The organism is Haematobacter massiliensis (assembly GCF_000740795.1).
GTDB classification, from domain to species: domain Bacteria; phylum Pseudomonadota; class Alphaproteobacteria; order Rhodobacterales; family Rhodobacteraceae; genus Haematobacter; species Haematobacter massiliensis.
On the sequence record NZ_JGYG01000014.1, the window covers coordinates 1 to 57082 of the forward strand.

The 57082-nt window shown below is 65.2% G+C and carries 49 protein-coding genes, 2 tRNA genes and 1 pseudogene (1 of these 52 cut by a window edge); 32 read left to right on the plus strand and 20 right to left on the minus strand.

Annotation, left to right across the window (positions count from 1 at the left end):
- Positions 1-112 precede the first annotated feature (112 nt).
- Genes CN97_RS16275 through scpA form a run of 3 tightly spaced genes read right to left on the minus strand, consistent with a single transcriptional unit; the run spans position 113 to position 3717 of the window.
- Positions 113-925 (minus strand): TIGR00282 family metallophosphoesterase, encoded by an 813-nt coding sequence (locus CN97_RS16275; protein WP_035713643.1) that lies wholly within the window; start codon positions 923-925, stop codon positions 113-115.
- Between the two features lie 38 nt (positions 926-963).
- Complete coding sequence (locus CN97_RS16280; protein WP_035713646.1) at positions 964-1572, minus strand: VOC family protein; 609 nt, start codon at positions 1570-1572, stop codon at positions 964-966.
- Positions 1573-3717 carry a methylmalonyl-CoA mutase gene (gene scpA, locus CN97_RS16285; RefSeq protein ID WP_035713648.1) on the minus strand — a complete coding sequence of 715 codons (2145 nt, stop codon included), beginning with the start codon at positions 3715-3717 and terminating at the stop codon, positions 1573-1575.
- Positions 3718-3827: 110 nt separating this feature from the next.
- Between scpA and CN97_RS20770 the strand changes: the two genes are divergently transcribed.
- A complete protein-coding gene (locus CN97_RS20770) occupies positions 3828-4331 on the plus strand; it encodes a DUF4174 domain-containing protein (RefSeq protein ID WP_035713651.1) in 504 nt (167 codons plus the stop codon).
- A gap of 5 nt (positions 4332-4336) precedes the next feature.
- On the opposite strand, the gene CN97_RS16295 is transcribed toward CN97_RS20770, so the two are convergent.
- The 4 genes from CN97_RS16295 to CN97_RS16310 form a co-directional block, all read right to left on the minus strand.
- Positions 4337-6394: an acetyl-CoA carboxylase biotin carboxylase subunit gene (locus CN97_RS16295; RefSeq protein WP_035713653.1), complete on the minus strand. Its 2058-nt coding sequence runs from the start codon at positions 6392-6394 to the stop codon at positions 4337-4339.
- 258 nt (positions 6395-6652) lie between these two features.
- Positions 6653-7057 (minus strand): hypothetical protein, encoded by a 405-nt coding sequence (locus CN97_RS16300; RefSeq protein ID WP_035713656.1) that lies wholly within the window; start codon positions 7055-7057, stop codon positions 6653-6655.
- Positions 7057-7413 carry a DUF6497 family protein gene (locus CN97_RS16305; protein WP_051911335.1) on the minus strand — a complete coding sequence of 119 codons (357 nt, stop codon included), beginning with the start codon at positions 7411-7413 and terminating at the stop codon, positions 7057-7059. The genes CN97_RS16300 and CN97_RS16305 overlap by 1 nt, the downstream gene beginning before the upstream one ends.
- Before the next feature lie 24 nt (positions 7414-7437).
- Positions 7438-8970: an acyl-CoA carboxylase subunit beta gene (locus CN97_RS16310; protein ID WP_035713659.1), complete on the minus strand. Its 1533-nt coding sequence runs from the start codon at positions 8968-8970 to the stop codon at positions 7438-7440.
- A gap of 212 nt (positions 8971-9182) precedes the next feature.
- On the opposite strand from CN97_RS16310, the gene CN97_RS16315 reads away from it, so the two are divergent.
- Both CN97_RS16315 and CN97_RS16320 read left to right on the plus strand, forming a co-directional pair.
- On the plus strand, positions 9183-10397 hold the full coding sequence (locus CN97_RS16315; protein ID WP_035713661.1) for a multidrug effflux MFS transporter: 1215 nt from the start codon (positions 9183-9185) through the stop codon (positions 10395-10397).
- A gap of 55 nt (positions 10398-10452) precedes the next feature.
- The gene (locus CN97_RS16320; protein ID WP_035713664.1) at positions 10453-11859 is read left to right on the plus strand and encodes a helix-turn-helix domain-containing protein; all 1407 of its coding nucleotides are present in this window, start codon (positions 10453-10455) and stop codon (positions 11857-11859) included.
- A 41-nt stretch (positions 11860-11900) separates the two neighbouring features.
- Here the strand turns inward: CN97_RS16320 and CN97_RS20775 are convergent, their stop codons facing one another.
- Positions 11901-12065, minus strand: coding sequence for a hypothetical protein (locus CN97_RS20775; protein ID WP_156961335.1), 165 nt, complete (start codon positions 12063-12065; stop codon positions 11901-11903).
- 87 nt (positions 12066-12152) lie between these two features.
- Entirely contained in the window at positions 12153-13460 is a 1308-nt protein-coding gene (gene purB, locus CN97_RS16325) for an adenylosuccinate lyase (RefSeq protein ID WP_035713667.1), read from the minus strand.
- Positions 13461-13672: 212 nt separating this feature from the next.
- Here purB and CN97_RS16330 point away from each other — a divergent pair, with 212 nt between their 5' ends.
- The 3 genes from CN97_RS16330 (at position 13673) to CN97_RS21140 (ending at position 16603) form a co-directional block, all read left to right on the plus strand.
- Positions 13673-14488, plus strand: coding sequence for a heme-dependent oxidative N-demethylase family protein (locus CN97_RS16330; RefSeq protein WP_084684223.1), 816 nt, complete (start codon positions 13673-13675; stop codon positions 14486-14488).
- Between the two features lie 74 nt (positions 14489-14562).
- On the plus strand, positions 14563-16101 hold the full coding sequence (locus tag CN97_RS16335) for a YifB family Mg chelatase-like AAA ATPase (RefSeq protein ID WP_035713670.1): 1539 nt from the start codon (positions 14563-14565) through the stop codon (positions 16099-16101).
- On the plus strand, positions 16061-16603 hold the full coding sequence (locus CN97_RS21140) for a hypothetical protein (RefSeq protein WP_211253708.1): 543 nt from the start codon (positions 16061-16063) through the stop codon (positions 16601-16603). The genes CN97_RS16335 and CN97_RS21140 overlap by 41 nt, the downstream gene beginning before the upstream one ends.
- Before the next feature lie 319 nt (positions 16604-16922).
- Here the strand turns inward: CN97_RS21140 and parA are convergent, their stop codons facing one another.
- The 3 genes from parA to CN97_RS16350 form a co-directional block, all read right to left on the minus strand.
- On the minus strand, positions 16923-17558 hold the full coding sequence (parA, locus tag CN97_RS16340) for a ParA family partition ATPase (RefSeq protein WP_035713781.1): 636 nt from the start codon (positions 17556-17558) through the stop codon (positions 16923-16925).
- A gap of 78 nt (positions 17559-17636) precedes the next feature.
- Complete coding sequence (locus CN97_RS16345; protein ID WP_035713783.1) at positions 17637-18425, minus strand: SseB family protein; 789 nt, start codon at positions 18423-18425, stop codon at positions 17637-17639.
- 10 nt (positions 18426-18435) lie between these two features.
- Complete coding sequence (locus CN97_RS16350) at positions 18436-19050, minus strand: uracil-DNA glycosylase family protein (RefSeq protein WP_035713672.1); 615 nt, start codon at positions 19048-19050, stop codon at positions 18436-18438.
- Positions 19051-19254: 204 nt separating this feature from the next.
- On the opposite strand from CN97_RS16350, the gene CN97_RS20780 reads away from it, so the two are divergent.
- From CN97_RS20780 to CN97_RS16365, 3 genes are read left to right on the plus strand one after another with little or no spacing between them, the layout of a single operon-like run.
- On the plus strand, positions 19255-19491 hold the full coding sequence (locus CN97_RS20780; protein WP_035713675.1) for a hypothetical protein: 237 nt from the start codon (positions 19255-19257) through the stop codon (positions 19489-19491).
- A 49-nt stretch (positions 19492-19540) separates the two neighbouring features.
- A complete protein-coding gene (kdsA, locus tag CN97_RS16360; RefSeq protein ID WP_035713678.1) occupies positions 19541-20374 on the plus strand; it encodes a 3-deoxy-8-phosphooctulonate synthase in 834 nt (277 codons plus the stop codon).
- A 22-nt stretch (positions 20375-20396) separates the two neighbouring features.
- On the plus strand, positions 20397-21890 hold the full coding sequence (locus tag CN97_RS16365) for a phosphomannomutase/phosphoglucomutase (RefSeq protein WP_035713680.1): 1494 nt from the start codon (positions 20397-20399) through the stop codon (positions 21888-21890).
- A gap of 32 nt (positions 21891-21922) precedes the next feature.
- Here CN97_RS16365 and CN97_RS16370 read toward each other — a convergent pair whose 3' ends face one another.
- Both CN97_RS16370 and CN97_RS16380 read right to left on the minus strand, forming a co-directional pair.
- Positions 21923-22201, minus strand: a complete 279-nt coding sequence (locus CN97_RS16370; protein ID WP_035713683.1) for a hypothetical protein — start codon at positions 22199-22201, stop codon at positions 21923-21925.
- A 969-nt stretch (positions 22202-23170) separates the two neighbouring features.
- A complete protein-coding gene (locus CN97_RS16380; RefSeq protein WP_035713686.1) occupies positions 23171-23926 on the minus strand; it encodes an IclR family transcriptional regulator domain-containing protein in 756 nt (251 codons plus the stop codon).
- 149 nt (positions 23927-24075) lie between these two features.
- On the opposite strand from CN97_RS16380, the gene CN97_RS16385 reads away from it, so the two are divergent.
- From CN97_RS16385 to pcaF, 3 genes are read left to right on the plus strand one after another with little or no spacing between them, the layout of a single operon-like run.
- Positions 24076-24798 carry a 3-oxoacid CoA-transferase subunit A gene (locus tag CN97_RS16385; RefSeq protein WP_035713689.1) on the plus strand — a complete coding sequence of 241 codons (723 nt, stop codon included), beginning with the start codon at positions 24076-24078 and terminating at the stop codon, positions 24796-24798.
- Complete coding sequence (locus CN97_RS16390) at positions 24795-25484, plus strand: CoA transferase subunit B (protein WP_035713691.1); 690 nt, start codon at positions 24795-24797, stop codon at positions 25482-25484. Before CN97_RS16385 ends, CN97_RS16390 begins: the two co-directional genes overlap by 4 nt.
- Positions 25485-25494: 10 nt before the next feature.
- Complete coding sequence (gene pcaF / locus CN97_RS16395; protein WP_035713694.1) at positions 25495-26697, plus strand: 3-oxoadipyl-CoA thiolase; 1203 nt, start codon at positions 25495-25497, stop codon at positions 26695-26697.
- A 54-nt stretch (positions 26698-26751) separates the two neighbouring features.
- On the opposite strand, the gene CN97_RS16400 is transcribed toward pcaF, so the two are convergent.
- Positions 26752-28329, minus strand: coding sequence for a TerC family protein (locus CN97_RS16400; protein ID WP_035713696.1), 1578 nt, complete (start codon positions 28327-28329; stop codon positions 26752-26754).
- 437 nt (positions 28330-28766) lie between these two features.
- On the opposite strand from CN97_RS16400, the gene CN97_RS16405 reads away from it, so the two are divergent.
- Positions 28767-28841, plus strand: a tRNA-Gln gene (locus tag CN97_RS16405).
- Positions 28842-28965: 124 nt separating this feature from the next.
- On the opposite strand, the gene selD is transcribed toward CN97_RS16405, so the two are convergent.
- Positions 28966-30021 (minus strand): selenide, water dikinase SelD, encoded by a 1056-nt coding sequence (gene selD, locus CN97_RS16410; RefSeq protein WP_035713699.1) that lies wholly within the window; start codon positions 30019-30021, stop codon positions 28966-28968.
- 121 nt (positions 30022-30142) lie between these two features.
- Between selD and CN97_RS19980 the strand changes: the two genes are divergently transcribed.
- Positions 30143-31357, plus strand: coding sequence for an META domain-containing protein (locus tag CN97_RS19980; protein ID WP_051911336.1), 1215 nt, complete (start codon positions 30143-30145; stop codon positions 31355-31357).
- Here CN97_RS19980 and CN97_RS16420 read toward each other — a convergent pair.
- Positions 31341-31850, minus strand: coding sequence for an Lrp/AsnC family transcriptional regulator (locus tag CN97_RS16420; RefSeq protein ID WP_051911337.1), 510 nt, complete (start codon positions 31848-31850; stop codon positions 31341-31343). The two genes, CN97_RS19980 and CN97_RS16420, sit on opposite strands and share 17 nt — an antisense overlap.
- A 79-nt stretch (positions 31851-31929) precedes the next feature.
- Here CN97_RS16420 and putA point away from each other — a divergent pair, with 79 nt between their 5' ends.
- From putA to CN97_RS20785, 12 genes are all read left to right on the plus strand, one after another.
- Entirely contained in the window at positions 31930-35379 is a 3450-nt protein-coding gene (putA, locus tag CN97_RS16425) for a bifunctional proline dehydrogenase/L-glutamate gamma-semialdehyde dehydrogenase PutA (protein ID WP_035713702.1), read from the plus strand.
- A 75-nt stretch (positions 35380-35454) separates the two neighbouring features.
- Positions 35455-35529, plus strand: a tRNA-Asn gene (locus CN97_RS16430).
- Positions 35530-36715: 1186 nt separating this feature from the next.
- Positions 36716-37705, plus strand: coding sequence for an ABC transporter substrate-binding protein (locus CN97_RS16440; RefSeq protein WP_035713706.1), 990 nt, complete (start codon positions 36716-36718; stop codon positions 37703-37705).
- Positions 37706-37708: 3 nt separating this feature from the next.
- Positions 37709-38485: an ABC transporter ATP-binding protein gene (locus CN97_RS16445; RefSeq protein ID WP_035713709.1), complete on the plus strand. Its 777-nt coding sequence runs from the start codon at positions 37709-37711 to the stop codon at positions 38483-38485.
- Positions 38433-39299 (plus strand): ABC transporter permease, encoded by an 867-nt coding sequence (locus CN97_RS16450; protein WP_084684225.1) that lies wholly within the window; start codon positions 38433-38435, stop codon positions 39297-39299. Before CN97_RS16445 ends, CN97_RS16450 begins: the two co-directional genes overlap by 53 nt.
- A gap of 67 nt (positions 39300-39366) precedes the next feature.
- Positions 39367-40356: an isopenicillin N synthase family dioxygenase gene (locus CN97_RS16455; RefSeq protein WP_035713711.1), complete on the plus strand. Its 990-nt coding sequence runs from the start codon at positions 39367-39369 to the stop codon at positions 40354-40356.
- Between the two features lie 58 nt (positions 40357-40414).
- Complete coding sequence (locus CN97_RS16460; protein WP_084684226.1) at positions 40415-41344, plus strand: LysR family transcriptional regulator; 930 nt, start codon at positions 40415-40417, stop codon at positions 41342-41344.
- On the plus strand, positions 41341-42702 hold the full coding sequence (locus CN97_RS16465) for a cytosine deaminase (protein WP_207391656.1): 1362 nt from the start codon (positions 41341-41343) through the stop codon (positions 42700-42702). The genes CN97_RS16460 and CN97_RS16465 overlap by 4 nt, the downstream gene beginning before the upstream one ends.
- Before the next feature lie 765 nt (positions 42703-43467).
- Positions 43468-44340: a branched-chain amino acid aminotransferase gene (locus CN97_RS16470; RefSeq protein ID WP_035713714.1), complete on the plus strand. Its 873-nt coding sequence runs from the start codon at positions 43468-43470 to the stop codon at positions 44338-44340.
- 58 nt (positions 44341-44398) lie between these two features.
- The gene (locus CN97_RS16475; RefSeq protein ID WP_131389424.1) at positions 44399-45349 is read left to right on the plus strand and encodes a hypothetical protein; all 951 of its coding nucleotides are present in this window, start codon (positions 44399-44401) and stop codon (positions 45347-45349) included.
- A 58-nt stretch (positions 45350-45407) separates the two neighbouring features.
- Positions 45408-45863: a universal stress protein gene (locus CN97_RS16480; protein WP_035713720.1), complete on the plus strand. Its 456-nt coding sequence runs from the start codon at positions 45408-45410 to the stop codon at positions 45861-45863.
- A 219-nt stretch (positions 45864-46082) separates the two neighbouring features.
- Entirely contained in the window at positions 46083-46310 is a 228-nt protein-coding gene (locus tag CN97_RS20785) for a hypothetical protein (RefSeq protein WP_088217482.1), read from the plus strand.
- Between the two features lie 122 nt (positions 46311-46432).
- Here the strand turns inward: CN97_RS20785 and CN97_RS16490 are convergent, their stop codons facing one another.
- Complete coding sequence (locus CN97_RS16490) at positions 46433-48085, minus strand: AMP-binding protein (RefSeq protein WP_035713724.1); 1653 nt, start codon at positions 48083-48085, stop codon at positions 46433-46435.
- A gap of 154 nt (positions 48086-48239) precedes the next feature.
- Here CN97_RS16490 and CN97_RS16495 point away from each other — a divergent pair, with 154 nt between their 5' ends.
- Complete coding sequence (locus tag CN97_RS16495) at positions 48240-48791, plus strand: HdeD family acid-resistance protein (protein WP_035713726.1); 552 nt, start codon at positions 48240-48242, stop codon at positions 48789-48791.
- Positions 48792-48797: 6 nt separating this feature from the next.
- Here CN97_RS16495 and CN97_RS16500 read toward each other — a convergent pair whose 3' ends face one another.
- Positions 48798-49253 carry a nucleoside deaminase gene (locus tag CN97_RS16500; RefSeq protein ID WP_035713729.1) on the minus strand — a complete coding sequence of 152 codons (456 nt, stop codon included), beginning with the start codon at positions 49251-49253 and terminating at the stop codon, positions 48798-48800.
- Between the two features lie 75 nt (positions 49254-49328).
- Here CN97_RS16500 and CN97_RS21550 point away from each other — a divergent pair.
- The 5 genes and pseudogenes from CN97_RS21550 to ptsP all read left to right on the plus strand — a co-directional run.
- A pseudogene (locus CN97_RS21550) lies at positions 49329-50061 on the plus strand (pseudouridine synthase); the annotation flags it as partial.
- 1393 nt (positions 50062-51454) lie between these two features.
- Complete coding sequence (locus tag CN97_RS16510; RefSeq protein ID WP_035713731.1) at positions 51455-52432, plus strand: threonine dehydratase; 978 nt, start codon at positions 51455-51457, stop codon at positions 52430-52432.
- 60 nt (positions 52433-52492) lie between these two features.
- Positions 52493-52909, plus strand: coding sequence for a DUF1178 family protein (locus CN97_RS16515; protein ID WP_035713733.1), 417 nt, complete (start codon positions 52493-52495; stop codon positions 52907-52909).
- Positions 52910-53315: 406 nt separating this feature from the next.
- Positions 53316-54575 (plus strand): aspartate kinase, encoded by a 1260-nt coding sequence (locus CN97_RS16520; RefSeq protein WP_035713737.1) that lies wholly within the window; start codon positions 53316-53318, stop codon positions 54573-54575.
- A gap of 17 nt (positions 54576-54592) precedes the next feature.
- The gene (ptsP, locus tag CN97_RS16525; RefSeq protein ID WP_035713740.1) at positions 54593-56839 is read left to right on the plus strand and encodes a phosphoenolpyruvate--protein phosphotransferase; all 2247 of its coding nucleotides are present in this window, start codon (positions 54593-54595) and stop codon (positions 56837-56839) included.
- 140 nt (positions 56840-56979) lie between these two features.
- Here ptsP and CN97_RS16530 read toward each other — a convergent pair whose 3' ends face one another.
- Positions 56980-57082, minus strand: the 3' end of a protein-coding gene (locus tag CN97_RS16530; protein ID WP_084684227.1) for an EcsC family protein. The gene runs 710 nt beyond the window's last position; 103 of the gene's 813 nt are visible here — the last part of the coding sequence; the start codon falls outside the window, past its right edge; the stop codon is at positions 56980-56982.

The window sequence follows — 57082 nt, forward strand, 5'->3', positions numbered from 1 at the left end:
GAAATCAGCGCCTTACTTGGGAAATGTGGGAGGAAACGTAATCGCGCTGCGAGAATAGCGAACGCCCCGCCAATCCATGTGCAGCGCTCCGGCACAGTTGATCCATAGAGCTTTACGGCCCCGCCTGATCCAGTCGCCCGCCGACCCGCACCATGGCTTGGCGCACTGCCTTGCCGGTTGCGTCGTCCGTTTCCACGAACAGGCCGCAGAGCGTGGCCGGGCCGCTGCCCGGTTCAAACCGCCCGCTCGCCATGCCGGTGATAAAGCGGCGGAGCGGCTCCATCTTGTTCATGCCGATGACGCTGTCGTAGTCGCCGCACATGCCCGCGTCCGATTGGAATGCCGTACCGCCCGGCAGGATCTGGGCATCCGCTGTCGGCACATGGGTATGTGTCCCCACAACGACAGAGGTGCGCCCGTCGCACCAGTGGCCCATGGCCATCTTTTCGCTCGTCGCCTCGCAATGCACGTCAAGCAGGATGGCCGTGGCCGCAGCGCCGAGCGGATGGGCCTTCAACACCGATTCCACAGCGGAGAACGGGTCGTCGAACGGGCGCTTCATGAACACCTGCCCCAGCACCTGCGCCACGAGGATGCGCCGCCCGTCCGGAAGCGGGAACAACCGGAAGCCGCGCCCCGGCGCGATCTTGGAGTAGTTCAACGGGCGGATGATCCGCGGCTCCTGCTCGATGTAGGACATCATGTCCTTCTGGTCGAACGCATGATCGCCCAGCGTGAGGCAATCCGCGCCCGCTGCCAGCAGCGCCTTGGCATGATCGGGCGAAAGCCCCGCCCCGCCTGTCGCGTTTTCGCCATTCACCACGACGAAATCGAGTTTCCATTCCGCCCTGAGCCCGGCTAGCCGCTCCGCAATGGCGGTGCGGCCCGTCCGGCCCACGACATCCCCGAGAAAGAGTATCCGCATGATCTGTCCCTAGACCCGCGCGAGGCGAAGGGCAAGGTTCAGAGTGACCTGAGCCCGAGCGGCGTTTCAAACCAGGCCATCATACCGGGTGCGCCGGGCTGAACCGTGACCCGCGCGTCCGCGAGGAAGGGGGCCAGCGCCGCTGTCAACGCCGGCGCGTCGGGATGGCGCAGCTCCAGCCGCACGAGCTCTATCCCCGTATCCCCCAGACGCTGCACGGGATGGGCCACCCCCTGCCATTCGATCAGCGCCGGAAAGATGCCATCGAATGGCAGCTCTCCATTCTCCGACAGGCTGAAGCGCCAGGCGAGATCACCCCGGGTCAGATCCTGCGGCACGCCGGTGCCCGGGGGCGCATGGCGCAGCGCCGCCGTCAGATCCGGTACCGCCAACACCCAGTTGGTCAGCCGCGCAGGCCCGGTGAACCCGTCCAGCCCGAACCAGCGCGGACGGCAGGGCGGCGTCAGATGGGGCGCGGCGGAGATGACCTCCAGATAGGCCTCGCCTGCGCCCAGCAGCCGGTTGTGGGTGGCCATCAGCGGATGCTCCCCGCCACCGCCGGGAGCGACGCCAAGGTTCGCTTCCACGAATGCCGCTCCGTCCTCCAGCGTCGCGGCGGAGACGACGAGATGATCTATGACAGCCACCTATTCCGCCGCCTCGCTTTGCCGCGATGCCCGGATGAGATCGAGGATGTTCTTCGCCGCATCGGGAATGTTGGTGCCGGGGCCGAAGATGGCCTTCACGCCGTTGTCGTAGAGATACTGGTAGTCCTGCTGGGGAATGACCCCGCCGCAGACGACGATGATGTCGCCCGCGCCATGCGCCTTCAGCGCCTCCACCAGCTTTGGCGCCAGCGTCTTGTGCCCCGCCGCCTGGGACGAGATGCCAACCACATGCACGTCGTTGTCGATGGCGTCCTGCGCCGCCTCCTCCGGCGTCTGGAAGAGCGGGCCGACATCCACGTCGAAACCGATATCGGCAAAGGCGGTGGCGATGACCTTGGCGCCGCGGTCGTGCCCGTCCTGCCCCATCTTTACCACCAGCATCCGCGGGCGGCGGCCATCCTCTTCCGCAAAGGCTTCCACGTCGCGCTGGATCGCGGCGAAGCCCTCATCGCCCTCATAGGCCGCCCCATAGACGCCGGCGAGCGTCTTCACTTCTGCCCGATGACGGCCAAACACCTTCTCCATCGCCATGCTGATCTCTCCCACGCTGGCCCGCGCACGCGCGGCTTCCACCGCCGCTTCGAGCAGGTTCCCCCCCTCCGTCGCGCGGCGCGCAACCTCGGCAAGAGCGGCCTCGCAGGCGGCCTCGTTCCGGGTCGCGCGGATACGCTCCAGCCGGGCGATCTGTGACTCGCGAACCTTCTGATTGTCGATGTCGAGAATTTCGATCGGATCCTGCTGGGCGAGGCGATACTTGTTCACCCCGACGATCACGTCCTCTCCCCGGTCGATGAGCGCCTGCCGCCGCGCCGCGGTTTCCTCGATGCGGAGCTTGGGCATCCCGGTGGCGACGGCTTTCGTCATGCCGCCCATGGCCTCCACCTCCTCGATCAGCGCCCAGGCCTTGTCGGCCAGGTCCGCGGTGAGGCTTTCGACGTAATAGGAGCCAGCCAGGGGATCGACGACATGGGTGATGCCGGTTTCTTCCTGCAATATCAGCTGCGTGTTGCGCGCAATGCGTGCCGAGAATTCGGTCGGCAGAGCAATGGCCTCATCCAGCGCGTTGGTGTGAAGCGATTGTGTGCCCCCCAGCGCCGCCGCCAAGGCCTCATAGGCGGTGCGGATGACGTTGTTGTAGGGGTCCTGCTCCTGCAACGACACGCCGGAGGTCTGGCAGTGCGTCCGCAGCATCAGGGAGCCCGGCTTCTTCGGCTCGAATTCCTGCATGATCCGGGTCCAGAGCAACCGCGCGGCGCGCAGCTTCGCCGCCTCCATGAAGAAGTTCATGCCGATGGCGAAGAAGAACGACAGCCTTCCTGCGAAGTCATCGACGTTCATGCCAGCGGCAATGGCCGCGCGGACATATTCCCGCCCGTCCGCCAGCGTGAAGGCGAGTTCCTGCACGAGGTTCGCCCCGGCTTCCTGCATGTGGTAGCCGGAGATGGAGATGGAGTTGAACTTCGGCATCTCCTTCGATGTATATTCGATGATATCCGCGATGATCCGCATCGAGGGTTCGGGCGGATAGATATAGGTGTTGCGGACCATGAACTCCTTCAGGATGTCGTTCTGGATGGTCCCCGAGAGCACGGCACGGTCATGCCCCTGCTCCTCCCCCGTGACGATGAAGTTGGCAAGGATAGGGATCACCGCGCCGTTCATCGTCATCGACACGGAAACCTTGTCGAGCGGGATGCCGTCGAACAGGATCTTCATGTCCTCGACGCTGTCGATGGCCACGCCCGCCTTGCCGACATCGCCCACCACGCGCGGATGATCGCTGTCATAGCCGCGGTGGGTGGCAAGATCGAAGGCCACCGACACGCCCTGCTGCCCGGCGGCGAGCGCCTTGCGGTAGAAAGCGTTCGATTCCTCCGCCGTGGAGAAGCCCGCATATTGCCGGATCGTCCATGGCCGGCCGGCATACATCGTCGCCCGCACCCCCCGCGTGTAGGGAGCGATCCCGGGCAGGCTGCCCATATGGGGGAGGCTGGCCGTGTCCTCCTCCGTATAGAGAGGCTTCACGGGAATGCCTTCCAGCGTCTGCCATGTCAGCGTATCGGGATCACGCCCCTTCAGCTCCTTCGTGGCCAACCCGCGCCATGCATCCATCTTCTCGGTCATCTTTCTCCCTCCGCGCGGAGGCTGCGGCACAGGGCCGCAACCGCGATCAGCGCGCTTTTAGCTGTGAATTGCACGTAGGCCTGCCTATATCTTGCGCGACTGGAGGCCCCATGAACCGCATCGCGACCGTTGTCCTTGCCGCATTGCTCGCGACCCCCCTGCTGGCGGGCACGCTGATGGCGGAGACGCTGACGGCGCCGGTTCTCAGCACCGAACACCGCGCGCTGGCGGCCGGCACCGGGGCGGATCCGCTCCCCGCCGAAGGGGTGAAGCTTTCGGAGTTCGCCTGGACCCATCGCCCGCTGGTGATCTTCGCGGACAGTCCCAACGACCCCGCCTATCTCCAGCAGCGGCAGATGCTGCTCTCCAGCCCGGAGATCCTCGCGGACCGGGAGATCGTCGTTATCGTGGACAGCGACCCGGACCAGCGGTCCGACCTGCGGACGCGCCTGCGCCCGCGCGGTTTCTCCCTTGTCCTGCTTGACAAGAACGGTTCCGTCCTCCTCACCCGCCCGCTGCCCCGCACGGTGCGGGAGATCGCGGCGGCGGTGGACAAGACACCCCTCCGCCGTCAGGAGTTGCAGGAGCGCCGGAGCGCTCCGCGGAGCCAGTAGCGCGCTCACTCGAACTCCATGATGATATCATCCACGGCCAGGCTGGCGCCGGGTTCCGCTGCAATGTGCTTCACGACAGCCTTCTTCTCCGCGCGCAGGATATTCTCCATCTTCATCGCCTCTACCACGGCGAGTGCCTGGCCTTCCTGCACCTCCTGCCCCTCTTCCACGAAGATGCGGACGATAAGGCCCGGCATCGGGCAGAGCAGGAATTTCGACGTGTCGGGCGGCAGTTTCTCAGGCATCAGCCGAGCGAGCTCAGCCTGCCGCGGGCTGCGAACATGGACAATCATGTCCGCCCCCTGGAAGCGGATGCGGAAGCCGGAAGTCGCATACCCCATCTTCAGCGTCAGCGGCTCTTCGTCGATCGTCACATGGGCGAGCGTTTGCCCCGGCCGCCAGTCGGAGATGACGCGATGCTCCGCGCCATCCTCGAAGGTCACGGTGGCGCCGTCGCGATCCGCCTCGACATCAACGTTCAGGTCTTCGCCCTGCAGCGACACGACCCAGCTGTCGCCGACCTTGCGCTCGTGGTTGTCCATCCGCCCGGAGATGCGGGAGCGGCGGATTTCCGTCACGCGGAACATCGCGGCCGCTGCTGCCGCCACCTTCCGCGCGAGCGGCTCCGGCAGCGTCACGCCCTGAAATCCCTCGGGATATTCCTCCGCAATGAAAGCCGTGGTGATGTTGCCACTGCGGAAACGCGGATGCGCCATCACGGCGGACAGGAACGGCAGGTTGTGACCGATCCCCTCCACCTCGAAGGCGTCGAGCGCCTTCTCCATCGCATTGATCGCAGCCTCCCGATCGGGTGCCCAGGTGCAGAGCTTGGCGATCATCGGGTCATAATACATGGAGATCTCGCCGCCCTCATAGACGCCGGTATCGTTCCTTATGATGGGAAGCTTCTGCTCTGCCAGATAGTCGTCGAGGAACTGGAGGTTGAGACCGCCCTCCTCCACGCCGATCCGGCCCTCCTTCGGCGGCCGATAGCGGGTCAGACGTCCGATGGAGGGAAGGAAGTTGCGGTAGGGATCCTCGGCATAGAGGCGACTTTCGATGGCCCAGCCGTTGATCTTCAGATCTTCTTGCGCGAAGGGCAGCGGCTCCCCGTCAGCCACGCGGATCATCTGCTCCACGAGGTCGATGCCGGTGATGAGCTCGGTAACGGGATGCTCCACCTGCAGACGGGTGTTCATTTCCAGGAAGTAGAAATTCCGCTCGGCATCCACGATGAACTCCACCGTGCCTGCCGAAGTATAGCCGACCGCCTTGGCCAGCGCGACGGCCTGCTCCCCCATGGCCTTGCGGGTTTCCGGGTCGAGGAAGGGCGAGGGTGCCTCCTCGATCACCTTCTGGTTCCGGCGCTGGATGGAGCATTCGCGTTCATGCAGGTAGACGCAATTGCCGTGCTTGTCGGCCAGAACCTGAATCTCGATATGGCGGGGCTGGGTCACGAACTTCTCGATGAAGATCCGATCGTCCCCGAAGGAGTTTGCAGCCTCGTTCTTCGACGACTCGAAGCCTTCGCGCGCCTCTTCCGCATTCCAGGCGATCCGCATCCCCTTGCCGCCGCCGCCGGCGGAAGCCTTGATCATCACCGGGAAACCGACTTCCCCGGCGATGCGCACCGCTTCATCCGCGTCGGCGATCAGCCCCATGTAACCCGGCACGGTGGAGACGCCCGCCTCCTGCGCGAGCTTCTTGGAGGTGATCTTGTCGCCCATCGCCTCGATGGCGGAAGACGGCGGGCCGATGAAGACCACCCCCTCCTTCTCCAGCGCCTCGGCGAACTTGCGGTTCTCCGACAGGAAGCCGTAGCCCGGATGCACGGCCTCTGCGCCGGTCTGGCGGATGGCGTCCATGATCTTGTCGATCACGATGTAGGACTGGTTGGCAGGCGGCGGGCCGATATGCACCGCCTCGTCCGCCATCTTCACATGCAGCGCGTTGCGGTCAGCGTCGGAATAGACGGCGACCGTCTTGATCCCCATCTTCCGCGCCGTCTTGATGACGCGACAGGCGATCTCTCCCCGGTTCGCGATCAGGATTTTCTTGAACATTCTCCGTCCCTTCCGTCACATCCCTCAGGCGAGCCGCGGCGAAAGGCCGGACTGCCCTGACATTCCTCACATGCCGGGATCCCGCCTGAAAGGCCGACCCGCTCCGGGGGGATGCGGGTCGGCAAGTCAGGAAAGGTTGACGGTCTGGATGGACCGGAGCGGCAACCCGCCCGCGATCAACATGCCTTCTCCGTCACCCGGCGCAATGGCCTTTGGCATGCAGGCATCCGCAATGCGCGGGAGTCCGCCTGCCCCTTTTCAACCCTCATCCTCCTCATCGCCCCAATCGTCCCATTCCTCCTGGGCAGGGGCTTCCGGCTCCGCGAAAACCTGCGGGAAGGCGCGGCGCGCCTTCACCGGATCGATGCGCAGCAAGGCCTCATAGCTTTCCGGATCAAACGGATCTTCGGCCGGGAACACCTCCTGCATGAACAGCCAGGACAGCCGCCCCGCATCGAGATTCCCGCGCTCGAACGGCTCCTCCCCGAACTGTTGCCAGAGGGCCGCCATGAAGGCTTCGTCCACCGCGCGATCGACCTTCCTTCGGTCGGCATAGCGCTTGCGGGAGATGAGTTTCGTCGCGCCCTCCTTGTTGGCGCGGCGAACGGTAAACTGAAAATCGGTACCGGGGTATCGACCCGGAAATCCGCGGTGTTTGAGCATCAGAACGCCTCCCAGATGCAGTGGCCGTTCTCGATCCGGTAGGCCTCGAAGAACTGGACGACGCCGGGATCGGCGTCACCAAAGGCAATAGCGCGATCCGCGACGGAGATCACCACCTGCACGGGCAATTCACCGATGTCAGACATATGCGGCAGCGCGAAGCCTTCGCAGAGGGCGCGCATGTCTTGCTCCATATCCTGCTCCCCCATGCGGCTGGCCACGAAGCGGAAGCGGAAGGTCAGCCCCTCCGGCCCCTCGGTGTCGCTGAGCATCTCCTGAAAGGTCACGGCAGTGCCGGAGGGAACGCGGATCGCCTCCGCCCCTCCCATCGCCGGCAGTGCCATGAGACCCGTCATGAGAGCGCCCATCCGATCCCCGCGTCAGAGCGGGATGTTGTCGTGCTTCTTCCACGGATTGGCGAGCTTCTTGCCCCGCAGGCTGGCAAAGGCACGCGCCACGCGGCGACGGGTGGAGCGCGGCTGGATCACCTCGTCGATGAAGCCCTTCTCTGCCGCAACGAAGGGATTGGCGAACCGCTCCTCATACTCCGCCGTGCGCGCCGCGATCTTCTCCGGGTCGCCAAGCTCCGAGCGATACAGGATCTCCACCGCGCCCTTGGCCCCCATCACCGCGATCTGCGCCGTCGGCCAGGCATAGTTGAAGTCGCCGCGCAGATGCTTTGACGCCATCACGTCATAGGCGCCGCCATAGGCCTTGCGGGTGATGACGGTCACCTTCGGCACCGTCGCCTCGCCATAGGCGAAGAGCAGCTTCGCCCCATGCTTGATGACGCCGCCGTATTCCTGACTTGTCCCCGGCAGGAAGCCCGGCACGTCAACCAGTGTCAGGATCGGGATCTCGAAGGCATCGCAGAAGCGCACGAAGCGGGCCGCCTTGCGCGAACTGTCGATATCCAGGCAGCCCGCGAGCACCATCGGCTGGTTCGCGACGACACCTACAGTCGCGCCCTCCAGCCGGATGAAGCCGATCAGGATATTCTTCGCGTAATCCGCCTGCACCTCAAAGAAATCGCCCTCGTCCGCGATTTTGAGGATCAGTTCCTTCATGTCGTAGGGCTGGTTGGGATTGTCCGGGATGAGCGTGTCGAGGCTCGACTCCACCCGGGCGGGATCATCGAAGAACGGGCGGACGGGAGGTTTCTCCCGGTTGTTCAGCGGCAGGAAATCGAAGAGCCGCCGGATTTCGATCAGGGCCTCCACATCGTTCGCGAACGCGCCATCGGCGACGGACGATTTGCGGGTATGCGTACCAGCACCGCCCAGTTCTTCCGCTGTCACCACCTCGTTCGTCACCGTCTTGACCACGTCGGGGCCGGTCACGAACATGTAGGAGGAATCGCGGACCATGTAGATGAAGTCGGTCATCGCTGGCGAATAGACCGCGCCCCCCGCGCAAGGCCCCATGATGACGGAGATCTGCGGCACCACACCGGAGGCCAGCACGTTCTTCTGGAACACGTCGGCATAGCCGGCGAGCGAGGCCACGCCCTCCTGAATCCGCGCGCCACCGGAATCGTTCAGACCGATGACCGGCGCACCGTTCTGCATCGCCATGTCCATGATCTTGCAGATCTTCTGGGCATGGGTTTCGGAGAGCGAGCCACCGAACACCGTGAAGTCCTGGCTGAACACATAGACCATACGGCCATTGATCGTGCCCCAGCCCGTGACGACCCCGTCGCCGGCGGGCCGCGACTCCTCCATGCCGAAATCTGTCGAGCGGTGCTTGACGAACATGTCGAACTCTTCGAACGACCCCGCGTCGAGCAGGATGTCCAGCCGCTCACGAGCGGTGAGTTTGCCCTTGGCATGCTGCGCGGCAATGCGCTTCTCGCCCCCGCCCAGCCGTGCCTCCGCCCGGCGCTCCTCCAGCGCTTCGAGAATGTCCTTCATCTTCCCCTCCGGCTTTTCCGGCACCCTAAGCAGGGGAGGGACGGCAGGAAAGACCTTTCAAGGATATTTGCAAATAAGATCGCAGCTTATAAATGCAAATTGCAAACTCAGCTAACCCCCAACAATCGTAATAGCGACATCATATGTCGCTATTCTTCCACCATGCCGTTTTTGGAATGGACGCAGGGACGGAGTGCATCTAGCAGCCGGATATGACCGCGACATTCCCTCCCCCACGCAGCACGACGCGTTTCCTTGATCGGAGATCACCGCCCCATATCGGCACGCTGATCTTCATGGCAGCGCTGCCCGCTCTCACGACCAATATCTTCCTGCCCTCGCTGCCGACGATGGCGCGACATTTCAACACCGATTACCATGTCGTGCAGCTTGGCGTGTCGCTGTTTCTGGTGGCCAATGCGGTCCTGCAACTGGCGATCGGCCCGATCTCAGACAGGTTCGGCAGACGGCCGGTGCTGCTCGCCTCCGTCGCGGGGTATCTGGTTGCGACGCTCGGGGTCATGCTCGCGCCAACGGTAGAGCTGTTCCTCGCGTTCCGCATGTTGCAGGCGGTGATCGTGGCGGGAATGGTGCTCTCCCGCGCGATCATCCGGGACACCCATCCGCCCGAACGATCGGCCGCGATGATCGGCTACGTCACGCTTGGAATGTCCATTGCCCCGATGATCGGGCCAACGCTGGGAGGGCTTCTCGACCAGACCTTCGGATGGCGGGCGAGCTTCACGCTCCTCCTCATCGCGGGCGGAGCGCTCCTTGCCCTCGCCTGGGCCGATCTGGGAGAGACGGCGCCGCTTCGGAGCCATGGCGGTTTCCGGCAGCAGTTCCGCGCCTATCCCGCCCTCCTGTCCTCCCGCCGCTTCTGGGGGTTTTGTCTGGCCGCGACCTTTTCCTCCGGGGTGTGGTTCGCCTATGTCGGCGGCGCCCCCCTCGTCGCGAGCGACCTTTACGGGCTTACGCCCATGCAGCTCGGTATCGGATTCATCTGTCCCGCCGTCGGTTATGCCCTGGGCAACTTCCTGTCGGGCCGGCTGTCGCTGCGCTTCGGGATCGAGCGGATGGTGCTCTTCGGCAATATCGTCTGCATGCTGTTCGCGATGGTACTTCTCGTGCTGGAGATGTTCGGCCTGCTGAGCGTGACGCTCTTCTTCGGAATCGTCGCGGGGATCGGTGTCGGGAACGGCCTGACCATGCCCAATGCGATGGCGGGCATGCTGTCTGTGCGGCCAGAACTGGCCGGCTCCGCCTCCGGGTTGGGCGGCGCGGTGACACTGGGGGGAGGCGCGGCCTGCGCAGCCCTTGCCGCGTTCCTTCTGGGAGCCGGGGAGAACGGAGCCATACCGCTGCTGCTGTTCATGGCGGTGATCGGCCTCCTGGGCCTCCTTCCCCTGCTCTGGCTTCGCCGCTAGGGCTTGCGACCCCCTTTGCAAAGCTTATGGTGGCGTTTGCAAAGAGGAGACCGCCATGGCGATGCAAAAGCTCTATGCCGGGGTGAAGCTGCGTGAGACACGCACCCGTCTCGGCCTCACGCAGAAGGTCTTTGCAGAGAAACTCGGCGTCTCCCTTCCCTATCTGAACCAGATGGAGAACAACCACCGGCCGGTCTCCACCGGGGTGGTGCTGTCGCTGGCGCAGGAATTCGGGCTGGACGTCACGGAGCTCTCCACCGGCGAGGGCGAGCGGATCGTTTCCGACATGCGGGAGGCGCTGGCGGACCCGGTTTTCAGCGAGTCGACGCCGCCGCTGGGCGATCTTCGTCTTGCCGCCTCCAACGCTCCGGTTCTGGCGCGGGCCTTTCTGGACCTGCACCGCGCCTATCGGCAAAGTCAGGAGCGCCTCGCCTCGCTGGAGGATGTCCTCGGGCGAGAGGGAAGTGCACTCCGCCTGTCGCCCTGGGAGGAGGTCCGCGACTTCTTCCACTACTGCGACAACTACATCGACGCGGTGGACCGTGCAGCCGAACGCCTCACTCACGGAACGGATGGCAGACGGCGCGATCCGCACACCGCCGCGGAGGAGATGTTCGCGAGCCTCGGCTACCGCGTGGAAATGACCGAGACGCCCGTCCTGCGCAGCGCTGACCCGGAGCGGCGGGTCATCACACTCTCCACCACCGCCCCGCCCGCGACACGCACGTTTCAGCTTCTCCATCAGCTCGCCCTGCTGACCCAGCGACCGCTGCTGGAGGCGACGCTCGACCTCGCGCGGTTCCAGACGGAGGAGGCCCGCGCGCTGGCCCGCACGGGAATGGCCAATTACTTCGCAGGCGCGGCGCTTCTGCCCTACCGCGCCTTCCTTTCGGCAGCGCGTCAGACCCGGCATGACCTTGAAAGACTGGCGGACCGCTTCGGCGCGTCGATCGAACAGGTCGCGCACAGGCTTTCCACACTGCAAAGACCGGGAGAGAAGGGCGTGCCCTTCTTCTTCGTCCGCGTCGATCAGGCGGGCACGATCACCAAGCGCCACTCCGCCACGCGGTTGCAGTTCGCCCGCTACGGCGGCTCCTGCCCGTTATGGAATGTCCATCAGGCGTTCGAGACGCCGGGCCGCTTCCTCCGACAGCTGATGGAGACGCCGGACGGGGTGCGCTATCTGTCCATCGCGCGGGACATCTCCAAACCGGCAGGCTCCTTCGGGGCGCCGGTCCGCCGTTATGCCATCGCGCTTGGCTGCGAGATCGGCCATGCGGAGAGCATCGTCTATGCCGACGACCTGAACGTCTCGCGGCAGAAATCCTATGAGGTTGTGGGCATTTCCTGCCGGATCTGCGAGCGGCGCAACTGCCATCAGCGATCCGTGCCGCCTCTGGAGCGTCGCTTGCGCATCGATCCGGACCATCGCGGCACCCTGCCGTACGAGATCGGCGGCTGACCGGGGAAGGCAGAGCTTGCACCACCCCGGTCAACAAAGCGTCACCCGGCGGGCGTCACGCAGCGGCTGGCCGCATCATCCCAGACCTGACCGGTCACGCAGTTCTGGGCCGAGACATGTTTCGCCCCGCAGGCCGCGGCGGCGATCCCCGGCCCCAGCGCCGCGATAAGCGCAAGGGCAGTGGCAGGAAGCAGTTTCGTCTTCATCTCCGTCTCCCTTTCGTGGTGGAAGAGGCAAGGGTCCGGCCAAAGGTGATTCGTTGCAATATGCAATCGTCCCATGGCCGGAAGGCGTCACGCCTCTCCGAACACCCGGCGGAAGATCGTGTCCACGTGTTTGGTATGATAGCCGAGGTCGAATTTCTCCTCGATTTCGGCAGGCGAGAGGGCGGCGGTCACCTCCGGATCGGAGAGCAGCTCCGTCTTGAAATCCGCGCCCTGCTCCCAGACCTTCATCGCGTTCCGCTGAACGAGGCGATAGGCGTCCTCCCGGCTCACACCCGCCTGCGTCAAGGCCAGGAGCACCCGCTGCGACATGACCAGCCCTTTGAACTTGTTCATGTTCTTGAGCATGTTCTCCGGGTAGACCACGAGCTTTTCAATGACACCGGCGAGCCGATTCAGGGCGAAGTCCAGCGTCACCGTCGCATCCGGCGCAATGCCCCGCTCCACGGAGGAGTGGGAGATGTCGCGCTCATGCCAGAGCGCCACGTTCTCCATGGCAGGCGTCACGGCAGACCGCACCAGCCGCGCCAGACCCGTCAGGTTCTCGGTGAGAACGGGGTTGCGCTTGTGCGGCATGGCGGAGGAGCCTTTCTGCCCGGGGGAGAAATATTCCTCGGCCTCCAGCACCTCGGTGCGCTGCATATGCCGAATTTCGATGGCGATATTCTCCATCGACGAGGCGATCACACCCAGCGTGGCAAAGAACATCGCATGCCGGTCGCGAGGGATGACCTGCGTGGAGATCGGTTCGGGCTTCAGCCCCATCTTCTCGCAGACATATTCCTCCACTCGCGGGTCGATATTGGCGAAGGTGCCGACCGCGCCTGAGATGGCGCCAGTCCGCACTTCCTCGCGTGCGGCCACCAGCCGCTCCCGGCCCCGCGCCATCTCCGCGTAGAAGCGCGCGAAGGTCAGGCCCATCGTGGTCGGTTCGGCGTGGATGCCATGGCTGCGTCCGATCCGCACCATGTCCTTTGTCTCGAAGGCGCGTTTCTTCAGCGCGGCCAGCACCTTGTCCATATCGGCCAGCAGGATGTCCGCCGCGCGGACGAGCTGCACGTTCAGCGTCGTGTCCAGCACGTCCGAGGAGGTCATGCCCTGATGCACGAACCGCGCCTGCTCCGCGCCGATATGTTCGGCCAGATGGGTGAGAAAGGCGATGACGTCATGCTTGGTGACCGCCTCGATCTCGTCGATCCGGGCCACGTCGAATTCCACGTCCTTGGCTTTCCAGACCGCTTCCGCGTTTTCCTTCGGGATCACGCCGATCTCCGCCTGGGCGTCGGAGGCATAGGCCTCGATCTCGTACCAGATGCGGAATTTCGTCTCCGGCGACCAGATGGACACCATTTCGGGGCGGGAATAGCGGGGGATCATGGCGGCTCCTCGGGCAGCTTGAAAATGGCTCGGATCGGAACGGGGGCGCCGCGCGTCGGGCACGGCTGACCGGGGCCGTTTAGGCCCTGACGGCCGCTTCGGCAAGCGCCGCCTCTGCGAATGCCGCTTTGAGACGCCGCGATCCTGCGCCAATATGGCGCGCCAGGCTCCCGTCCGGAGCCTCCAGCCTTCAGCCAGGTTCGCTTCTCCCCATGACCGACACCCCTTCCCTGCCCCCCGTTTTCCACGATGCCCTGCCCATCGCCGCATGGATGGACGAGAAGACCCGCCGCCTTCCCGGCATCCAGCCCCTCGCGCCCGGCGACTGGCTCCGGGTGGACGAGGCATTTGCCGGGCAGATGGCGCTCCGTGACAGGCTCATCACCACGCGGCGGGACGAGGTTCTCGCGCTGGAGGACAACACCCGACCGGCAGCGGAGGAGTTGCTGGAGCGCGTGCTGGCGGAGATCACGGCCCATCCGCGCTTCACAGTCGAGGCAGGGGTGGTTCGCCGCCCTGACGGTGTTGAGGTGACGATCGACCGGCGTGATCCGCTCGCCACCGCGGGGCGGCTCGTGCAATGCGATCTCTGCCTGCTCGACAATCCGGGCGGTGGGGAACATGTGCTGCTGGGCGCGGTGCTCTGCTTTCCGGCAAGCTGGACGCTGCGGGAGAAGTTCGGGCGCGGGCTGCTCTCCATCCACGAGCCGGTGCCTCGCTATGACACGGATGTGGCCAAGCGGGTGCAGCGGCTGTTCGACGCCGTGCGGCCGGAACAGCCGCTCTGGCGGGTGAACGCGCTCTCCTACGGATCGGCGCTTCTGCACCATCCCCGCCCTGAATATGCCCCCCGCTCGGCCCCGGGGCCGGAGAGCTATGTGCGCGCGGAACGGCAATGTATTCTCCGCCTCCCGGTGACGCGGGCGGTGGTCTTTTCGATCCACACCTATCTGCTGCCGCGCGAGCGTCTGTCGGAGGAACAGGAGGCCGGGCTGACGGCGCATCCGTTCCACCGCTTTTCAGCCTGACGCGCCGGCAGCATTAACGATTTGTAAACCGCTTCCGGGCAAGGTCGGGCCGTGACCAGCAGGAAGGTTTCCCGATGACGGCCCGCGCCTATACCGTCGCTTTCGAAGGGGTGGAGGCACGGATCGTGGAGGTGCAATGCGCCCTTTCCGCCGGGTTGCCCGCCTTCTCCATCGTCGGGCTTCCCGACAAGGCGGTGTCGGAGGCAAGGGAGCGTGTACGCGCGGCGCTGGCGGCGATGTCCATCGCCCTGCCCAGCCGCCGCATCACCATCAACCTCTCCCCCGCCGACCTGCCGAAGATCGGTTCGCATTTCGACCTGCCCATCGCCATTGCCCTGCTGGCCGCGCTCGAGATCGTGCCTCGGGATGCGGTGGAGGGCGCGGTATTCATCGGCGAGCTGTCGCTTGACGGCCGATTGCAGGCGGTAAGCGGCGCGCTGCCGGCGGCCATGGCGGCTGCGGCCGAAAACCTCGGCCTCGTCTGCCCCAGGGATTGCGGGCGCGAGGCAGCATGGGTGGAGGCGGCGCAGGTGATCGCCCCCCGCTCGCTTCTGGAACTGGTCCGGCATTATACCGGGCAGCAGCCCCTCCCCCCCGCCGAACCCGGTGAAGTCGCCGCCGCGGCAGCCACCCGCGATCTGGCCGATGTCAAGGGACAGGAACGGGCGAAGCGGGCGCTGGAGATCGCTGCGGCGGGGCGCCATCACCTCCTGCTCATCGGCTCTCCCGGATCGGGGAAGTCCATGCTGGCCGCGAGGCTTCCGGCCCTGATGCCGCCGCTTTCTCCCGCGGAGGCACTGGAAACCTCCATGATACACTCGCTCTCCGGCCTGATCCGGGAGGGCGGGCTGTCCAGAAGTCGCCCCTTCCGGGAGCCGCATCACACCGCCTCCATGGCCGCGATCGTGGGTGGCGGGCGTACTGCCGCGCCAGGAGAGGTCTCGCTCGCCCACAACGGCGTGCTGTTTCTGGATGAATTCCCCGAGTTTCCCCGCGCCGTGCTGGAGACGCTCCGCCAGCCGCTGGAAACGGGGGAAATCGTCGTCTCCCGTGCCAATGCCCATAGCCGCTACCCCTGTCGTTTTCTGCTGGTCGCCGCCGCGAACCCCTGTCGATGCGGCTTCCTTGCGGAACCCGCGCGGGCCTGCGCCAAGGCCCCCGATTGTGGAGCAGACTATCTCTCCCGCATATCCGGCCCGCTGATGGACAGGTTCGACCTTCGGGTCGATGTCCCGCCGGTGGCCTATGCCGACCTCGACCGACCCGAAACGGGCGAAGGCTCCGCCCCGGTGGCCGCGCGTGTGACAGCGGCACGGGCACTCCAGAGCCAGCGCTACGAAGGGAAACCAGGCATCCGTTCGAACGCCGATGCGGAGGGCCGACTGCTCGAGGAGATCGCGACGCCAGACATCTTTGGCAAGGCGCTTCTCAACCGCGTGGCGGAGCGGTTCGGCCTTTCCGCGCGCGGCTATCACCGCGTACTGCGTGTGGCCCGCACCATCGCCGATCTCGCGGGTTCGGACATCGTGCGAGAGGCGCATGTGGCGGAAGCGGTCAGCTACCGCCTCAACCTTGACACCGCCGAAACCAGTTCGTCCCGCAAGGAGGCTTAGGAGGCTTAGGAGGCTTAGGAGGCTTAGGAGGCTTAGGAGGCTTAGGAGGCTTAGGAGGCTTAGGAGGCTTAGGAGGCTTAGGAGGCTTAGGAGGCTTAGGAGGCTTAGGAGGCTTAGGAGGCTTAGGAGGCTTAGGAGGCTTAGGAGGCTTAGGAGGCTTAGGAGGCTTAGGAGGCTTAGGAGGCTTAGGAGGCTTAGGAGGCTTAGGAGGCTTAGGAGGCTTAGGAGGCTTAGGAGGCTTAGGAGGCTTAGGAGGCTTAGGAGGCTTAGGAGGCTTAGGAGGCTTAGGAGGCTTAGGAGGCTTAGGAGGCTTAGGAGGCTTAGGAGGCTTAGGAGGCTTAGGAGGCTTAGGAGGCTTAGGAGGCTTAGGAGGCTTAGGAGGCTTAGGAGGCTTAGGAGGCTTAGGAGGCTTAGGAGGCTTAGGAGGCTTAGGAGGCTTAGGAGGCTTAGGAGGCTTAGGAGGCTTAGGAGGCTTAGGAAAAGGACTTGTCGTTCCGAGTAAAGCAGAAATGTCTGAAATCTGACGCAATCAGGAGATATAAGGAATACGCGTCATTTTCCGTCGAGCGCTCGGCTTGCAGAGCTGGGGAGGCGCGACAAACTTGCAGCAGCCTTGCGGGGGTTCGGCGCGGCCGAGCCGTGACGGAGCCGGAGGCGCTTGGTCCACCGGGGCAGGCAACGCCTTTAGCCAGCCGCTCCACGAACCGCTCGTCCATGCCCGAACAAGCCCGCATCAGCTCACAAACGGGGCACAGACGGTGCCGACGACACCCGAAGCACCGCCTGCGCCAGTTCATCGGAAGCGCGCGGCTTCCCATCGGTCAGTTCGCCAGCCTCTCCTTGATCTCCTTGCACAGCACAGCAATCTCCTGCGCGGCGAGGCTGCTTCGTGCGGCTTCCAGCGCCGAAAGGCCCTGCCCGAGAGTTTCGGCATAAACCACCCGGTTACCGAGCGTCGCGCCTGCCAGATCGGCGTTCAGGGATCGGGCCGCTTCGGCCACTTCACTCGCGAGGCGCGTTCCGGGCTTTGTCCGGTTCAGCACCAGCACCGCCGTGCGCTTCACCCGCTCCGCCAGATCGAGCACCCCTTCGGTCGCCCAGAGATCGACATGCGAGGAGGCCACCGGCACGAGCACCAGATCCGCCTCCCGCAGGGCGGGGCGAAGGTCGGAGTCCACTTTGGGAGGCGTATCTATGATGACGTAATCCGCCATCCTGCGCAGCTTGTCGCATTCATAGGACACGCCCCAGGCGGAGGCCGTGGAGAATTCCAGCCCCGTATTCCCCAGCCGCTCCCGCCGGGTCATGAACCAGCGGCCAAGGCTGCCCTGCGGATCCGTGTCGATCAGCGCCACCGAATTGCCTTCCGCCGCCAGCGCGACGGCAAGGTTGGCCGCGATAGTGGTCTTGCCACTCCCGCCTTTCTGCTGCGCAACGGTGATGATCCTGCCAGTCATGCCTGTCCCCTTCAGCCCCTGGTCCAGCCTACCGACCATGCCGCAGCGCGGAAAGGAAAACTTGCGAAATGCCGGGGTTCAGCGCAGTCGCGGCGGCTTCGCCGGATCCATGCCGGGTGGAAGCGACGCCGTTTCCACCCGCACGGGGGCGGCTTCCGGAAGATCGAAGCGCAGGCCCACACGGGCAAGTCGCGCCGCGATCGGATCGGAGAGGTCGAAGAAGGCCACGTCGAGCGCGCCTGCCTCTATCCCCGAAAAGGCCAGCGCCTCGTGCGTCGCACGAACCAGCGCCTGTGTTGCCCCCGGTGCGGCTGCCATGAAGGCCAGCATGTGGCTCGGCCGCCCATCCGCGTAGCGCACACCGACGAGATAGGCGGAACGTGCAAGCCCGGCAGCGAGCGCCAGCTTGGTATCCAGCGCCGCGACGAAGCTCTCCGGCAGGCCACGCGGCGGCAGGATCTCCTCCGGTCGGGCCTCCAGTTCCTCCGCCTCGCGATCCAGCGTTTCCGCGAGCCAGCGAACCGCATCAACCGGCATCAGAAAGCCGGAGGCGGCACCAAGGTTCAGCGCCAGACCCAGACCCTCCCCCGCCAACATCCCAGCGACCACCCGTCCCGGCAGGGCGACATAAGGGGCAACCCCCTCTGCAAAGGCCGCCAACCGGTCCTCCCGATCGAAGGCCGCAATCATCGCGCCGTCTTCAAGCGGGAAGATACGGGGACGGACGGTATCGTCCTCCGTTTCCTCCTCCAGCAGCAGGTAAAGCTCCGAATCGGCCACCCGCTCATAGAAGGAGAGCCGAAGCGCCTCGTCCTCCGGATGGGCCTCCATCGCCTCATGCGCCAGATCGATCGCCGTCTTCTGCATCGCCGCTCCTTCAGCCTTCATCCAGCACTTCCCGCACGCGCGCCCTGAGCACGGGAAGCAGCTCCGCCGCGAACCAGGGGTTCCGTTTCAGCCATCCGGTATTGCGCCAGGAGGGATGAGGCAAGGGGAAGAAGCGCGGCGCATGGGAGCGCCAGCCGGCCACGGTCTCCGTAACCCCACCCTTTGCGCCCAGATGCCAGCGATGGGCGTGGCCTCCGACCGGCAGGAGGAGCGGCATCTCGCCCAGCGCCTCCGTCACCTGACCGTGCCATGTAGCCGCGCAACGCGGCGGTGGCGGGAGATCGCCGCCCTTGGCGTCATAGCCGGGAAAGCAGAATGCCATCGGAACCACCGCAACACGTGTAAGATCGTAGAATTCGTCCTCCGACATGCCCAGCCATTCCCTAAGCCGTCTGCCGGATGCGTCCCAGAACGGCCGTCCGGCCTCATGCACGCGCAGGCCCGGCGCCTGACCGGCGATGAGGATTCGTGCACCCGGACGGAACCAGACCACCGGACGTGGCTTGTGGGCCGTCGCGGTGCGTGCGAAATCCGGCGCGCACAACCGGCAGGATTCGATCCCCCGGACAAGCTCCGGCGCGGTTTCAGGTGGCAATATGGACATGCGATACTAGGTAGGCATCGGGATGCGCGGTGACAATCGCTGCGTTTACCGGATGGTAGGACGTTCATGACATACCGCGCGTGACGGCGCGATAAGCCGCGAATGAAGACAAGAATAGACAGGTGACACTCTGGCTGCACGAAAATGTTGCATCCGGAGGATACACAGGCCACCATACCCCTGTTTGGACAGGTGATTTTAGGAATGAGTATTCGGGTAAGACGGTTTCGCACCCGCTCCGGCGAAGCGCTGGGACCGCTGGCGCCGCCGGTGACCGGGAGCATTGCGGCGATTGCTGCGGAGCGTGTCATGATGCAGGCACAGTTGCCCCTGGCCGGCGCGGTGGCGGATGTCCCACAGATGGGGCTTGCCGCCGAGGAGAAACGGGACGAGCGGATTGCCGCCGTGGGTTCCGTCGGCGTGGACTGGCGCTCCGCGTGATCTTACCTATTTTGGCGTCAACAGAATTCAGCGTTACGGAGACGCCGGAGTGACAACGTTTCGTATTGGAGAGGTGGAGGTCGGCAACGACCTTCCCATGGTGCTCATCGGTGGTCCCTGCCAGCTGGAGACCGCCGATCATGCCCAGATGATCGCGGGCCGGCTGAAGGAGATCTGCGAAGGTCTGGGCATCGGGTTGATCTTCAAGTCGAGCTTCGACAAGGCGAACCGCTCCTCCCTTACCGGCAGGCGGGGCGTCGGGATGGAGACCGGACTGAACATCCTGGCGGGCGTGAAGCAGATCTTCGGCCTCCCGGTGCTCACCGATGTTCATGAGAGCTGGCAGTGCGAGGACGTGGCTGCGGTGGTGGATGTCATCCAGATCCCCGCCTTCCTCAGCCGCCAGACCGATCTGCTGCTTGCCGCAGGACGGACGGGGACGGCCGTTAACATCAAGAAGGGGCAGTTCCTTGCCCCCTGGGACATGCCGAACGTCGCCGAAAAGGTCGCCTCCACCGGTAACGACCGTATCCTGCTGACGGAACGGGGCACCACTTTCGGTTACAATACATTGGTGACGGATATGCGATCTCTCCCCCAGATGGTGCGGACGGGATATCCGGTCATCATGGATGCCACCCACTCCATCCAGCAGCCGGGCGGCCTCGGCACCGCTTCCGGCGGCCAGCGCGAATTTGCCCCCGTCATGGCGCGGGCGGCGATCTCGCTCGGCATCGCGGGCGTGTTCATTGAGACGCACCAGGACCCCGACAACGCGCCATCCGACGGTCCGAACATGATCCGGCTTGATCGCATGCCCGCGCTTCTGGAAAGTCTCAAGGCATTCGATATGCTTGCCAAAGCCGACCCGATCCGCATCTGATCCCCCCAAACGAGAGTTCCGTATGAAACCCTTGCCCGTCTCCAAGCCCAACACGTGGGAATTCCTGCGCGATCCGATGATCGCCCCCACCGGATTCCGCGAATATGACGCGCGGTGGAAGTATCCGCAGGAAATCAACCTGCCCGGCATGACGGCGCTGGGTCTGGGCCTTGGCACGCAGATGTGGAAACGCGGGATCGAGCCGGTGATCGCCGTCGGCAACGACTATCGCGATTATTCTCTGGCCATCAAGAACGCGCTGATCCTCGGCCTCATGCAGGCGGGCATCCATGTAAAGGATATCGGCCCCGCGCTGTCCCCCATGGCCTATTTCAGCCAGTTCTATCTGGATGCGCCCGCAGTGGCGATGGTCACGGCCTCTCACAACCCGAACGGCTGGACCGGTGTGAAGATGGGCTTTGAACGCCCCCTCACCCACGGGCCGGACGAAATGGCGGAGCTGAAGAACATCGTCCTGAACGGTGAGGGCGAGGCCCGCGAGGGTGGCAGGTACGAATTCGTCGATGGCGTGAAGGAAGCGTATCTGGACGATCTCGTCGGTGACTTCCGTATCTCCCGTCCGCTGAAGATCGTCTGCGCCACCGGCAACGGCACCGCCTCCGCCTTTGCGCCCGAAGTGCTCAAGCGCATGGGGGTTGAGGTCGTGCCGTTGCACAATGAGCTCGACTACACCTTCCCGAACTACAACCCGAACCCCGAAGACATGGAGATGCTCCATGACATGGCCCATGCCGTGACGGCGTCGGGCGCGGACATGGCGCTCGGCTTCGACGGCGACGGGGACCGCTGCGGTGTCGTGGATGACGAGGGCGACGAGATCTTCGCCGACAAGGTGGGCGTCATCATGGCGCGCGATCTGGTGAAGCTCTATCCCGGTGCGACCTTCGTGGCCGATGTGAAATCCACGGGCCTCTTTGCCTCCGACCCGGACCTGATCGCGGCGGGCGCCAAGGCCGATTACTGGAAGACCGGCCACAGCTACATGAAGCGTCGGGTCAAGGAACTGGGTGCCCTCGCCGGGTTCGAGAAGTCGGGCCACTACTTCCTCGCCGAACCGATCGGTCGTGGCTACGATGACGGGATGCGCGTCGCGGTGGAGATCTGCAAGCTCATGGACCGCAATCCGGGCGCCAAGTTCTCCGACCTGAAGAAGGCGCTGCCCAAGACCTTCTCGTCGCCCACGATGTCTCCCGCCTGCCCGGATACCGAGAAGTATCAGGTGCTGGGCCGGATCGTGGAAAAGCTGGTCAAGCGCGGGGAGGAAGGCGGCTCCCTCGGCGGTGTGAAGATCAAGGAAGTGGTGACCGTGAACGGTGCTCGCGTCATCCTTGAAAACGGCGGCTGGGGGCTTGTGCGGGCATCCTCGAACACCCCGAATCTCGTGGTCGTGGTGGAAAGCCCGGAAAGCGATGAACAGCTCCGCGCGATCTTCAAGGATCTGGACAGCGTGATCCGCACCGAACCCTCGGTCGGTGACTACGACCAGACGATCTGATTGGCAGGGGGCCGGCTGCCCGGCCCCTTTACCTACCCGCGGATCACACGCAGCGCAGCTCCGCGCAGCGCCATGACCACGCCAAGGATCAGCGCATTCGCGACCAGACCCGTCGCAAAGGCCGCCATAAAGGGCTGGCCCTGATGGAGCGTCATCGGGATCAGCGCCGCGACGAAGGCAATCCCGGCAAGCGATGGGACAAGCACGCCCGTGGTCGCCCGCGTGTTGGAAATAGTGAATGTCAGCGCAATGAGCAGCCCGATCCGAAACGGATCGGCAAGCTGGCTCATGAACAAGTTCAGCAAATTCAAGTCATCCTCCCCAAAAGTCTCCCGAGGGGGATACTGCACGCTCGCCTCTCAAAAAGAAACTTAAAACGGGGCTTTGCGATTTCCGTTCAAAGCACACCGTTTCCGCGCATCAGGCGGTCTGCGGTCTGCGGTCTGCGGTCTGCGGTCTGCGGTCTGCGGTCTGCGGTCTGCGGTCTGCGGTCTGCGGTCTGCGGTCTGCGGTCTGCGGTCTGCGGTCTGCGGTCTGCGGTCTGCGGTCTGCGGTCTGCGGTCTGCGGTCTGCGGTCTGCGGTCTGCGGTCTGCGGTCTGCGGTCTGCGGTCTGCGGTCTGCGGTCTGCGGTCTGCGGTCTGCGGTCTGCGGTCTGCGGTCTGCGGTCTGCGGTCTGCGGTCTGCGGTCTGCGGTCTGCGGTCTGCGGTCTGCGGTCTGCGGTCTGCGGTCTGCGGTCTGCGGTCTGCGGTCTGCGGTCTGCGGTCTGCGGTCTGCGGTCTGCGGTCTGCGGTCTGCGGTCTGCGGTCTGCGGTCTGCGGAGAGCACACTCTCCTCCGCTGAAAAGTACAATCCGTAATCCCGGTACGAGGCCCATTATTGCGCGGTGCCTGTTAGCCGGACCTTGCGGATACGTCCACGATCGCGCCCGAACTGGCCGAGAGGCGTCGGTCGATGGCCTGACCTTTCAAGCTCAAACGGGGGATGACGTTCGTCTCAGGCATTCCGCTCACCACGGCTGACGTATGTCATGGGCAGGGCGCGCTTGTCGTCGGCGGGGGCAGCCTCCTGGCCCGCAAGAAACTCCTGGCCCGCAAGAAAATCGTCATGCCCTGCTCCCCCGGCAAAACGTGAGTGACAGCGATATCTTTCACCATCGGTGCCCGAAGCCCGCTGCCGGGACTCCAAGGCCGCAAGAACCGAGCCGGGATCAACCGCTCCGCTTCCTGACAGAGCCTAACAGGCCAGAAGGCCGCGAAGCAGCGCCCGCTCGCGATCCCCCTATGCGAGCAGGGGGCGCAGCGCGGCCTGCACCATGCGCAGAGGGGGCAGGAAGCGCCCCGCCATTTCCACCGCCGGAACCTGCGCCGCCGGGGCGCCGATGTTCAGCGCGGCAATGACCTGTGCCCGATCGTTCAGAACCGGCACGGCTATGGAACACAGGCCGATTTCCAGTTCCTGATCGATCACTGCATAGCCCTGCTGGCGGATATGGGCGAGTTCCTGCATCAGCAGAGCAGGATCGGTGAGCGTATGCACGGTAAAGGCGCGACGGTCGGCGGAATGGATCAGGGCCTCCGCCTGCCTTTCCGGCAGCGCGGCCAGCAGAACACGGCCCATGGACGAACAGAACGCCGGCAGACGGCTCCCCGCCATCAGGTTGATCGACATGATCCGTTGCTGGGCGGCGCGCGCGATGTAGACGATCTCCGCTCCATCCAGCACGGAGACGGAGGAGCTTTGACCGACCTCCATCGACAGCTTGTCGAGCCGCGGCTGGATCACCGTGGCGAGCGGCAGCCCCTGCAACCACGCTTGGCCGAGCCGCGCGATCTTGGGGGTGAGCGCGAAGAACTTGCCGTCATGCTCGGCATAACCGAGCTTGACGAGCGTCAGCAGACAGCGCCGCGCCGTTGCCCTGTCCAGCTCGGCCCGCTCCGCCACGTCGGTAATGGTGAGCCGCGGCACCCCGGCGAAGGTTTCGATGACCCGCAGGCCCTTTGCAAAACCGCCCATCAGGTCGCGTGCATCGGTCATTTCCGGCCCTCAAATGCGATAATCGAACAAATATCGCATAGCGCACAAAGCTGTTGCTGTCGAGGAAAGCTGGGCATAGGGTCGCGCGCGACGGCCGGCCCGGACCCGTTCCGACCCCGAAGCGCGCGGCCCGCAGGAAGGAGACCCGCATGGACAAGACACTCCCGAGCACGGCGGACGCCGTGGCGGAGATCGGTGACGGCGCGACGTTGATGATCGGCGGTTTCGGCGGATCCGGCGCACCGCTGGAACTGATGGCGGCGCTGATCGCCCGCTTCAAGGAAACCGGCAGCCCGAAGAACCTGACAATCGTCAACAACAACGCCGGAAATGGCCGCGTCGGTATCGCCGCGATGATCGACCTTGGCATGGTCGCCAAGATGATCTGCTCCTTCCCGAAATCCAGCGATCCCCGCGCCTTCACGGAGCGCTACCTGGCCGGTGAGATCGAACTCGAACTGGTGCCGCAGGGAACGCTGGCCGAGCGGATCCGGGCGGGCGGCGCGGGCATTCCCGCCTTCTACACGCCCACCGGCTACGGGACCGAACTTGCCGAAGGCAAGAAGATCGAGGAATTCGACGGTCGCCCCTATGTGCAGGAGCGGTGGCTGAAGGCCGATTTCGCCCTCATCAAGGCCCGGGATGCCGACAGGCTGGGCAACCTGACCTACAACATGGCCGCCCGGAACTTCTCCCCCATCATGTGCACCGCCGCGGCCACGACGATCGTACAGGCCAGCCATATCGTGGAGCCGGGGAGCATCGACCCGGAGAACGTGATCACGCCCGGCATCTTCGTGGACCGCATCGTCCACGTCGCCGAACCCGAGCAGGAAGAGGTGCTCATCCGCGCAGGAGTTTCCCAGGAATGACCGTGAACGTTCGCGACGACATCAAGCTTTCCAATGCCCAGATCGCCTGGCGCGCGGCGCAGGACATCCGGGACGGCGCCTATGTGAACCTCGGCATCGGCTTCCCTGAGATGGTGGCGCGCTACCAGCCGCCCGGCCGCAAGGTGATCTTCCATACCGAGAACGGCATTCTCGATTTTGGTGCCGCCCCGCCCGAAGGGCAGGAGGACTGGGATCTCATCAACGCCGGCAAGAAGGCGATCACGCTCAATCCGGGCGCGTCCTTCTTCCATCATGCCGACAGCTTCGCCATGGTACGCGGTGGCCATCTGGACGTGGCGATCCTCGGCGCACTTCAGGTGGCGCAGAACGGCGACCTCGCCAACTGGCGGGTGGGCGACAAGGGCGTTCCCGCCGTTGGTGGCGCGATGGACCTTGTCCACGGCGCGAAGCAGGTCTGTGTCATCACCGAACACGTGACCAAGAAAGGCGAGCCGAAGCTGGTGGAGAGCTGCACCTTCCCGCTGACCGGCGTGGCCTGCATCACCCGCGTTTACACCAGCCATGCGGTGGTGGACATCAGGGATGGCCATTTCATCCTGCGGGAGAAGCTGGCCGCGATGACCTTGGATGAACTGCAAGCGATGACCGGCGCCAGGCTGGTGATCGACGGGCCGGTCGGCGATCTGACCGTTCCGGCACTGTGAGGAGGACAGAATGACCGAAGCCTATATCTGCGACTATATCCGCACCCCCATCGGCCGTTTCGGCGGGGCGCTTTCCTCGGTCCGCGCCGACGATCTGGGCGCGATCCCGATGAAGGCGCTGATGGACCGTAACGCGGGCATCGACTGGGAAGCCATTGACGACGTGATCTACGGCTCCGCCAACCAGGCGGGCGAGGACAACCGCAACGTGGCGCGCATGTCCCTGCTGCTGGCGGGCCTGCCGGTCGCCGTGCCGGGAACCACGATCAACCGGCTGTGCGGGTCCGGCATGGATGCCGTCATCATGGCGGCGCGCAGCATCAAGGCGGGCGAAGCCGAGATCATGATCGCAGGCGGCGTCGAGTCGATGTCCCGCGCCCCCTTCGTGATGCCGAAGGCGGACACGGCCTTTTCCCGCAATGCCGAGATCTATGACACGACCATCGGCTGGCGCTTCGTCAACCCGCTGATGAAGGCGCAATATGGCGTCGATTCCATGCCGGAGACCGGCGAAAACGTGGCCGAGGATTTCCATATCAACCGCGAAGACCAGGACGCCTTCGCCCTCCGCTCCCAGGCCAAGGCCGCCGCAGCACAGGAAAATGGCCGGCTGGCCAAGGAAATCACCCCGGTGACCATTCCCCAGCGCAAGGGCGACCCGAAGGTGGTCGACAAGGACGAGCATCCCCGCGCCACCACGATGGAGGCGCTGGCCAAGCTCGGCACGCCGTTCCGCAAGGGCGGCACGGTGACGGCCGGCAATGCTTCCGGCGTGAATGACGGCGCCGCAGCGCTCATCATCGCTTCCGAAGCGGCGGTGAAGAAATATGGGCTGACACCCATCGCGCGCGTTCTGGGCGGTGCCGTCGCGGGCGTTCCGCCGCGGATCATGGGCATCGGCCCGGCACCCGCATCCAAGAAGCTGATGGCGCGGCTTGGCCTGACGGAGAAGGACTTCGACGTCATCGAGCTGAACGAAGCCTTCGCGAGCCAGGGCCTTGCCACGCTCCGCGATCTGGGCATCGCGGATGACGATCAGCGCGTGAACCGCAACGGCGGGGCCATCGCGCTCGGCCACCCGCTCGGCATGTCGGGCGCACGGATCACCGGCAGCGCCGCGCTCGAACTGCAGGAGACGGGCGGCAAGCGCTCTCTGTCCACGATGTGCATCGGCGTGGGCCAAGGGATCGCGGTGGCGCTCGAACGCGTCTGACACTGACCAAACACAGCGAAAAGGGGCGGCGGGATCAATCCGCCGCCCCTTCTCTCATTCATTGACCCGCTGATGAGGTTCGTCCAGCCGCCGGATACGCACCTTGTCTATGGCGTGGCCGTTCATTGCCGTCACCTCGAACTCCAGCGCGCCCGCACTCACCCGTTCGCCCACGGCGGGCAGATGGCCGAGCTGCCACAGGATATAGCCGGCGAGCGTCGAATAGCGTTCGGTCGCATCCTCCAGATCGGTTTCCAGCAGGTTGGAGGCCCGCCGGATATCCACCCAGCCGCTGACCAGATAGGAGCCGTCGTCGAGCCGCTCCATAGTGGTTTCGTCGTCGTGCTCATCCGCGAAATCGCCGGCGATGGCTTCGAGGATGTCGGTTGGCGTGGCGATGCCTTCGATGGTGCCGAATTCGTCCACGATCACCGCCATCTGCACCGGCGTCTTGCGGAGCTGCTCCATGACGCGGAGCGCATTGACGCTTTCATGCAGCACAAGCGGCTGTTTCAGTGAGCGATCGAGGTTGATCGCCCCTTCCGCCAGAACATCCCGCATCAGGTCGCGGGTAAGCGCTACGCCCACGAAGTTTTCGATGCTGCCCCGCGCGACCAGATACCGCGAATGCCCTTCGCGCAGGATCTGCTCCTGCAGCGCCGCAACGGGCATGTTCAGATCGAGCCAGTCGATCTCCGTCCGTGGCGTCATGACGGAGGTCGCGGGGCGTTCCGCCAGCGTCAGGACACCCCGGATCATCTCCTGCTCCTCCGCGCCGAACAGGCCCGCCTCGCTCGACTGCTGGGCAATCACCTCGGCGTCGCCCGACAGCTCTCCCGAGGACCGGGACCGCCCGCCGAGCATGCGCAGCACCGCCTCCGCCGCCCTGTCCCGCATGTCGCCGGAGGTCAGCGACCGCTCCCGGTTACGACGGCTGATCTGGTTCAGCGCCTCGACCATCACCGAGAACCCGATGGCAGCATAGAGATATCCCTTCGGCAGGTGGTAGCCGAAGCCCTCCACCACCAGCGAGAACCCGATCATCATCAGGAAGCCGAGGCACAGGATCACCACCGTCGGATGGCGCGAGACGAAGGCCATCAGCGGCTTGGCCATCAGCAGCATCACGCCCACCGCGATGATGACCGCGATCATCATGACGGAGACATGTTGCACCATGCCGACCGCCGTAATCACGCTGTCGAGCGAGAAGATGGCGTCCAGCACGATGATCTGCACGATGACCTGCCAGAACACCGCATGGGCCACGCGCTGTTCCTTGTGCGCCATGTGGCCTTCCAGCCGTTCGTGCAGTTCCATCGTCCCCTTGAACAGCAGAAAGACGCCGCCCACGATCAGGATGATGTCGCGCCAGGAGAAGCTGTACCCCCCCAGTGAAAACACGGGCTGGGTCAGCGTCACGATCCACGCGATGGAGGCCAGCAGCCCCAGCCGCATGACGAGCGCAAGCGTAAGGCCGATGATCCGCGCCTTGTCACGCTGATGCGGCGGCAGCTTGTCGGCCAGAACGGCGATGAAGACGAGGTTGTCGATGCCGAGAACGATTTCCAGAACGACGAGCGTGGCAAGCCCCACCCAAGCCGACGGATCGGACATCCATTCAAAGAACATTAGGAAAATCCTGTTGGAGTGTTCGGTGCAGCATATGCCCCGGCCCGCGTCACGGCAGACGGAACTCCATCGCGGAAACTCGACATGTCAAGACAAGCGGACAGGGGGGCTGGCCCCCTTCGTCGTGGTCCCTCTCCGGGACTGTCGTCCTCCGGGGGAGGAAACGTGTCTGAATGCGAGGGCATTCTTCCGCTCTTTATGCTGCCCGCAAAGCCTAGCGCAGCCATACGTGTCCCGCAACCGGCCTGCAGCGCCCGGGCTGCGGCGAATTGCTACAGCCTCCGCGCCAAGCACTCCGTCATCCTGCCTGAGAGACGGTCGTTTCGCGCGCCCTGCCCCGTCCGCCGGCCGTTGCAAAGCCGCAGGACGGCGGGGCGCAAAAAGTGCGATTTTCCGTCTTGCACCCCCCCGCGCCCTTCGCTAAACACCGCCGCAGTTGGGGCGTCGCCAAGTGGTAAGGCAGCGGTTTTTGGTACCGCCATTCCCAGGTTCGAATCCTGGCGCCCCAGCCATCTACCGGAAAGCATCTGCATCCTTGCGATAACCCGATCCTTTCCGGGCCTGCTTTTGCCAACCTCTAGGCGATGATGGATCATCCGCCACTCCCCCATGCAGGACGGGTGACGGCGAAGGGTTTCAGACCACCTCCACCCTCACCGGACCCTCCGTCACCTCCCCGGCAAGGCTGGCGCGGTCATAGCCCGCGGCGCGGATGCGGGCGAGCGTTGCCTCCGCGGCCTCCGGCGCGACGGCGACCAGCAGCCCCCCCGAGGTCTGCGGATCCGTGAGCAGCTTCAATCGCCAGTCGGGCAAACCTTCGGGCAACACCACGTCCCCGCCATAACTGGCCCAGTTCCGGGTCGAAGCGCCCGTCGCCAGCCCCCCTTCTGCCAGTGCCTCGGCATGGGCAAGGACAGGCAGCGCCCCCATCTCAAGACGCAGACCGAGGCCCGCGCCCTTCGCCATCTCCAGCCCGTGCCCCAGAATGCCGAAGCCGGTGACATCGGTAATCGCATGCACCGCCGGGTCGCGGGACAGCTCTCCCCCGATCCGGTTGAGAAGCGTCGTCGTCGCGATCATCTCCTCGTAGCCGCCGGAAGGCAGAACGCCTTTCTTGATGGCGGCGGAATAGATGCCGACGCCCAACCCCTTGGTGAGGATGAGCTTGTCGCCTGCCTGCGCGGCGCCGTTGCGACGGATATCCTCGGGCGCGGCCAGCCCGATGACGGCAAGGCCGTAGATCGGCTCCGGCGCGTCGATGGAGTGGCCCCCCGCAACCGGAATGCCCGCCTCCGCACAGATCTCCGCGCCCCCGGCCAGAATGGCCCTGACAGTCGGCACGGAAAGCTTGTCGATCGGCATGCCGAGAATGGCGAGCGCCATGATCGGCCGGCCGCCCATGGCATAGATGTCGGAGATCGCATTCGTCGCGGCGATACGCCCGAAATCGCGCGGATCATCCACCATCGGCATGAAGAAATCCGCCGTGGCGATCACACAGGTCCTGTCATCCACCTGCCAGACCGCCGCATCGTCCGAACTTTCGTTCCCCACCAGAAGCTGGGGGAAGGCCTGCGCCAACGGCTGTTCGGCCAGAAGGTCACGCAGGACGGATGGCGCGAGCTTGCAGCCGCAGCCGCCTCCATGCGCCAGCGAGGTGAGCCGGGGTTCGGAAAAGATCTGATCGGACATGGCAGAAGCTCCGTTCTCAACCTGCAAAGTCTCGCACGTGGCCTGCCCGGGGTCGAGGCCTGGTTTGCCTCTGGCCCTCGCCCGCTATATTCCCATGTGGAACACATGAAGGAGGGACGCCATGCGTCTTTTGTCCTGCGCAACCTTGGCCACGGTGATCGTGGGGGGTGCCGCCTTTGCCCAGCAACGCGACGTGACGGGAGAACTCACCTACCGGGAGCGGATCGCCTTGCCGGATGGCGCGGTCGCAAGTCTGGAACTGCGCGATGAGACGGGACGGGTGGTCGCCGCGCGGGATTTCGGAACCGAAGGGCGGCAGGTGCCGATCCCGTTCGACATCAAGGGACCGGCCGATATTCCGCTGGTATTGCGCGGCGCCATCCAGCTCGGGGGAGAGGTGAGGTGGGTGTCGGATGCCACGCCCATCGCCTCGGGAAGCGGCCCGGTGGCCGTACCTCCGCTGAGGATGCATCAGCACATGTCGATGGGTTTCGCCTCCACCTATCGCTGCGGTGACCGGCTGGTGGAGATCGGCTTCGTCAACGACGGAGCGCGCATGCGGATAGGGGCTGACTACTACGATCTTCACGAAGCCAAAACCGCCTCTGGTGCGAAGTATGAGGCAGAGGATGACCCGGGAACCTTTGTCTGGAGCAAGGGACCGGCCGTCACCGTGAGTCTTGGCGGCGGAGCGCTTCCGGAGTGCCAGATCGACATAGACAGCACCGCCAATGCCGATTTCATGGCGCGGGGCAATGAGCCGGGCTGGAGCCTCGCGCTCACCAACGGCAGCTTCACCTTTACCCCGCAGGAGGGCGAAAGCATCTCGGGCCATCTCTCCCCCCCGGAAGTGATGCCTCAGGGCCGCCGCTACACCGGCGGAAGCGACGTGGTTCTGGCAATCGCGGATGCCGTCTGCAGGGATTCCATGACCGGGCTGCCTTTCCCGCGCCAGGTGACAGTTATGGCCGGAGAGCGGGAGTTCAAAGGCTGCGGCGGAGCGCCCGAACAACTCCTCATCGGGCAGGACTGGCAGGTGGAGGATATCGGCGGCGGCGGGATCATCGACAACTCCCAGGTCACGCTGCGCTTCGCTAACGGGCGTGTGTCGGGGCGCGCTGGCTGCAACGGCTACTTCGCGGGCTATGAGCTGACGGGGGAGACGCTGCGCTTCCAGCAGGCGGGCGCGACCATGATGGCCTGTGCCCCGGCCCTGATGGATCAGGAGCGGAAGTTCCTCGACACGCTGGCAACCGTCACGGGGTTCGACTTTTCCGACGACGGGGCGCTGCTGCTGAAGTCAGGGGACGAGACGGTGCTCAAGGCCCGCCACTGAACACGGGGGATTCGTCCTTCACCGCCTCCATCGCGACAAAGGTCGAGGTGGAGGCGACATGCGGGAGAGTGGACAGCTTTTCCCCCAGCACCGCGCGATAGTCGGCGATATCGCCCGTCCGCACCTTCAGCAGATAGTCGAAGGAGGCAGCCATCATGTGGCACTCCTCCACCTCCGGGATCAACTGCACCGCGCGGTTGAACGCCTGCAAGGCCACCTCCCGGGTGTCAGACAGCCGAACCTCGACAAAGGCCACATGTGCGAGGCCCAGTCGGATCGGGTCCAGCACCGCGCGATAGCCCTTGATGTAGCCTGCCTCTTCCAGCCGCTTCACCCGCGCCTGAACCGGGGACTTGGACAGGCCCACCTTGCGCGCCAGTTCCGTCACCGGCAGCCGTCCGTCCACCGACAGGGAGCGCAGGATGGCCCGATCAAACCGGTCCAGATCGTCGCTTTGCATGTCAAACCGCGGCGCTGCTACTTTTCGGTCCATCCGCCTTCTCTTGTGCTGAATGCAGGCAATCCGCCTTCTCAAAGGGGTATATCATGGGTGAATAACGGGAGAAAAGCGGATGCGCGACGCGGCGATGGACCTTCAGACAAAGATCGAAGCCCTGACATTGGCAGAGGAAGGCCCCCTCCTTGCCCGACTGATGGAGGAAGCGCGGTTGTCGTTGGAGGACCGCGCCCGGATCGCCGCCAAAGGAGCGGAACTGGTTCGCCTGATCCGGGAAAGCGCGAAACCCGGGCTGATGGAAGTGTTTCTTGCCGAATACGGCCTGTCCACCGATGAGGGTATCTCGCTCATGTGTCTGGCAGAGGCGCTGCTGCGCGTCCCGGATGCCGAGACAATGGATGCGCTGATAGAGGACAAGATCGCCCCGTCGGACTGGGGCAGGCATCTGGGCAAATCCTCCTCCAGCCTCGTCAATGCCTCCACCTGGGCGCTGATGCTGACCGGGCGGGTGCTGGACGAGCGGGAGCCGGGCGTGGCGGGCCATCTGCGTGCCGCCGTGCGGCGTCTGGGCGAGCCGGTGATCCGGGGCGCCGTTTCCCGCGCGATGAAGGAAATGGGGCGACAATTCGTCCTTGGCGAGACGATCCAGTCGGCCATGAAGCGCGCAGAGGGAATGGAGGCGAAAGGCTTCACCTATTCCTACGACATGCTGGGAGAGGCCGCGCGGACGGAGGCGGACGCCCGCCGCTATCACCTCGACTACTCCCGCGCGATCACGGCAATCGCCGCCGCCGCGAAGGGCAGCGACATCCGCTCCAATCCCGGCATCTCTGTGAAATTCTCCGCCCTGCATCCGCGCTACGAAGTGGCAAAGCGCGCGCGCGTCATGGAGGAGCTGGTGCCCCGCGTGCGGGCGCTCGCCGGTCTCGCCCGTGCGGCGAACCTCGGCTTCAATGTCGATGCGGAGGAAGCGGACAGGCTGACCCTCTCGCTCGAGGTGATCGAGGCGGTGCTGTCGGACCCCGCGCTGAAGGGCTGGGACGGTTTTGGCGTGGTCGTTCAGGCCTATGGCAAGCGCTGCGGGCCAGTGATCGACCGTCTCTACGATCTCGCCACCCGGCTCGACCGCAGGATCATGGTGCGTCTGGTGAAAGGCGCCTACTGGGACAGCGAGATCAAGCGCGCGCAGGTGCTGGGGCTGGACGGGTTCCCCGTATTCACCCGCAAGGCCGCGACCGATGTGAGCTATATCGCCAATGCGCGGAAGCTGCTCGGCATGACGGACCGGATTTATCCGCAGTTCGCAGGCCACAACGCCCATACCGTTGCGGCGATCCTCGACATGGCGACCGACCCCGACGCCTTCGAGTTTCAGCGTCTGCACGGCATGGGAGAGCGCCTCCACGACATCGTGCACGAGCGGGAGGGCACCCGGTGCCGCATCTATGCGCCGGTCGGGGCGCATCGCGACCTGCTGGCCTATCTTGTCCGCCGCCTGCTGGAGAACGGTGCGAACTCCTCCTTCGTGAACCAGATCGTCGATGAGGATGTGCCCGCCGAAACCGTCGCCGCCGACCCGTTCGCCGAGGTGGAGGCGCATCTGGCCGATGCGCATAACCCGGTGATCCGCCGCCCTGCCGAGATATTCGAGCCGAGCCGCGGCAATTCACGGGGCTTCGATCTGACCGACGCGGGCGATCTCTCCCGGATAGAGGCCGCACGCACGCCATTCCTCACCGCCCGGTTCCGTGCTGCGCCGATCCTTGCGCGACCCGTCACGGGCGGCGAGCCTGTCACCGTGATGAACCCCGCCGATCCCGCCGATACCGTCGGCACCGCGGTTTTCGCAACACCCGATCAGGTGGAGGCCGCACTCGAAGCGGCCCGGCCATGGAATGCCCCTGCCGCCGACCGCGCCGCCGTGCTGAAACAGGCCGCCGATCTCTACGAGGCCGATTTCGGCCGCCTCTTCGCCCTGCTCTCGCGAGAGGCTGGAAAGACGCAGGCCGATGCGGTGGCGGAGCTGCGGGAGGCGGCCGACTTCCTGCGCTACTACGCCGAAGGTGCGACCGCCCTTCCCCATCCCGCTCGCGGCACCTTCGCCTGTATCTCTCCGTGGAACTTCCCGCTCGCCATCTTCACCGGTCAGATCGCCGCGGCGCTTGCCGCCGGAAACGCGGTGATCGCGAAGCCGGCAGAGCAGACCCCGCTCATCGCCGCACTTGCCGTGGAGCTTCTGTTGAAGGCGGGCGTTCCCGCAACCGCCCTGCAACTGCTGCCCGGCGACGGCGGCGTGGGCGCCCGGCTTACTTCCGATCCGCGGATAGACGGTGTGGCCTTCACCGGCTCCACGGAGACCGCGCTGGCTATCCGCAAGGCCATGGCGGAGCATCTCTCCCCCGGCGCCCCCCTGATCGCGGAGACCGGCGGCCTGAACGCGATGATCGTGGATTCCACTGCCTTGCCCGAGCAGGCTGTCCGCGACATCGTCGCCTCCGCCTTCCAGTCCGCCGGGCAGCGCTGCTCCGCGCTTCGCTGCCTCTATGTGCAGGAGGATGTGGCGCCCAGTGTCACGCATATGCTCTTCGGCGCGATGGATGAGCTTGCTCTTGGCAACCCGTGGACGCTCACCACCGACATCGGCCCGGTGATCGACGCCGAAGCCGCCTCAGGCATCGCGGCTCATGTCGCACGGGCGCGCAGCGAAGGGCGGCTGCTGAAAGACGTTTCCGCCCCCGGCACCGGCCATTTCATCGCGCCCGCTGTCATTCGCGTCTCCTCCATCACCGATATCGGGCAGGAAATCTTCGGCCCCGTTCTGCACCTTGCCACTTTCCGCGCGGGGGAGATCGACAGGGTCATCGACGCGATCAACGCTACCGGTTACGGGCTGACCTTCGGCTTGCACACCCGGATCGACGACCGGGTACAGGAGGTGGTGGAGCGCATCCACGCAGGCAATATATACGTCAACCGCAACCAGATCGGCGCAGTCGTCGGTTCGCAACCCTTCGGCGGCGAGGGCCTTTCCGGCACCGGCCCGAAGGCGGGCGGGCCAAACTACCTCGCGCGCTTCACGCTTTTCGATGCCCCCAAGGCAGAAAGCACGGACAAGGCGGAAGCTGATCTGGTGTCTCTCCGCGGCGCGCTCGCCCGCTCCTCCGCTGCTGCGGAGCAAACGGTGCTGATGCCCGGCCCCACGGGCGAATCGAACCGACTGGAGCTCCGCCCGCGCGCGCCGATCCTGTGCCTCGGTCCCGGTGATGCGACGCGCGCGGCTCAGAAAGCGGCGGTGGAGCGCCTGGGGGGCAGAGCGGTTGTCGTCAGCGGATGCCTGCCGCCTGAAGAGCTCGCCACGGTGACAGGTGTCTCCGGCGCGCTCTGGTGGGGCGACGCGGCAGCGGGGCGCGCCTATGCCAAGGCGCTCGCCGCGCGCAAGGGGCAGATCCTGCCACTCATCACCGCTGAGCCGGACGCAGGTCACGTGCTGATCGAACGTCATCTCTGCGTGGACACCACCGCCTCGGGGGGCAATGCGGCCCTCCTCGCGGACGTCGGAGAATAAGCTTCGGGAGGGTGTGGAAAAGTTGTCTTTTGCCTCTGGACAGCCCCCGCACCCCCCGCTATACCGCCCCCGTGTTCCGGCGTAGCTCAGCGGTAGAGCAGTTGACTGTTAATCAATTGGTCGTAGGTTCGATCCCTACCGCCGGAGCCAAAAAATCCTAGAAAAGCAAGGGCTTAGCGCTTGCCAGTCTCGTTGTGCAGTGTAGTGCTACGATACACTGTGGCAGGAATGTGCGCATCTCCGGTATCTCTTCGGCTTGCGTCATCCCATGGGCGACGAGGGACCATTGACGATGGCAGATACCGCTTCCCACTGACCGCCCTTTTCCCCGGCAGGACGACCAAGGCCAGGGCCTGGCCGGAGAAACGATAGACCGGTTAGGTCGATCAGGGACGGACCTTGCGTGCGAGGGGGACTCCGCTTCGGAGAGCCGGGACGCGGGCCGGTGATCAGCTACCGCTCAACTGGGTGACCCAGCTCTCGTGATTTGCGGCGAAATGAATCACCCGATGACAGCAACACCACTGCGCAGCGCGGCACCGTCCATTAGACGCAAAATTCGCGTGGATAGCCAGCTGAACGGGTAGAAGGGGTCGGGCTTGACCAAGCCTCATTCGTCATCCGCCCGCAATCTCGCATACGCCACGACAGAACGCGACGCGAGGACCACGCATAGAGGATTTCAATCCTTCTGACGGAGCGGAACGTTCCAGAACCGTTGTCCTGTTGGGGATATTTTGCCTTGGCGATTCGGGCTCGAGCATCGGGAATGGCCGCGGCGCTCGCCGAAATTGCGTTTGGAAAGCCTGTCGGGGGAGCTATCAGGACCAGTAAATTTACGATGGACCGTTCTCTAAATTAGAACGATTAATTAATAGGCATAAAATTGGCTTGAACTCTGAGAAGAAGTTCGAAGGACACAATTAATAAACTGTATTTATTATATTTTATGTTTTGCTTACGCCTTGTTCGTTTCAAGGCGCAATTCGTGCCCAATCTTTAATCGATATCTCAAAAGTCGATTCTTCATTGCGCGATCAGGCCAAAAATCAGCATAGTCAGGGCTGCGAGTAGAAGCAGTCGGGGCACAGTCCTGGACATTGCTCGACGGAACCCTCTGTCGAACGGAAACGCAAATGCTTGCCAACACACTGATAGAAGACGGAAATATTTCAGACATTGCGCAGCACCGCTGCTTTGGATGCTTGACCGGCGGCGACGCGGGAAAGCGAGCCTGCGCAATACGCCAGCTTTTCGCCGAGGGAATTGCGGCTGAGCGGCTCGAAACCCTCGCTGCGTCCTCCAAAACCGCACACTGATCCAGAAAGGTTCCGCCATGCTGCACCAACGGCTCGCCGCCTCTGCCCTGGCCATTGCCGCTTTCTCCGCCCCGGCCGTCGCGGCCGACAAGGTCACCTTCCAGCTCGACTGGCTGCCGGGCGGCGACAAGGCGCCGATCTATGTCTGTATCCACGAAGGCATCTGCGAGGCGGCGGGCCTGGAGGTCACCATTTCCTCCGGGCGCGGCTCCACCGACGCCATCTCGCGGCTCTCCGCCGGCAGTTCGGATATCGGTGTGTCCGATATCGGCGCGCTGATGGCCGCCCGGGCGCAGGAAAAGGTAGGCGTAACCGCCGTTCTCTCGATCTTCAACAAGGGGCCGCACGCTTTCTACGCCGTGAAGGGCACGGGGTTCGACAACGTGGCCGACGTGAAGGGCAAGACCATCGCCACCTCCCCCTTTACCTCCTCCAACGTATTCCTGCCGCTGGTCCTGAAAGACGCGGGCATCGCGGAAAGCGACGTCGAGGTGATCAAGGCCGATCCTGGTGCCTTGGGGCCGATGCTGATGACCGGGCAGGTCGACGGCATCATCGCCTGGATGACCGACCGCACGCGCTATACCAACCAGGGCACGGAGGCCGGCAAGGAAATCGAGGTGATGCCGTGGTCGGCCGCGGGGCTGGATCTCTATTCCGCCGCGCTGATCGCGAATGACGAGTTCCTCGCCAACCGGCCGGATGTCGCCAAGCGCTTCGTCGAAGCCTATCGGAAGTCGATGCAGTTCGCCCATGACAACCCGGAGAAGGCGGCGGATGCGGTCACCTCGATGGTGGCGGAACTCGGCGCCGAGGATGTGCTCGGATCGCTGAAGGACATGCTGCCGCTGGTCTTCAACGAGGTCACCGAGAAGGATGGCCTGGGCAGCTTCGAGCCCGGCCGGCTTGCCGCGACCTGGGCGCGCGTCTCGGCGGCGCAGGGTATCGATCCGTCGGGCTACGACGTGGAGACGACCGTCACCCGCAGCCTCATCCCGGAGATGTGAGCCATGCAGCCGCCCCCAGCCATCCGCTTCTCCCATGCGGGCCAGGTGTTCGAAACCCGCTCCGGCCGGACCGAAGCGCTGCGCGATGTGAGCTTCGAGGTCGCCCGGCACGAGTTCCTCGCCGTGCTTGGCCCCTCGGGCTGCGGCAAGTCCACACTTCTGCGGATGGTCGCGGGGCTGCTGCCGCCGACGCGGGGCCAGGTCGAGGTGTTCGGCCTGCCCGTGACGGGGCCGCGCGAGGACATCGGTATCGTCTTCCAGAAACCCACGCTCCTGCCCTGGGCCACGGTCGAGGACAACGTGACCTTCCCCGTCCGTCACAAGCGCGGCCGGGTCAGCGCGGAGGATCGCGACCGGGCACAAGATCTGCTGCGGATGGTTGGCCTGGAGGGCTTCGGCAAGCGCCTGCCCGACGAGCTTTCGGGCGGGATGCAGCAGCGCGTCGGCATCGCGCGGGCGCTGCACCTCGATCCTGACATCCTGCTGATGGACGAGCCCTTCTCGGCGCTGGACGCGCTGACGCGCGAGGTGATGGGGTTCGACCTGCTCGACATCTTCGCAAAGCGTCCCAAGACGGTGATGTTCATTACCCACTCCGTGAATGAGGCAGCCCTGCTTGCTGACCGCGTGCTGGTGATGACCGGCCGTCCTGGCACCGTGCTGACGGAAATCCCCGTGCCCGCGGGCCGTCCGCGGGGGCCGGAAACCATGAAGGAGCCTGCGATCCATGACCTCGCTTCCCATCTTCGCGACCTCCTCCTCCGGCGCGAGGCCGCCTGAGATGGAGAGTGCAGACGTCCTCCGCCCTTCCGACCGCATGGCCTGGCTGCGGCAGATCGGCCGTCTCCCCGGCCTGGCCACGCTGGCCACGCTGATCGGCACGGTGCTGCTCTGGGAGGCGATGGTGCACTTGTTCACCATCCCGTCCTACCTGCTCCCCGCGCCCTCAACGATCCTGGCCGCCTTTCCCGCCATCGGCGCCGAGCGCTGGATGCAGCATATCTGGTCAACGCTGCGCGTCGCGCTTCTGGGCTTCGGGCTGTCGATCGTCGTGGCGATCCCGCTCGCGGTTGTGATGATGCGCTCGCCCTTCCTGTCCAGAACGCTCTACCCGTTGCTGGTGGTGGTCCAGTCGACACCCGTGGTTGCCATTGCGCCGATCATCATCGTGGCTCTTGGCGCAGGCGATGCGCCGCGCATCGTCATCACCACGCTGATCACTTTCTTCCCGCTGGTGGTCTCCACCGCCACCGGCCTCGCCGCCACCCCGCCGGAGCTGATAGAGCTGTCCCGCTCCCTGCGTGCGCCCGCCTTCCGCGAGATGACGCAGATCCGGCTGCCCTTTGCCGTGCCCTACATCTTCTCGGCGCTGAAGATCTCCATCACGCTGGCCGTCATCGGTGCCGTGGTGGCGGAGTTCTGCGCCTCCAACGCCGGGGTCGGCTATTTCATCCAGTTCTCGACCTCGCTCTTCAAGCTGCCGCAGGCCTGGGCCGGCCTCTTCGTACTGGCGGCGATGTCGCTGATCCTGTTCCAGGCCGTCGTCCTGGCACAGCGGCTCCTGTTCCCCTGGAGCCTTCCCAAGCAACGCTGATCTTTTCCCCCGGAGTAGAAGCAGTCGGGTTCGCCCGGACATTGCTCCTCAATCTCAGGAGACTGCAATGACCCAACAAGATTACGCTCTGGCCGAGCTGAACAAGGAAACCACCATCGGCGGCGAAGGGACCACCGTCGAACGCGCGGTGCCCGTCATCGACCTCTCGGACTTCGAGAACCGCAAGCAGGAGATCGCCGACGCGCTCTGGGCGGCCTCCACCGACATCGGCTTCTTCCAGGTCACCAACCACGGCATCCCGCAGGAGGATATCGACGCGGCCTTCGACAATGCCTGGGACTTCTTCAACCTGCCGACCGAGGTGAAGGCGCAATACCCGATGCCGAAGGGCACCAACGCCGGCTGGGAGTTCAAGGCGCAGGTCCGCCCCTCCACCGGTACGCCGGACAACAAGGAGAGCTATCAGGTCACGCGGCCGCTGATGGAGGGCAAGTGGCCGAGCGAGGAGGAGCTTCCCGGCTTCAAGGAACGCGCGCTCCGCTTCGAGGCGCAGAACTGGCATCTCGGGATGCGCATCCTCTCCTGCTTCGCGCTCAAGATGGGCTTTGAGGAGGATTTCTTCGCCAAGGCGCATGACCCGGCTTCCGACCAGTACCAGTCCACCCTCCGCATGATCCACTACATGTCGATGGAAGACGCCAAGCCGGAAGACTTCGCCGCATGGCGCGCGGGCGCGCATTCCGACTTCGACTGCCTCACCATCCTGCACCAGAAGGAAGGCGAGGGCGGGCTTCAGGTCTGCCCGGGCAAGGACGCGGCCTCCGGCGCCTGGACCGACGTGCCGCCGCGCAAGGGCCACATCACCTGCAACATCGGCGACATGCTGATGCGCTGGTCGGACGATCAGCTGCAGTCGACGCTGCACCGCGTGCGGATGCCGCGGGAGGGCGAATACATGGGCCGCCGCCTTTCGCTGCCCTTCTTCTGCCAGGCGAACCGCGATGCCCTTATGGTCGGCCCGCTCGGCAAATACGAGCCCATGACCGCGGGTGACTATCTGACCATGCGCATCAACGCGAACTTCGCCAAGGTATGAGGCGTTGAGCATGGGCCTTTCGGGTGACATTGTAAGGACGATCGAACCCGGAAGGACCATGCTGCACGGACGCGCCCTGCGCTACATCGACGAAGTTGCCCGGCAGGGGTCCATCCGCCGGGCCGCTAAGGAGTTGAATGTCGCCGCCTCCGCCATCAACCGCCACGTGATCGAGCTGGAGACCGAGCTTGGCGCGCCGATCTTCGAGCGGTTGCCGCGCGGGTTGAAGCTCACTTCGACAGGTGAGCTGCTCGTCGCCCATATCCGTGAGACGCTGCGCGCGCATGACCGGATGCGATCGCAGATCCAGTCCCTGCGGGGTCTGAGCCGGGGCGAGGTTTCTCTTGCCACAATGGCAACGCTGGCGGCCGGGCGACTGGCCGATGTGGTCGCCGCCTTCCGCGAAACGCATCCGCTTGTAAGCGTCAGGATCATGGTCGGCGACCGGGCGGGGGTGACGGAGATGATCACGTCCGGCCGGGCGGAAATCGCGCTGGCCTACAACCTGCCGCAGGACAGCCGGATTCAGCGGGCGGCGGAGTTTCAGCACCGCCTCGGCGCGGTGATCGCGAAGGAGCACCCGCTGGCGTTGAAGAAATCGGTGCGCGTGGCTGATTGCCTTGTCTATCCGCTGGTACTGGCCGACAAGAGTTCCTCGCTGCGGGACCTCGTCGAGAAACTCGCGCCCGCGAATGTCGAGGTGGTGCCCGCGGTCGAAACCAACTCCATGGAGCTGATGAAGCGCCTCGTGCGCCAGTCGCAGCATGTCACCTTTCTGAACCGCGTCGATGTGGATCAGGAGTTGCGCGACGGCGATCTCGCTTTCCTGCCGCTGAGCGGTGCGGCGGGTAGGCAGCGGGTCAGCCTCGTGCACCGCTCCCGCGGTTCCCTCTCGCCTGCGGCGAGCCGCTTCATGCAATTCGTGATGGACCACTTCGGAACCTCGAATGAGGCGAAGCGGCTCCCTGAGGGACAGGAAGATCCATGATACAGGACTTTGGCCGGGCAGGTCCGGCGCAGATGCTCACCGGGCGCGGCGCGCTTCTCCTCTCCCGCGCCCAGGTACCGGTCTCCTTGCTTGCCGACGGCGCGCCTGCCGGGGCACCCTTGGCGCCGGATGGCACGGTGTCAGTCGACATCCGCCTCACCGACGGACTGGTCGCCGCAGTTCAGGCGCCCGGCGCCACGGAGGGTCCGGCCTGCGATCTGGGGGGGCGCCAGGTCTGGCCGATGCTCATCGACATGCACGCGCATCTCGACAAGGCGCACGTCCTCGGCCGCGCACCGGACTCGGGGGGAACTCACGCGGGCGCGCGGGAGGCCACGACCCGCGACCGGCTCGCTCACTGGACGCGCGAAGACCTGATGCGGCGGATGGATTTCGCCCTTGCCTGCGCCGAGGGGTACGGCACGGCCGCCATTCGCACGCATCTGGACAGCCATGAGGGCCAGGCGGAGACGACATGGGGTGCCTTTGACGCAATGCGCGCCCGCTGGGCGGGGCGGGTGGAATTGCAGGGTGTGGCGCTGGTGCCGCTCGATGCCTACGGAACCGGCCATGGCGCGCGGCTCGCGGACCTCGTGGCGGCGAATGGCGGGCTTCTCGGCGGCGTCACACGGGTGAGTGGCGGCACCCATGGCGGTGGCCTTGACGACATCGACGCGCTGCTCGATCGCCTCTTTGCCCTCGCGCGGGAGCGGGATCTGGATGTCGATCTGCATGTCGATGAGGCGGCGGTCGCCTCTGCGTTGCCGCATGTGGCGCGCGCCGTGCTGCGGCACGGTTACGAGGGGCGGGTGACCTGCGGTCATTGCTGCTCGCTCGCGCTCCTGCCAGAGGAGGAGGCTGCCGCGGTAATCGCCCTCCTGGCCGAGGCCGGGGTCGCGCTGGTGACGCTGCCGACGGTAAATATGTATCTTCAGGACCGCACACCTGGGCGCACGCCGCGTTGGCGCGGGGTCACGCCGGTGCAGGAACTGCGCGCGGCGGGTGTGCCGGTGGCTGTCGCCGGGGACAACACCCGCGACCCGTTCCATGCCTATGGCGACGGCGACATGCTCGACACCTGGCGGCAGGCGGTACGTGTGCTGCATCTCGACCACCCCTTCGCCGATGCGCCCGCGCTGGCAGGGGCCGTGCCGGCAGCGATCACCGGCTTCGCCGCTGGGACCATTCGCGTTGGCCGTCCCGCTGATCTGATGATCTTCGAGGCCTGGTCCCTCGACCAGATCATCGCGCGCCCGCAATCGGACAGGCTGCTGGTTCGCCGCGGTGCGCTATCTGCCGCGCGACCACCCTCCTACGCGGCCCTCGCGCCGCATGAAGAACCCGCCCCTGTGGGTTGAAGCAGAGATTGCGGATAATCGCCCGGAGATGACCTGATCGAACCCGGGCACAGACTGGTGCTGCTTCATCCGGGGTCGGAAACCAGCCAAACTCGACGCGAACCGAAGGCTCTGTCCGAACCATGAATGCCCTGCTCTTGGGGGTCTTGTTTCAGCGTGTCTGCGCGCGCCATGATTGCGCCCTGCCGCTAAGAAAACATTGGAACAGCACTCAATTTATTATGTGAGATCTCCCCGCACCCGCCTAAAGAGGCTTTGGCAATCCCTCGCAGAATTATTCGCGAGGGGCATAATCATATCCCGGCAGAACGCGACTGTAGCTGGTGGTCGCAACTCTTCTTCTTTCTTCGGATTGAGAGGGAGAAGACGACCGGCGTTGCACCAGAAATAGTTGGCCTGGGGCGACCGCTCAGACCTGCATCGGCTCTGATGAGCAGCTCGTTCTGCCTGCCGTGCGCGCGCGAGGCGACGGTCGCGACTGGCCTGATAAGGCGCAGCACCTGACCGATCTGGAGGTGCCGCTGCGGCCTTCGGCGCCACTGGTGGCTATCAAGAGAGGACGTTTCGAGTTGCCGATGACGCCGCTGCGCGCCACCGGCCCGCTGGGAGAAAGCGGGAAGAGCGCTTCGATATTTCGCCCGCCGTGTGATTCCAGACGCATTGAAGAGGCAGCCAGACGCCCCGGTCGCTTGCCGGGGCCGCCAGCGTTGCTCTGGACCCCGGCGGGCCAAAGTGCTTTACCCATCGCGACTGAAGGAGCTTGCCATGGCATTCGGAACCAATATCCGCACTTATTTCAACGGCACCTGGCATGACGGCGACATTCCGGTAATGCGCGCCGCCGATCACGGCATGTGGCAGGGATCGAGCGTGTTCGACGGCGCCCGCCTGTTCGAAGGAATCACGCCCGACCTGGACACCCACTGTGCCCGGGTCAACCGCTCCGCCGAAGCGCTGATGATCACGCCGAACGTCGACGCGGGCGAGATGGTGGATATCGTGCTCGACGGGCTGAAGTCCTATGGGCCGAAGGCAGCTGTCTATATCCGCCCGATGTACTGGGCGATCCACGGCAGCGAACTCGGCGTCGCGCCGCTGAAGGGCGAGACCGGCTTCGCCATCAGCCTTGAGGAAGTGGCCATGCCGCCGATCACCTCCTCCACCACGCTGACCACGACCTCCTTCCGCCGCCCGGTGCTGGCCGACAACGTGACCAACGCCAAGGCGGGCTGCCTTTATCCGAACAACGCCCGGATGCTGGTGGAGGCGCAGGCCAAGGGCTTCGGCAATGCGCTGGTGCAGGATGCGCTCGGGAATGTTGCCGAAACCGCAACGGCGAACGTGTTCATGGTGCGGGATGGCGAGCTGTTCACTCCGATCGCCAACGGCACGTTCCTCTCCGGCATCACCCGTGCCCGGCACATCGCCAATGCCCGTGCCGCGGGCATCACGGTGCACGAAACCATCCTGACGCTCGACGATTTCCGCAAGGCGGATGAAGTCTTCCTGTCGGGCAACTTCTCCAAGATCACCCGCGTGTCCGCCTTCGAGGACACGACCTACAAGACCGATACGATGACGCGCCGGATGCGCGACATCTACTGGGACTGGGCCCATTCGACCGCAGCCGCGGCCTGAACCTTCCGGGCGGCGGTTCCGCCGCCGACTCGCCGCGATGCTCTCGGCGGGCATTGCGGTGGCAACGCTCGGAAGCACGATCCTTGTGCTCCGGGACAATCCCTTCGCCGCGCCGTTTGTGGAGCGATCGACGGCGGAGATCGCCCGCGCGGCTGATCGCGCCATGGCGCGCGCCGTAACGGCGGACTGGCTTCTCCCCCGGCTCAGCCAGGCGCTGCGGGCGGGGGACGAGGACGCCGTTTCCTTCTACGCCGCCCTTGCGGTGGACCACCATATCCCCCTGCCCCAGCCGCTTTCGGAAGACCTTGCCGCCTTCCGCGCCGAGCAGTCGGGGAGTTTCGCGTGGATATCCGATTGCGCGGCCTGCGCCTATGACATGACCCGCTGCGCGAGTGTGCAACGGCTCGCGATCTGCGCCCTGCCGGTGGAAATGACCCCGCTGGGCGATCTGAATGCCCTCCGGCGAGGGGGTGCGGCATATCTCTCCGGCCAGTCGCCCGACCGGCTGGAGACGGGCCTCGCCGTCGTGGGGCTGGGGGCGACGGCGGCGGCAGTTGCCACCGGCGGGGGCGGTCTGGTCGTCAAGGCAGGGGCGACGACGCTCCGCCTTGCGCACCGGTTGGGGAGGATCACCCCCGGCCTTTCCCGCGCGCTGACGGAAGGCGCACGCCTGCCGTTGGGCAGCGGCGCGCGTGCTGCCCGTTCCGCAGACGTGACCGCGGATCTACTCCGGCTCGGCGGAAACGCTGGGGTGGTGCCGACGCTGCATCTTCTTCGCCATATCGACAGTGCCGAGGATGCGGCGCGGATCGCGCGCCTGTCCGATGCTGCCGGCCCCCGCACGCGGGGCGTTGTGGAGGTACTGGGCAAATCCCGTGCACTGCGGCTGACGGTCCGTCTGGCAGACAGGGTGCTGGCAGCGATGGCGTTGATCTACGCTCTCGTCCTGCAACTCGCCCTGTGGGTGGCGGGGCGTCTGGGGCGGGCGGCTCTCCGCGCACTGGCTTGACGGTTGCGGCGGACGCCCGGCTTTGACATCATCGAACGGCTCTCAGAAGGGATCTGGAATGCGCAAGTTTCTGGTGGTGCTGGATGACACCAAGGAATGCCTCAACGCCATGCGGTTCGCCACGCTTCGCGCGGCGCATACCGGGGGCGGCGTGCAGGTCATCTCCATCATTCCGCCGGAGGAGTTCCAGCATTGGATGGGTGTGGCCGACATCATGCGGCAGGAAGCGCGCGACCGGATAGAGGCGCATTTCGAGGTTTTCGCCAAATGGATGCGCGACAAGCATGGCGTGGACCCCGAGCTGGTCATTCGTGAGGGCGAGCCGGTGACGGAGATTCTCGCCCAGGTGAAAGCCGACCCGGAGATCGGCATCCTCGTGCTGGGCGCAGGGGCGGAAAGCGCGGATCCCGGCCCCCTCGTTACCCAGATGTCCCGCAGTTCCGGCTCCCTGCCGATCCCGATCACCATCGTTCCGGGCGGCATGTCCAAGGAGCGTCTGGAGGAGGTCGCCTGACCCCTTCGCCACCCGAGGCTTCGCCGCCCGGTGGCATAATCGCCTGATGCTTCGCTGCGCCGTCTGCTGGCTCCCTCCGCGAAGCTTCACCACGGCGGTTTCATCGTCCGCAGGTCGGGGCTTCTTGCGGGCCAGATACCCCGACACGGTCGCTCAGCCACCTTGCGCCTCGGTGCCGTGTTCGCTGTCGCGAAATGGCCCCACATCGCGGCGGCTGTCATGCGTTTCGTCATGGTCGTTGATCCGGCGGGGCCGGCCTTCCTGGCCAGCCAGCGCGATTTGCGCGGCACGGGAAAGGGCCGGAGCTTTCGCCTGTGCCACGGCTTTCCGGACGCCGGGAGCCGAGAGAAGGCGGACGACAGCGAGCACGCCCACAGACGGATGAAAATGGCTTTCGGCAAGCCCTGCGCAGAAGACCTGCCGAACCGTCCCGGCTCCAGCACCTGATTTCCCGGCGCCGCGCGAGCCTTTTCGGCGGCCTGGCCAAACGGCCCGTCTTTTCCGCAACCCGCCCTGCTGTCCAGTGCAGCGCTGGCGCCGGCCGGGCCGGCGCCTCTCGCATCGTCCCTTCAGGCGACTGCGGCTGCCGCCCGCTCCACTTCCTGCTTGCGCAGCAGAAAGCGCTGGATCTTGCCGCTCGGCGTCTTGGGCAGATCGTCCACGAACTCGATCTCCCGCGGGAAGGCATGCGCGGACAGCCGTTTGCGCACATGCTGCTGAAGCTCCTCGGCCAGCGCGCGGCTCGCTTCGAACTTCGGGCTGAGGACGACGAACGCCTTGATGAGCTCCGTTCGCTCCGGGTCGGGCTTGCCCACCACGGCGGCTTCCACCACAGATGGATGCTCGATCAGCGCGCTTTCCACATCGAACGGTCCCACGCGGTAGCCGGAAGTGGTGATAACGTCATCCGCGCGGCCTACGAAGCTGATCGTGCCGTCCTCGTTCAGTTCGACCGTATCGCCCGTCAGGTAGTATTTCCCCTTGAACGCCTTGGTTTCCTGCTGGTGGTAGCCGCCGAACCAGAACATCGGCGAGGCTTCGCGGTCCATCGCCAGAATCCCCGGCTGCCCCGCCCCCAACTCCTCCAGCGTCTCGGGGTTCACCACGACGAGCCGGTGCCCCGGCATCGCGAAACCAGCCGAGCCGAGCCGCACCTCATGCGACAGCCCGTGGAAGTTGCAGAGCACCATGCCGAGTTCGGTCTGCCCGTAGTGGTCATGGATGACGGTCTCCAGCTCGCTCGCACACCAACGGATGACCTCCGGCGTCAGGGGCTCGCCCGCGCTGGAGATGGCGCGGACCTTGCCCCTCAGCGCCGGGCCGACACGATCCCGCGCGGCGAGCAGCATGCGGTAGGCGGTGGGGGAGCCTGCAAGCACATCCACCTCCCGCCGCTCGATCACGCCGATCGTGCTCTCCACCGTGAAACCGCCTTCGTAGAAGGTCGTCGGATGGCCCATGCAGAGCGGGCCGGAGAGAGCGTAGTAAAGACCGTAGGCCCAGCCCGGATCCGCAACGTTCCAGAAGGAATCGCTGTCTTCCAATCCGATCGCCAGCCGCATGTATTGCGTAAAGGGCACCAGCGCCTTGAGCGGCACGAAGAGCGCCTTGGCAAGCCCCGTGGTGCCGGAGGTGAACATCATCAGAAACGGATCGTCGCCCGTTCGCATGACCGGCGCGAAGGTTTCCGGCTGGAGCGCCATCTCGGCCCAGAAGCTGTAGTCGCCCCGACGGATACCCTCTCCCCTGGGGCCGCCGACGGTCACCACGGGGGGCAATCCCTCGACCCCCTCCAGCTTGTGGCGGTTGGTCGGGTCCGTCACGATCACCTTTGCCTCGGAAGTGGCAAGCCGATGCTCGATCGCCTTCGAGCCGAAGGCGGTGAACAGCGGCACATAGACCGCACCGGCCCGCCACGTTCCAAGCAGAACGACGAGAAGCTCCGGCGTACGCGGCAGGAGACAGGCGACCATATCGCCCGGCTGCACCCCCAAGGACTTGAGAAAGCCAGCGAAGCGCGCCGCCTGCTTGCGAAGCTCGGCAAATGTGTGGGTTGATGACCCACCATCCCTGCCCTCATAGAACAAGGCAATCCGTCCCGGCAGCGCGTGCCGGTCGCAACATTCCACGCAGGCATTCATCGCTTCCAACGAGCCGGAAAGCGTCTCCCGCACCAGCGCGTCATAGTCAAAGGCGGCGGTTGCCTCCTGATGGGTCTGCATGAATTTCCTCCCTCTCGGCCGCGATTTGGAAGCGGCCCTCCCGCGGAAACTCTAAAAGCGCCGGAAAGCGACTGCAAGCGGAGGCAAATTAACTTGATTTGCGCGGTTTGCCCGCCAGATGACTCAGTGTCTTCCGCTTGCAACGAGGTTGATTATGACACTCTCACCCGAAGCTGACGACCGCGACGCCATTCGCAAAAGCTGGGGATGGTTTCTTGCCCTCGGTATTTTGTTGCTTGTTTTCGGTTTTATCGCGGCCGGTAATCTGTTCCTCGCCACTATAGCCTCGACCTATCTCGTCGGCATCCTGATGATCATTGCGGCCTTCGCCGAGATCATCCACGCCTTTTCCGTTCCCGGATGGGGCAGCAAGATATTCGCCGTCATCGCCGCCGCCCTCTATGGCTTTGCGGGATACTTCGCCTTTTCCCAACCGCTTGCTGCCACGGCGACACTGACGCTCGCGCTCGGTGCCCTGCTGCTGGCGACGGGTGTCATCCGGGCCTTCATGGCCTTTAGGGATCGGGATGTCATCGGCTGGGGATGGCTGCTCTTCGGCGGCATCGTGACAGCCATCGCAGGACTTCTCATTCTATCGGGATGGCCGGGCAACAGCGTCTGGGTGCTGGGCCTTGTCCTCGCGGTAGACATGATCGCCACGGGTATCGGCTATATCATGATCTCTCTCGGCCTGAAGGACGTGTAATCCTGATCACCGGCGACGGGCGAGGAAGAAATCCTTGAGGAGCCGCTCTGCCTCGCCCTCACCGATACCGTCGTAGACTTCCGGTATGTGATGACTTTGCGGATGGGAGAAAACACGGGGGCCATGTGCCACGCCGCCGGATTTCGGATCGGAGGCGCCGTAATAAACCCGGGCTATCCGCGCCTGCGAAATAGCCGAGGCACACATGGGACACGGCTCCAGCGTCACATACAGGTCATGTCCCGGCAGCCGCTCGGACCCGAGCGCCGCACAGGCGGAGCGGATCACGAGTATCTCGGCATGGGCCGTGGGATCGGCAAGTTCCCGCGTCCTGTTGCCGGCGCGCGCAACGATCTGCCCTGCCGGATCGACCAACACCGCACCCACAGGAACCTCGCCGCGGAGGGCAGCAGCTTCTGCTTCGGCGAGCGCTATATCCATATGGCTGCGGAACGGAGACATGCGCCTAGGTGAAACCTTTCACGCGGCGGTGCAAGCCCGCTTCCGCTGAAGCGGCTTTGGATGTATGGCGACGCGATGACACAGGAACAAAAGACGGGCGAGCGCATCGCCAAGGTTCTGGCGCGGGCGGGGATCGCCTCCCGCCGGGACGCAGAGCGGCTGATCGCCGCGGGAGCCGTAACGGTGAACGGGCGGGTCATTGACTCGCCCGCGCTCGACGTCACGCCGAAGGATCGGATCGCGGTTGAGGGTCGCCCCCTTCCCGCAGCCGAGCCGCCGCGGCTGTGGCTCTATTACAAACCCATCGGGCTGGTCACCACCGAGCGCGATGAAAAGGGCCGCGAGACGGTTTTCGAGAACCTGCCGGAGGAGCTGCCGCGCGTGCTCTCCGTCGGGCGTCTCGACCTCAACTCCGAGGGTCTGCTGCTGCTCACCAACGATGGCGAGATCAAGCGGCGGCTGGAACTGCCTTCCACCGGCTGGCTGCGGCGTTACCGCGTCCGGGTCAACGGCCGACCGGAAGACAGCGTGCTCGACCCGCTTCGCAAGGGGATTGAGATCGAGGGTGAGCGGTTTCAGCCGATGCAGGTCGTGCTCGACCGTCAGCAGGGAGCAAACGCCTGGCTGACCGTCGGGCTGCGGGAAGGCAAGAACCGCGAAGTCCGCCGGGCGATGGAGGCGGTTGGTCTTGCCGTGAACCGGCTCATCCGGGTGAGCTATGGGCCCTTCAAGCTCGAGGATCTCGAACCGGGCGAGGTGCGGGAGGTCCGCTCCCGCGTTCTTCGCGATCAGCTCGGCCTCAAGCCAGAGCCGGAGCAGACAGTCGCCATCACGCGCCGGCTTGGCACGAAGGCGGAGAAGGACAGCCCTTCCGGCAAGCCGCGCAAGCTTTCCGCCGGGCCGCGGGACATGACCGGCGCGACTGACCCCTCGCGCTCGCTCCGCGTGACGAAGCCCATGCCGCTCCGCACGGAAAGCGTTCGGCCCCCGCGTGGCGAAGGCGTCAAGCCGCGGGAGCGCAGCACGGGCGACGCCTCGCCCCGCCCCCTCCGCAGTGATGCGCCGAAACCGGCCCGTTCGGGCTGGGGCGAGGACAAGCCGCGCAAGCCCCGCGCCAATGCCTCCGCAGATCGCGGCTTCGCGTCCGATACACCGCGCAAGCCAAGGTCCGAGGGCTTCAGGAGCCATGGCGGTGGAGAGGGCAAGCCCCGCTCCGAAGGTTTCCGCAGCCATCGCGAGGCATCGCGCGAGGATCGCGGGGCCTCCCGCGATTTCCCGCGTGAGGAGGGCAGGCCGCGCCGCGAAGGCGGTGACAGACCGCGCCCGCAGGGTGACGACCGCAAACCCCGGAGCGGCGGCTTCCGCAACGACGATGCCAAAGGCTCGGGTGAACGCGGCGGAAAATTCGGTGCGAAGCCCCGTGCGGAAGGCTTCCGTAGCCACGCGCAGAATGAGGAGCGGCCACGGTCTGCAGGCGAGCGGAGCGGCAAGCCTCGCTTCGAGGGCCGCCGCGAAGAGTCCGACAGGCCCCGCAGCGGCGGCTTCAAACCGGCTGGCAAGAGCTTTGCCTCCCGTGGCGCCGCCGGTGAGGAGCGCAGCGAGCGTGCGCCGCGGTCCGGCTTCGGCAAGGCGCCCTCCTCCCGCGCTGGGTCCGAGGGCGAACGCGGGCAGCGCTCGGGGTTCGGCAAGGGCAGTTCGGAACGATCCGGCAGCCGTAGCTTTGGCAAGGGTGCCGGCGAACGTTCCGGCGGCGGCGGCTTCGGCGGAAGTCGGAGCGACGGCGGGCGGAGCGGCGACGGCGAACGGGGCTTCGGCAAGGGCCGGGCCGCTTCCGGTGAAAACCGCTTCGACAAGGGCCCTCGCCCCGCACGCGGCGGCCCGGATCGCGCAGGTGATCGCCCGGGCGGGGATCGCCGTGGCGCGGACCGGGGGGAGCGCGGCGGGCCGGACCGCAGTGGTCCCGGAAACCGTCCGCGCGGGCCGAAAGGCCCCCGCCGGGGCGAATAGACTGCACATAGGCTTGGGGACGGAGGGCCTGCGGGCCCCGTTTCGCCCCAGCCTCGGTCCCCCGCTATATGGCCCAAGTGAATCACGCCAATGGGCCGAAGGGAGAAGCCCCCTGACATCTCCTGCGGCGGGGGCGCTCCGGCATGATGATCGAGGGAAGGGCCAGGGAAGGGCCAGGCGAGGGAAAGTCACGAATGCCTTATTTCTTTACTCGCGACGAGCTGGTGGACGCTGCAGCACTTGTGCATCGTCAGCTTTTTCCGACGCCGCAGATCAGCTGGCCGCTTCTGTCGCAGGCGATCGGGGCTGATGTTCTGGTCAAGCACGAAAACCACCTGCCAACCGGCGCCTTCAAGGTTCGGGGCGGCATCACTTACGTGGACTGGCTGCGCCGCACTCAGCCCACGGTACCGGGCCTTTGCACGGCGACGCGCGGAAATCACGGCCAGAGTCAGGCCCGCGCCGCGACAGCGGCTGGTTTGCGGGCCCTGATCTATGTCCCCCACGGCAATTCGCAGGAGAAGAATGCCGCGATGCGGGCCTATGGCGCGGAGGTCGTCGAATTCGGACGGGATTTCGATGAAGCCCGGGAGGAAGCCTATCGCGTGGCCGCACGCGACGGGTTGGCGATCGTGCCGCCCTTTCACAGGGAGCTGGTGCGTGGCGTGGCCACCGCGGGGCTGGAACTGCTCACCGCCTGCCCTGACCTGCACACGGTCTATGTGCCCATCGGAGCAGGATCGGGCATCGCCGGAATGATCGCGGCGCGCGACGCACTCGGCCTCGCCACACGGATCGTGGGTGTGGTCGCGGCGGGCGCACCTGCGGTGAAACTGTCTCTGGTCGCCGGCGAGCCGGTGGCGACGAACCGGGCGGAGACGATCGCGGACGGACTTGCGGTGCGCGTTCCCGTCCCGGAGGCGCTGGCCGTCATCGCGGAAGGCGCGGAGCGGGTCGTTTCAGTGACGGATGAAGAAATTGCCCAGGCGATGCGGCTTTACTTCCGCACGATCCATTCTGTCGCCGAAGGGGCCGGCGCTGCGGCTCTCGCCGCTTTGCTTGCGGAGCGGGAGCGGATGGCAGGGCATCGCGTAGGCGTGGTGCTGTCAGGCGGAAATGTCGATAGCGACCGTTTCGCAACGATTCTGTCGGGCGGCCTTCCCCCACCCTGAGACGGGTTGAATTTGTCGCCGGAATCCATAGGTGTGACAGGTTCACGACGGAATGACCCCATGATCCGCTATACGCTGAAATGCGACCGGGACCATGCCTTTGAAAGCTGGTTCCAGTCCGCGGGAGCCTTTGATGCGCTGGAGAAGGCCGGGCAACTCGCCTGCCCAAGCTGCGGGTCTTCCACTGTGAGCAAGGCGTTGATGGCCCCTGCCGTGAAGCCTGCGGAGCAGGAGGTTCGCCCGCTCACCCAGCAGACCGAGCAGGAAAAACTTCTGGCGGACGTCCGGCGGCATCTGGAGGAGAACTCCGAATACGTCGGCATGAACTTTGCGAGCGAGGCACGCGCCATCCATGAAGGTGACGCGCCCGATCGCGCCATCTATGGTGAGGCACGGGCGGACGAGGCCCGGAAACTGATCGAAGATGGCGTTCCTGTGGCCCCCCTGCCCTTTCTGCCAACGCGTAAAGCCAACTGAGGCCAGTCTGCACCTGACGGGATAACCTGCGGGCGCGGAGACCAGCGACCAGCCAGAAATCACATTCGGGTCTCAGAAAGCTCGCCGTTGCGCCATTCGCTGGCCTTCGGCAACGCCCCTCCTGAGAAGACGTTCAAGACAGTCCCGGAGGCTACGTAGGCTTACCACACCGGGAAATCGGGCGCCGTCGGATGCGCGTGCCGGCTCTGCAGCGGATGACGGGTCTTCATGCCCGGCAAGCCGGGTAAGGCACACGGCGAAAGATATCCATGCAACTTTAGAGGGCCTTGCGGAATGTCAGGCGGAGCGCTGCGCACGCCACGCGCCCCGATGGTCCCTTGCCCTTGCTCCGCCGCTCACTTATGACCCCCGGCTGACGGGCGCGGGAAGACGAACGGGGGGCAGCATGCCGCTTCTGGTGATGAAATTCGGGGGAACCTCGGTCGCGGATCTGGCGCGGATCAGGAATGCCGCCGAAAAGGTCAAGCGTGAGGTGGAGCGGGGCTATGACGTGATCGTCATCGTCTCCGCCATGTCGGGCAAGACCAACGAGCTGGTCGGCTGGGTGGAACAGACCTCCCCGCTGTTCGACGCGCGTGAATACGATGCGGTCGTCTCCTCGGGCGAGAACGTGACCGCAGGTCTCATGGCGCTGACCCTGCAGGAAATGGATGTGCCGGCGCGCTCCTGGCAGGGCTGGCAGGTGCCGATCAACACAACCTCGGCCCATTCCGCCGCACGGTTCGTGGACATTCCGCGCCGCAATATCGACCAGAAGTTCGCCGAAGGCATGAAGGTCGCCGTGGTGGCGGGCTTTCAGGGGCTGTCGCCCGAAGGGCGGATCACCACGCTTGGCCGCGGCGGCTCCGACACGACCGCCGTCGCCTTTGCCGCGGCCTTCGACGCGGAGCGCTGCGACATCTATACGGACGTTGACGGGATCTACACGACCGACCCCCGGATCACGTCCAAGGCGCGCAAGCTCGACAGGATCGCGTTCGAGGAGATGCTGGAACTGGCCTCGCTCGGCGCGAAGGTGCTCCAGACACGTTCGGTCGAACTGGCAATGCGTTACAAGGTGAAGCTGCGGGTACTCTCCAGCTTCGAGGATACTGACGAAAACTCCGGCACCCTGGTCTGCGACGAGGAGGATATCATGGAATCGCAAGTCGTCTCTGGCGTGGCCTACAGCCGCGACGAAGCCAAGATCACCCTCTTCACCATCGAGGACCGCCCCGGCATCGCCGCGGCGATCTTCGGCCCGCTGGCGGATGCGGGAGTGAATGTGGACATGATCGTCCAGAACATCTCTGAAAAGGACTATGACGAGGCGCATCCGGGCGCGGTCACCGACATGACCTTCTCCGTCCCGGTGAACCAGGTCGCGCGCGCGCGGAAGGCGATGGAGGATGCTCAGACGAGCAGCCTCATCAACTACGACGAACTCATCATCGACGATGAGGTGGCCAAGGTTTCCGTCGTCGGCATCGGGATGCGCAGCCATGCCGGCGTGGCAGCGAAGATGTTCGAGGCGCTGTCGGCGCATGGGGTGAACATCAAGGTGATCTCCACCTCCGAGATCAAGATTTCGGTGCTTATCGACCGGAAATACATGGAACTTGCGGTTCAGGCGCTGCATGATGCCTTCGAGCTGGAAAAGGCCTGAACTGCGACCGGAGTGCGATGCCCGACCTGAGCGAGAGTGATAGCCGCAAACTGCTGCGGCGCCTTCGCGATACCCTGGCGCTTCCCGCGGCGGGGCAGGAACGGCTGGATCGGGTGACGAGCCTCATTGCTTCCTCCCTCAAGACGGAGGTCTGCTCGATCTATCTCTTCCGGGATGATGACACGCTGGAGCTTTGCGCCACGCAGGGCCTCCGCCCGGAAGCGGTTCATCAGACGCGGATGCGGCTTGGCGAAGGGCTTGTCGGCCGCGTCGCCAAGACGGGCAAGTTCATCAACACCGCCAATGCGCCCGCCCAGAAGGGCTTCCGCTACATGCCCGAGACGGGGGAGGAAATCTACTCCTCCTTCCTCGGTGTGCCGCTGCAGCGGCTGGGCGACCGGCTGGGCGTTCTGGTCGTGCAGTCGAAACGCGCGCGCGAATTCTCGGAGGACGAGCTTTACGCGCTCGAAGTCGTCGCCATGGTGCTGGCGGAGATGTCTGAACTCGGTGCCTTCACCGGCGAGGGGGAAGCGCTGCAGGCCCCTCATCAGGGGCCGGAGGTATTCCGCGGCGCCACCGGGCAGGAGGGCGCGGCGGAGGGGCGGGTCTGGCTCCATGAACCGCGTGTGGTCATCACGAACCCCGTCAATGACGATCCCCGCCGCGAGAAGGCACGTCTGCGCGCCGGAGTGGAGCGGCTGTCCGCCGATGTGGACAGGATGATGCAGGCCATCGGCGCGGCGGACAAGGAACAGCAACAGGTGCTGGAAGCATATCGCCTGTTTGCAAATTCCCGCGGCTGGCGGCGGCGGATGGAGGAGGATATCGACCGTGGCCTTTCTGCGGAGGCGGCGGTGGAAAAGGAGCAGTCCACGATCCGCGCCCGGCTTCAGCAGTCGCAGGATCAATATCTTCGGGAACGTCTCGACGATATCAACGACCTTTCGAACCGGCTGTTGCGCATCCTGACCGGACAGGGACAGGAAACCGGGGCGGAGATGCCGGAAAATCCGGTGCTGGTCGCGCGCAACATCGGGCCTGGCGAGCTTCTGGAATATGATCGGAAGTTGAAGGCAGTCGTCCTGGAGGAAGGCTCCGTCGGCAGCCATGCCGCCATTGTCGCGCGGGCTTGGGGCATCCCGCTCGTCATCCGCGCGGAGGGCATCGTCACGGAGGCGCTGAACGGCGACCAGATCCTCGTGGATGGCGACTCGGGCGTGGTCCATCTCCGCCCGGAGGAGACGATCGCCGCCGCCTTCCGTGACAAGATCGCCATGCAGGCAAAGGCGCTCGAACGCTACGCCGACCTGCGCCCCCTGCCCGCGCTCACCAAGGACGGCAGGCGGATCGCGCTGCACATGAATGCGGGGTTGATGGCCGACCTGCCATCCCTCACCCATTCCGGCGCCGAGGGAGTGGGCCTGTTCCGCACTGAGCTGCAGTTCCTGATCCGCAGCCACGTCCCGGGACGGGAGGAGTTGGCGCGCCTCTACTCCCGCGTGATGGATGCGTCGAAGGGCAAGCGCGTGGTGTTCCGCACGCTCGACATCGGGTCGGACAAGGTACTGCCCTACATGAAGCCGCAGGACGAGCCGAACCCCGCGCTCGGCTGGCGCGCGATCCGCGTCGGGCTGGACAAGCCAGGTGTGCTTCGGATGCAGTTGCAGGCGCTGATCCGCGCGGCTGCGGGTCGCCCGCTCAGCATCATGTTCCCCTTCATTGCCGATCCGCGCGAATTCTACGAAGCGCGCGAGGTTCTGATGCGGGAGATGGCGCGAGAGGCGCGGCTGAACCGCGTCCTGCCCGCGAGGCTCGAAGTCGGCGCGATGCTGGAGACACCGAGCCTTGCCTTTGCGCCCCGTCAGTTCTTCGAGCAGGTGGATTTCCTGTCCATCGGCGGCAACGACCTGAAGCAGTTCTTCTTCGCGGCCGACCGCGAGAATGAGAGGGTGCGTCGTCGATATGACACGCTCTCCAGCGAGTTCCTGGGTTTCATCGCCCGGATCGTGGAGCGCTGCCGGGAGGTCGGCACCCCACTGTCCTTCTGCGGAGAGGACGCGGGGCGGCCGGTGGAGGCGGCATGCCTTGCCGCCATGGGTTTGGACATGCTGTCCATGCGCCCCGCCTCCATCGGGCCGGTGAAGCATCTGCTGCGCCGCACCAATCTCACCAATCTCGCCGGTGTAATCGCCGGTGCGCAGGCGGAGGGCGCGCAAAGCGTGCGCCCGATGGTGATGACCTATCTCGCCGGTCTGAAGGATTAGCAGGCCGCCCGGTCATCACCTTGACAGTGCGGTGCCGTTGGCGATTTCGCCCCCGTAGGTGAAACGGCTCCGAACAACCCTCGTCGGGTTATCCGGTAACGATGCCCTGTTATCCAGCAGCCAAATCGCCCGGCGGCTTGTCAGGAAAGCCGCTTCGGCTCCATCGCAGCGGCGAAGGCAGCGGCGACCGCCACCGGATCGTGGTCCCGGGCAAGGCGTTTCAGCCCGAAGCGGACCCGGGCC

Coding starts and splice junctions, on each gene's coding strand:
- CN97_RS16275 (WP_035713643.1), bottom strand. CDS start 925: ATGCGGATACTCTTTCTCGGGGATGTCGTGGGCCGGACGGGCCGCACC.
- scpA (WP_035713648.1), bottom strand. CDS start 3,717: ATGACCGAGAAGATGGATGCATGGCGCGGGTTGGCCACGAAGGAGCTG.
- CN97_RS20770 (WP_035713651.1), top strand. CDS start 3,828: ATGAACCGCATCGCGACCGTTGTCCTTGCCGCATTGCTCGCGACCCCC.
- CN97_RS16295 (WP_035713653.1), bottom strand. CDS start 6,394: ATGTTCAAGAAAATCCTGATCGCGAACCGGGGAGAGATCGCCTGTCGC.
- CN97_RS16300 (WP_035713656.1), bottom strand. CDS start 7,057: ATGCTCAAACACCGCGGATTTCCGGGTCGATACCCCGGTACCGATTTT.
- CN97_RS16305 (WP_051911335.1), bottom strand. CDS start 7,413: ATGACGGGTCTCATGGCACTGCCGGCGATGGGAGGGGCGGAGGCGATC.
- CN97_RS16310 (WP_035713659.1), bottom strand. CDS start 8,970: ATGAAGGACATTCTCGAAGCGCTGGAGGAGCGCCGGGCGGAGGCACGG.
- CN97_RS16315 (WP_035713661.1), top strand. CDS start 9,183: ATGACCGCGACATTCCCTCCCCCACGCAGCACGACGCGTTTCCTTGAT.
- CN97_RS16320 (WP_035713664.1), top strand. CDS start 10,453: ATGGCGATGCAAAAGCTCTATGCCGGGGTGAAGCTGCGTGAGACACGC.
- CN97_RS20775 (WP_156961335.1), bottom strand. CDS start 12,065: ATGAAGACGAAACTGCTTCCTGCCACTGCCCTTGCGCTTATCGCGGCG.
- purB (WP_035713667.1), bottom strand. CDS start 13,460: ATGATCCCCCGCTATTCCCGCCCCGAAATGGTGTCCATCTGGTCGCCG.
- CN97_RS16330 (WP_084684223.1), top strand. CDS start 13,673: ATGACCGACACCCCTTCCCTGCCCCCCGTTTTCCACGATGCCCTGCCC.
- CN97_RS16335 (WP_035713670.1), top strand. CDS start 14,563: ATGACGGCCCGCGCCTATACCGTCGCTTTCGAAGGGGTGGAGGCACGG.
- parA (WP_035713781.1), bottom strand. CDS start 17,558: ATGACTGGCAGGATCATCACCGTTGCGCAGCAGAAAGGCGGGAGTGGC.
- CN97_RS16345 (WP_035713783.1), bottom strand. CDS start 18,425: ATGCAGAAGACGGCGATCGATCTGGCGCATGAGGCGATGGAGGCCCAT.
- CN97_RS16350 (WP_035713672.1), bottom strand. CDS start 19,050: ATGTCCATATTGCCACCTGAAACCGCGCCGGAGCTTGTCCGGGGGATC.
- CN97_RS20780 (WP_035713675.1), top strand. CDS start 19,255: ATGAGTATTCGGGTAAGACGGTTTCGCACCCGCTCCGGCGAAGCGCTG.
- CN97_RS16365 (WP_035713680.1), top strand. CDS start 20,397: ATGAAACCCTTGCCCGTCTCCAAGCCCAACACGTGGGAATTCCTGCGC.
- CN97_RS16380 (WP_035713686.1), bottom strand. CDS start 23,926: ATGACCGATGCACGCGACCTGATGGGCGGTTTTGCAAAGGGCCTGCGG.
- CN97_RS16385 (WP_035713689.1), top strand. CDS start 24,076: ATGGACAAGACACTCCCGAGCACGGCGGACGCCGTGGCGGAGATCGGT.
- CN97_RS16390 (WP_035713691.1), top strand. CDS start 24,795: ATGACCGTGAACGTTCGCGACGACATCAAGCTTTCCAATGCCCAGATC.
- pcaF (WP_035713694.1), top strand. CDS start 25,495: ATGACCGAAGCCTATATCTGCGACTATATCCGCACCCCCATCGGCCGT.
- CN97_RS16400 (WP_035713696.1), bottom strand. CDS start 28,329: ATGTTCTTTGAATGGATGTCCGATCCGTCGGCTTGGGTGGGGCTTGCC.
- selD (WP_035713699.1), bottom strand. CDS start 30,021: ATGTCCGATCAGATCTTTTCCGAACCCCGGCTCACCTCGCTGGCGCAT.
- CN97_RS19980 (WP_051911336.1), top strand. CDS start 30,143: ATGCGTCTTTTGTCCTGCGCAACCTTGGCCACGGTGATCGTGGGGGGT.
- CN97_RS16420 (WP_051911337.1), bottom strand. CDS start 31,850: ATGGACCGAAAAGTAGCAGCGCCGCGGTTTGACATGCAAAGCGACGAT.
- putA (WP_035713702.1), top strand. CDS start 31,930: ATGCGCGACGCGGCGATGGACCTTCAGACAAAGATCGAAGCCCTGACA.
- CN97_RS16440 (WP_035713706.1), top strand. CDS start 36,716: ATGCTGCACCAACGGCTCGCCGCCTCTGCCCTGGCCATTGCCGCTTTC.
- CN97_RS16445 (WP_035713709.1), top strand. CDS start 37,709: ATGCAGCCGCCCCCAGCCATCCGCTTCTCCCATGCGGGCCAGGTGTTC.
- CN97_RS16450 (WP_084684225.1), top strand. CDS start 38,433: ATGACCTCGCTTCCCATCTTCGCGACCTCCTCCTCCGGCGCGAGGCCG.
- CN97_RS16455 (WP_035713711.1), top strand. CDS start 39,367: ATGACCCAACAAGATTACGCTCTGGCCGAGCTGAACAAGGAAACCACC.
- CN97_RS16460 (WP_084684226.1), top strand. CDS start 40,415: ATGCTGCACGGACGCGCCCTGCGCTACATCGACGAAGTTGCCCGGCAG.
- CN97_RS16465 (WP_207391656.1), top strand. CDS start 41,341: ATGATACAGGACTTTGGCCGGGCAGGTCCGGCGCAGATGCTCACCGGG.
- CN97_RS16470 (WP_035713714.1), top strand. CDS start 43,468: ATGGCATTCGGAACCAATATCCGCACTTATTTCAACGGCACCTGGCAT.
- CN97_RS16480 (WP_035713720.1), top strand. CDS start 45,408: ATGCGCAAGTTTCTGGTGGTGCTGGATGACACCAAGGAATGCCTCAAC.
- CN97_RS20785 (WP_088217482.1), top strand. CDS start 46,083: ATGCGTTTCGTCATGGTCGTTGATCCGGCGGGGCCGGCCTTCCTGGCC.
- CN97_RS16490 (WP_035713724.1), bottom strand. CDS start 48,085: ATGCAGACCCATCAGGAGGCAACCGCCGCCTTTGACTATGACGCGCTG.
- CN97_RS16495 (WP_035713726.1), top strand. CDS start 48,240: ATGACACTCTCACCCGAAGCTGACGACCGCGACGCCATTCGCAAAAGC.
- CN97_RS16500 (WP_035713729.1), bottom strand. CDS start 49,253: ATGTCTCCGTTCCGCAGCCATATGGATATAGCGCTCGCCGAAGCAGAA.
- CN97_RS16510 (WP_035713731.1), top strand. CDS start 51,455: ATGCCTTATTTCTTTACTCGCGACGAGCTGGTGGACGCTGCAGCACTT.
- CN97_RS16515 (WP_035713733.1), top strand. CDS start 52,493: ATGATCCGCTATACGCTGAAATGCGACCGGGACCATGCCTTTGAAAGC.
- CN97_RS16520 (WP_035713737.1), top strand. CDS start 53,316: ATGCCGCTTCTGGTGATGAAATTCGGGGGAACCTCGGTCGCGGATCTG.
- ptsP (WP_035713740.1), top strand. CDS start 54,593: ATGCCCGACCTGAGCGAGAGTGATAGCCGCAAACTGCTGCGGCGCCTT.